54 protein-coding genes and 6 tRNA genes (1 of these 60 running past the window's edge) are annotated in these 57,671 nt (G+C 57.1%); 57 read left to right on the plus strand and 3 right to left on the minus strand.

What is annotated here, in order from left to right; translation table 11 throughout:
• From KGZ89_09340 to rdgB, 19 genes are all read left to right on the plus strand, one after another.
• Positions 1-418: RNA ligase family protein (locus KGZ89_09340; protein MBS3975051.1), on the plus strand; the 418-nt coding region annotated here is incomplete at its 5' end.
• Positions 415-3,369, plus strand: a complete 2,955-nt coding sequence (locus KGZ89_09345; protein MBS3975052.1) for a DEAD/DEAH box helicase — start codon at positions 415-417, stop codon at positions 3,367-3,369. The genes KGZ89_09340 and KGZ89_09345, both read left to right, overlap by 4 nt.
• On the plus strand, positions 3,366-5,360 hold the full coding sequence (gene pglZ / locus KGZ89_09350; GenBank protein MBS3975053.1) for a BREX-3 system phosphatase PglZ: 1,995 nt from the start codon (positions 3,366-3,368) through the stop codon (positions 5,358-5,360). The genes KGZ89_09345 and pglZ overlap by 4 nt, the downstream gene beginning before the upstream one ends.
• The gene (locus KGZ89_09355; protein ID MBS3975054.1) at positions 5,360-6,121 is read left to right on the plus strand and encodes a hypothetical protein; all 762 of its coding nucleotides are present in this window, start codon (positions 5,360-5,362) and stop codon (positions 6,119-6,121) included. Before pglZ ends, KGZ89_09355 begins: the two co-directional genes overlap by 1 nt.
• A gap of 287 nt (positions 6,122-6,408) precedes the next feature.
• Positions 6,409-7,245 (plus strand): hypothetical protein, encoded by an 837-nt coding sequence (locus KGZ89_09360; protein ID MBS3975055.1) that lies wholly within the window; start codon positions 6,409-6,411, stop codon positions 7,243-7,245.
• Positions 7,242-7,670, plus strand: a complete 429-nt coding sequence (locus KGZ89_09365) for a hypothetical protein (protein MBS3975056.1) — start codon at positions 7,242-7,244, stop codon at positions 7,668-7,670. Before KGZ89_09360 ends, KGZ89_09365 begins: the two co-directional genes overlap by 4 nt.
• 75 nt (positions 7,671-7,745) lie before the next feature.
• Positions 7,746-8,501, plus strand: a complete 756-nt coding sequence (locus KGZ89_09370) for a DUF4388 domain-containing protein (GenBank protein ID MBS3975057.1) — start codon at positions 7,746-7,748, stop codon at positions 8,499-8,501.
• Positions 8,498-10,030, plus strand: coding sequence for a hypothetical protein (locus tag KGZ89_09375; GenBank protein MBS3975058.1), 1,533 nt, complete (start codon positions 8,498-8,500; stop codon positions 10,028-10,030). The genes KGZ89_09370 and KGZ89_09375 overlap by 4 nt, the downstream gene beginning before the upstream one ends.
• A 68-nt stretch (positions 10,031-10,098) precedes the next feature.
• Positions 10,099-10,479, plus strand: coding sequence for a response regulator (locus KGZ89_09380; protein ID MBS3975059.1), 381 nt, complete (start codon positions 10,099-10,101; stop codon positions 10,477-10,479).
• A gap of 10 nt (positions 10,480-10,489) precedes the next feature.
• Positions 10,490-12,358 (plus strand): Flp pilus assembly complex ATPase component TadA, encoded by a 1,869-nt coding sequence (gene tadA, locus KGZ89_09385; GenBank protein MBS3975060.1) that lies wholly within the window; start codon positions 10,490-10,492, stop codon positions 12,356-12,358.
• Between the two features lie 11 nt (positions 12,359-12,369).
• Entirely contained in the window at positions 12,370-12,876 is a 507-nt protein-coding gene (locus KGZ89_09390) for a purine-binding chemotaxis protein CheW (GenBank protein MBS3975061.1), read from the plus strand.
• Positions 12,873-13,427, plus strand: a complete 555-nt coding sequence (locus KGZ89_09395; protein ID MBS3975062.1) for a purine-binding chemotaxis protein CheW — start codon at positions 12,873-12,875, stop codon at positions 13,425-13,427. The genes KGZ89_09390 and KGZ89_09395 overlap by 4 nt, the downstream gene beginning before the upstream one ends.
• Before the next feature lie 24 nt (positions 13,428-13,451).
• Positions 13,452-14,675, plus strand: coding sequence for a methyl-accepting chemotaxis protein (locus tag KGZ89_09400; protein MBS3975063.1), 1,224 nt, complete (start codon positions 13,452-13,454; stop codon positions 14,673-14,675).
• A gap of 26 nt (positions 14,676-14,701) precedes the next feature.
• A complete protein-coding gene (locus KGZ89_09405) occupies positions 14,702-16,966 on the plus strand; it encodes a hybrid sensor histidine kinase/response regulator (GenBank protein MBS3975064.1) in 2,265 nt (754 codons plus the stop codon).
• Between the two features lie 22 nt (positions 16,967-16,988).
• Positions 16,989-18,062: a chemotaxis-specific protein-glutamate methyltransferase CheB gene (gene cheB, locus KGZ89_09410; GenBank protein MBS3975065.1), complete on the plus strand. Its 1,074-nt coding sequence runs from the start codon at positions 16,989-16,991 to the stop codon at positions 18,060-18,062.
• Complete coding sequence (locus KGZ89_09415) at positions 18,034-18,984, plus strand: glutamate racemase (protein MBS3975066.1); 951 nt, start codon at positions 18,034-18,036, stop codon at positions 18,982-18,984. The genes cheB and KGZ89_09415 overlap by 29 nt, the downstream gene beginning before the upstream one ends.
• Positions 18,981-19,754 (plus strand): MBL fold metallo-hydrolase, encoded by a 774-nt coding sequence (locus KGZ89_09420; protein MBS3975067.1) that lies wholly within the window; start codon positions 18,981-18,983, stop codon positions 19,752-19,754. The genes KGZ89_09415 and KGZ89_09420 overlap by 4 nt, the downstream gene beginning before the upstream one ends.
• An 18-nt stretch (positions 19,755-19,772) precedes the next feature.
• Positions 19,773-20,513: a ribonuclease PH gene (rph, locus tag KGZ89_09425; GenBank protein MBS3975068.1), complete on the plus strand. Its 741-nt coding sequence runs from the start codon at positions 19,773-19,775 to the stop codon at positions 20,511-20,513.
• Positions 20,497-21,138, plus strand: a complete 642-nt coding sequence (rdgB, locus tag KGZ89_09430) for an RdgB/HAM1 family non-canonical purine NTP pyrophosphatase (protein ID MBS3975069.1) — start codon at positions 20,497-20,499, stop codon at positions 21,136-21,138. The genes rph and rdgB overlap by 17 nt, the downstream gene beginning before the upstream one ends.
• Before the next feature lie 51 nt (positions 21,139-21,189).
• Here the strand turns inward: rdgB and KGZ89_09435 are convergent, their stop codons facing one another.
• Complete coding sequence (locus KGZ89_09435; protein MBS3975070.1) at positions 21,190-21,558, minus strand: PH domain-containing protein; 369 nt, start codon at positions 21,556-21,558, stop codon at positions 21,190-21,192.
• Between the two features lie 135 nt (positions 21,559-21,693).
• Between KGZ89_09435 and KGZ89_09440 the strand changes: the two genes are divergently transcribed.
• From KGZ89_09440 to KGZ89_09475, 8 genes are all read left to right on the plus strand, one after another.
• Positions 21,694-21,770: transfer RNA gene (locus KGZ89_09440), tRNA-Pro, on the plus strand.
• A 3-nt stretch (positions 21,771-21,773) separates the two neighbouring features.
• Positions 21,774-21,849 (plus strand) — tRNA-Gly (locus KGZ89_09445).
• Positions 21,850-21,914: 65 nt separating this feature from the next.
• Positions 21,915-21,991 (plus strand) — tRNA-Arg (locus KGZ89_09450).
• A gap of 10 nt (positions 21,992-22,001) precedes the next feature.
• Positions 22,002-22,078 (plus strand) — tRNA-His (locus tag KGZ89_09455).
• Between the two features lie 77 nt (positions 22,079-22,155).
• Positions 22,156-23,394: an acyl-protein synthetase gene (locus KGZ89_09460; protein ID MBS3975071.1), complete on the plus strand. Its 1,239-nt coding sequence runs from the start codon at positions 22,156-22,158 to the stop codon at positions 23,392-23,394.
• Positions 23,395-23,437: 43 nt separating this feature from the next.
• Positions 23,438-23,513: transfer RNA gene (locus KGZ89_09465), tRNA-Lys, on the plus strand.
• Between the two features lie 44 nt (positions 23,514-23,557).
• On the plus strand, positions 23,558-24,448 hold the full coding sequence (locus KGZ89_09470; GenBank protein MBS3975072.1) for a glycosyltransferase family 2 protein: 891 nt from the start codon (positions 23,558-23,560) through the stop codon (positions 24,446-24,448).
• The gene (locus KGZ89_09475) at positions 24,445-25,575 is read left to right on the plus strand and encodes a glycosyltransferase (protein ID MBS3975073.1); all 1,131 of its coding nucleotides are present in this window, start codon (positions 24,445-24,447) and stop codon (positions 25,573-25,575) included. The genes KGZ89_09470 and KGZ89_09475 overlap by 4 nt, the downstream gene beginning before the upstream one ends.
• Before the next feature lie 31 nt (positions 25,576-25,606).
• Here the strand turns inward: KGZ89_09475 and KGZ89_09480 are convergent, their stop codons facing one another.
• Complete coding sequence (locus KGZ89_09480; GenBank protein MBS3975074.1) at positions 25,607-26,044, minus strand: hypothetical protein; 438 nt, start codon at positions 26,042-26,044, stop codon at positions 25,607-25,609.
• A 203-nt stretch (positions 26,045-26,247) separates the two neighbouring features.
• Between KGZ89_09480 and tkt the strand changes: the two genes are divergently transcribed.
• The 12 genes from tkt (at position 26,248) to KGZ89_09540 (ending at position 40,361) form a co-directional block, all read left to right on the plus strand.
• Positions 26,248-28,272, plus strand: coding sequence for a transketolase (gene tkt, locus KGZ89_09485; GenBank protein MBS3975075.1), 2,025 nt, complete (start codon positions 26,248-26,250; stop codon positions 28,270-28,272).
• 67 nt (positions 28,273-28,339) lie between these two features.
• Positions 28,340-28,425, plus strand: a tRNA-Leu gene (locus tag KGZ89_09490).
• Positions 28,426-28,478: 53 nt separating this feature from the next.
• Positions 28,479-29,855: a trigger factor gene (gene tig / locus KGZ89_09495; GenBank protein MBS3975076.1), complete on the plus strand. Its 1,377-nt coding sequence runs from the start codon at positions 28,479-28,481 to the stop codon at positions 29,853-29,855.
• 4 nt (positions 29,856-29,859) lie between these two features.
• A complete protein-coding gene (gene clpP, locus KGZ89_09500; protein ID MBS3975077.1) occupies positions 29,860-30,477 on the plus strand; it encodes an ATP-dependent Clp endopeptidase proteolytic subunit ClpP in 618 nt (205 codons plus the stop codon).
• Positions 30,474-31,727, plus strand: coding sequence for an ATP-dependent Clp protease ATP-binding subunit ClpX (gene clpX, locus KGZ89_09505; GenBank protein MBS3975078.1), 1,254 nt, complete (start codon positions 30,474-30,476; stop codon positions 31,725-31,727). Before clpP ends, clpX begins: the two co-directional genes overlap by 4 nt.
• Positions 31,724-34,402, plus strand: coding sequence for a valine--tRNA ligase (locus KGZ89_09510; GenBank protein MBS3975079.1), 2,679 nt, complete (start codon positions 31,724-31,726; stop codon positions 34,400-34,402). Before clpX ends, KGZ89_09510 begins: the two co-directional genes overlap by 4 nt.
• Before the next feature lie 21 nt (positions 34,403-34,423).
• Positions 34,424-35,758 carry a bifunctional folylpolyglutamate synthase/dihydrofolate synthase gene (locus KGZ89_09515; protein MBS3975080.1) on the plus strand — a complete coding sequence of 445 codons (1,335 nt, stop codon included), beginning with the start codon at positions 34,424-34,426 and terminating at the stop codon, positions 35,756-35,758.
• Positions 35,759-35,842: 84 nt separating this feature from the next.
• The gene (locus tag KGZ89_09520) at positions 35,843-36,277 is read left to right on the plus strand and encodes a zinc ribbon domain-containing protein (protein MBS3975081.1); all 435 of its coding nucleotides are present in this window, start codon (positions 35,843-35,845) and stop codon (positions 36,275-36,277) included.
• A gap of 22 nt (positions 36,278-36,299) precedes the next feature.
• Positions 36,300-38,207: a threonine--tRNA ligase gene (thrS, locus tag KGZ89_09525; protein MBS3975082.1), complete on the plus strand. Its 1,908-nt coding sequence runs from the start codon at positions 36,300-36,302 to the stop codon at positions 38,205-38,207.
• Between the two features lie 47 nt (positions 38,208-38,254).
• Positions 38,255-39,220, plus strand: coding sequence for a cysteine synthase A (cysK, locus tag KGZ89_09530; protein ID MBS3975083.1), 966 nt, complete (start codon positions 38,255-38,257; stop codon positions 39,218-39,220).
• Entirely contained in the window at positions 39,221-39,640 is a 420-nt protein-coding gene (locus KGZ89_09535) for an Rrf2 family transcriptional regulator (protein ID MBS3975084.1), read from the plus strand.
• 16 nt (positions 39,641-39,656) lie between these two features.
• On the plus strand, positions 39,657-40,361 hold the full coding sequence (locus tag KGZ89_09540) for an exopolysaccharide biosynthesis protein (GenBank protein ID MBS3975085.1): 705 nt from the start codon (positions 39,657-39,659) through the stop codon (positions 40,359-40,361).
• A gap of 6 nt (positions 40,362-40,367) precedes the next feature.
• Here KGZ89_09540 and KGZ89_09545 read toward each other — a convergent pair whose 3' ends face one another.
• A complete protein-coding gene (locus KGZ89_09545; protein ID MBS3975086.1) occupies positions 40,368-41,237 on the minus strand; it encodes an NAD(P)-dependent oxidoreductase in 870 nt (289 codons plus the stop codon).
• Positions 41,238-41,563: 326 nt separating this feature from the next.
• Here KGZ89_09545 and infC point away from each other — a divergent pair, with 326 nt between their 5' ends.
• The 18 genes from infC to KGZ89_09635 form a co-directional block, all read left to right on the plus strand.
• Positions 41,564-42,139 (plus strand): translation initiation factor IF-3, encoded by a 576-nt coding sequence (gene infC, locus KGZ89_09550; protein ID MBS3975087.1) that lies wholly within the window; start codon positions 41,564-41,566, stop codon positions 42,137-42,139.
• A 9-nt stretch (positions 42,140-42,148) separates the two neighbouring features.
• Entirely contained in the window at positions 42,149-42,349 is a 201-nt protein-coding gene (gene rpmI / locus KGZ89_09555; protein ID MBS3975088.1) for a 50S ribosomal protein L35, read from the plus strand.
• A 39-nt stretch (positions 42,350-42,388) separates the two neighbouring features.
• On the plus strand, positions 42,389-42,748 hold the full coding sequence (gene rplT, locus KGZ89_09560; protein MBS3975089.1) for a 50S ribosomal protein L20: 360 nt from the start codon (positions 42,389-42,391) through the stop codon (positions 42,746-42,748).
• A 211-nt stretch (positions 42,749-42,959) separates the two neighbouring features.
• Positions 42,960-43,445, plus strand: coding sequence for a hypothetical protein (locus tag KGZ89_09565; protein MBS3975090.1), 486 nt, complete (start codon positions 42,960-42,962; stop codon positions 43,443-43,445).
• A gap of 35 nt (positions 43,446-43,480) precedes the next feature.
• The gene (locus tag KGZ89_09570) at positions 43,481-43,855 is read left to right on the plus strand and encodes a signal peptidase I (protein ID MBS3975091.1); all 375 of its coding nucleotides are present in this window, start codon (positions 43,481-43,483) and stop codon (positions 43,853-43,855) included.
• A 146-nt stretch (positions 43,856-44,001) separates the two neighbouring features.
• Positions 44,002-45,066, plus strand: coding sequence for a phenylalanine--tRNA ligase subunit alpha (gene pheS / locus KGZ89_09575; protein ID MBS3975092.1), 1,065 nt, complete (start codon positions 44,002-44,004; stop codon positions 45,064-45,066).
• A gap of 60 nt (positions 45,067-45,126) precedes the next feature.
• Positions 45,127-47,598 carry a phenylalanine--tRNA ligase subunit beta gene (locus KGZ89_09580; GenBank protein MBS3975093.1) on the plus strand — a complete coding sequence of 824 codons (2,472 nt, stop codon included), beginning with the start codon at positions 45,127-45,129 and terminating at the stop codon, positions 47,596-47,598.
• A gap of 153 nt (positions 47,599-47,751) precedes the next feature.
• The gene (locus KGZ89_09585; GenBank protein ID MBS3975094.1) at positions 47,752-48,789 is read left to right on the plus strand and encodes an N-acetyl-gamma-glutamyl-phosphate reductase; all 1,038 of its coding nucleotides are present in this window, start codon (positions 47,752-47,754) and stop codon (positions 48,787-48,789) included.
• A 26-nt stretch (positions 48,790-48,815) separates the two neighbouring features.
• Positions 48,816-50,018, plus strand: coding sequence for a bifunctional glutamate N-acetyltransferase/amino-acid acetyltransferase ArgJ (argJ, locus tag KGZ89_09590; GenBank protein MBS3975095.1), 1,203 nt, complete (start codon positions 48,816-48,818; stop codon positions 50,016-50,018).
• A gap of 38 nt (positions 50,019-50,056) precedes the next feature.
• Entirely contained in the window at positions 50,057-50,941 is an 885-nt protein-coding gene (gene argB / locus KGZ89_09595; GenBank protein ID MBS3975096.1) for an acetylglutamate kinase, read from the plus strand.
• Positions 50,941-52,149, plus strand: coding sequence for an aspartate aminotransferase family protein (locus KGZ89_09600; protein MBS3975097.1), 1,209 nt, complete (start codon positions 50,941-50,943; stop codon positions 52,147-52,149). The genes argB and KGZ89_09600 overlap by 1 nt, the downstream gene beginning before the upstream one ends.
• Positions 52,149-53,084, plus strand: a complete 936-nt coding sequence (gene argF, locus KGZ89_09605; GenBank protein MBS3975098.1) for an ornithine carbamoyltransferase — start codon at positions 52,149-52,151, stop codon at positions 53,082-53,084. The genes KGZ89_09600 and argF overlap by 1 nt, the downstream gene beginning before the upstream one ends.
• 45 nt (positions 53,085-53,129) lie before the next feature.
• Positions 53,130-53,558 carry an ArgR family transcriptional regulator gene (locus tag KGZ89_09610; protein MBS3975099.1) on the plus strand — a complete coding sequence of 143 codons (429 nt, stop codon included), beginning with the start codon at positions 53,130-53,132 and terminating at the stop codon, positions 53,556-53,558.
• 50 nt (positions 53,559-53,608) lie between these two features.
• Positions 53,609-54,832, plus strand: coding sequence for an argininosuccinate synthase (locus tag KGZ89_09615; GenBank protein MBS3975100.1), 1,224 nt, complete (start codon positions 53,609-53,611; stop codon positions 54,830-54,832).
• A gap of 10 nt (positions 54,833-54,842) precedes the next feature.
• Positions 54,843-55,250, plus strand: coding sequence for a hypothetical protein (locus tag KGZ89_09620; protein ID MBS3975101.1), 408 nt, complete (start codon positions 54,843-54,845; stop codon positions 55,248-55,250).
• Positions 55,243-56,670 carry an argininosuccinate lyase gene (gene argH, locus KGZ89_09625; protein MBS3975102.1) on the plus strand — a complete coding sequence of 476 codons (1,428 nt, stop codon included), beginning with the start codon at positions 55,243-55,245 and terminating at the stop codon, positions 56,668-56,670. Before KGZ89_09620 ends, argH begins: the two co-directional genes overlap by 8 nt.
• Positions 56,645-57,295 (plus strand): DNA-3-methyladenine glycosylase, encoded by a 651-nt coding sequence (locus KGZ89_09630; GenBank protein ID MBS3975103.1) that lies wholly within the window; start codon positions 56,645-56,647, stop codon positions 57,293-57,295. Before argH ends, KGZ89_09630 begins: the two co-directional genes overlap by 26 nt.
• 14 nt (positions 57,296-57,309) lie before the next feature.
• Positions 57,310-57,671, plus strand: partial view of an NGG1p interacting factor NIF3 gene (locus tag KGZ89_09635; GenBank protein ID MBS3975104.1) — the beginning only. The gene runs 592 nt beyond the window's last position; the window shows 362 of its 954 coding nt (coding positions 1-362); its start codon is at positions 57,310-57,312; its stop codon lies beyond the right edge, outside the window.

The following is a 57,671-nucleotide window of genomic DNA, read 5'->3' on the forward strand; positions in this document are numbered from 1 at the left end:
CAAGCTGTTTGAGCATCTTTCCGACCATTTCATACTCTTCGGGGAATGGTGCTATGCCCAGCACTCGGTTTTTTATGACCGTTTGCCGGATTGGTTCCTTGGTTTCGATGTTTATGACAAACGATTTGGCCGATTTCTATCTTCAAAGCGTCGGGATGCTCTCTTTAGGGAAATGTGTGTTGCTCAAGTTCCTGTTCTCGCACTCGGGCACTTCGCATACCCGGAAGTTCAAAAATTCCTATCGACCTCAAAACTCAGTGATCAGCCTGCGGAAGGCATCTATCTCCGATTTAGCCAAGATGACTGGCTGGCGCAACGGTCCAAACTGGTTCGTCCGGCATTTATCCAGGCTGTGGAGCAGCACTGGTCACGCTCCGCCATCAGGCCAAACCGGCTGACACTGGAGCTTCAAGGATGAAATCTCCCAGCGTTGGTCAGGAGTGGCAATACAGCACCGTTCATAACAGCGCATGCAAGGTCATCGAAGAACAGACCTTGTGGGGGCAGGCGGTGTGCCGTGTCTGGTTGCCGAACCAGGACGCGATGGTGCGCGTGCCTCGCTCCGCCTTGCGGCCGCTGAGTGCCGATCTGCAGCCGGAGATCGAGGCTGGACGCATTGCCTATGTGGCCGCCGCAGCCAAGGTGGCCGAGGTGCTTGAAGGCTCTACCAGCGCCACCGAGGGCCATGTATTGCTGGCTCCCATGGAGTCCAACGTCATTCCGCTGCCTCACCAGATCCGCGCCTTGTCACGGGCCATCTCCGGCGACCGCGTGCGCTACCTGCTGGCCGACGAGGTGGGTCTCGGCAAGACCATCGAGGCCGGGCTGGTCATGCGCGAGCTTAAGCAGCGCGGGCTGGCGCGCCGAACCCTGGTCGTCTCGCCAAAAGGCATCGCCACCCAGTGGGTGGCGGAAATGCAGACCCATTTCAACGAACAGTTCCAACTCGTGCTGGGCGACGATATGGCAACGCTTGGTCGCGTTGCCAGTGCGATGTGCGAAGTGCGTAGTGCAGTTTCAGAACAAACGCACCTCGCACCGCGCACTCCGCACTTGCGAAGCAATCCTTGGTTGCTTTTTGACCAAGTGATTGTTTCGCTTGATTCGGTCAAACCCATGGACAAGCGGCGCGGCTGGACGGCCGAGCGCGTTGCCGAATACAACTGCAGCCGGTTCGAGGATCTGATTACCGCTGGTTGGGATCTGGTGATCGTGGACGAAGCGCACCGCCTGGGCGGCAGCACCGATCAGGTCGCCCGCTACAAGCTCGGCAAGGGGCTGGCGGAGGCCGCGCCCTATGTGCTGCTCCTTTCGGCTACACCCCATCAGGGGAAGACCGACGCCTTCCATCGCCTGATGAACCTGCTGGACAACGACGCCTTCCCGGACATGGACAGCGTCTCACGCGACCGGGTGGCTCCGTATGTTATCCGTACTGAGAAGCGCAAGACAATTGATGCCGACGGCAAGCCGCTCTTTAAACCCCGGCGCACGCAGATGGCCCCGGTGGCCTGGGAGAGCCGTCACCACTTGCAGCGGCTTCTCTACGAAGCGGTGACCGATTATGTCCGCGAGGGCTACAACCAGGCCCTGCGCGAAAAGAAGCGCCACATCGGCTTTCTGATGATCCTGATGCAGCGCCTGGTGGTCTCCAGCACCCGGGCGATCCGCACCACGCTGGAACGGCGGCTCGCCGCGCTCAAGGAAGGCGAACAGCAGGTTAGCCTACGCCTGGCGGAACTGGAAAATGGCGTGGATGGATCGGAAAACTTCGACGAGATCTACGACATGGACGGGCAGGAGCTGCTCGATGAGCTGCTGAAATCCCATGTGTCGGCTCTGCAGAGCGAAGGCAGCCATGTTGAGACCCTGCTCGATGCGGCAGTCCGTTGTGAGCAAGCTGGCCCCGACGCCAAGGCTGAGGCGCTGATCGAGTGGATCCACAAGCTGCAAGCAGAGGAAAACGAGCCGGATCTAAAGGTGTTGATCTTCACGGAGTTCGTTCCCACCCAGCAAATGTTGAAGGAATTTCTTGAGGCACGGGGAATCTCTGTGGTCACTCTGAACGGCTCCATGGACATGGAGGAACGTGGGGCAGCACAGGATGCCTTTCGCAGATCGCACCGCGTGCTAGTTTCCACCGACGCGGGCGGTGAGGGTCTGAACCTACAGTTCGCTCATGTCGTCATCAACTACGACATCCCCTGGAACCCGATGCGGTTGGAGCAGCGTATCGGTCGCGTGGACCGTATCGGCCAGCCAAAAACCGTACAGGCGATCAATTTCGTGCTTGAGGATTCGGTCGAGTTCCGTGTGCGCGAAGTGCTGGAGCAGAAGCTCTCGGTGATCTTCGAAGAGTTCGGAATCGACAAGACCGGCGACGTCCTCGACTCGGCCCAGGCCGGTGAGTTGTTCGAGGATGTGTTTGCCTCGGCCATCCTTAATCCTGACGGCATCGAAACCTCCGTCGATCACACGGTGGCCAGGATTCGCGATGAGATACAGCAGGTGCGCGAAACCTCCGCCATCTATGGCATCTCGGAAGAGCCGGATGTACAGGCGGCTGAGCGTTTACGCTCCCATCCACTGCCCCACTGGGTGGAGAGGATGACGGTAGGTTACCTCAATTCGCACGGCGGCGCGGCCAGTCGTAAGCGCTCCTGGTGGGATCTGAATTGGCCGGATGGCCAGGAACATCGCAAGGCCGTGTTCAACGCCCGGGAAGCGGATCGCCTGACCGACGCAACCCTACTCAACCTCGAAAACACTCGCGTCCGTGGGCTGGCCTTGAACCTGCCGCAGATCGTGGCAGGCCAGCCATTGCCTTGCGTAACCGTGAGCGGGCTGCCAGCCAGTATCTCCGGGCTCTGGGGGCTCTTTGAGATCCGCCTTCAGGCCGGAATGCACCAGAAGACAAACCTCCTGCGCATCCCCGTGGTGCGGCGGGGTTATGTCAGTGTGTTCTTGAGCGAGGAAGATAAACTGTTTCTGCCCACAGCCCGGCATATCTGGGATTCGCTGCAGACAGCGGAAGCCGAGGTGCAGGCAACCCTCGATCAGGATGAATCCGTTGCCGCCCACGAGCGTTTACAGATTGCTGCCGAACAGGCCGGACAGGAGCTGTTCGAGGCCCTGCAGCAGGCGCACATCGCCTCTATGGCTCGCGAGGAGGAACGCGGAACCGCTTCATTTGCTTCGCGCCGCAAGGCCATTGAGCGGGTTGGATTGCCGGAGGTGCGGCAATTTAGGCTGTCTCGTTGCGATGCAGACGAATCCGAATGGAGACATGAACTTCAGTCAGCTCGACAGATCGTGCCTGAAATCCGGCCGCTGTTGATGCTGCGGATCATCAAGGGAGGCGCTCAATGAATAGTTGGCGAGACGCCATCCTGAGCGATTTTGTACCCAACGTCAGCAAGTTGACCCTGGTCGCAGATCCTGATGGTCTGCTGACCGAGGAGAAGCTGGCATTGGAGCTTCTAGGGCGCGGGTTCGACCTAATTGAGTTTAGTGACTCGGTCGAATTCAGATACGCCTATGAGTCCAGGTACCGCTCGATCTGGGACCGGGGCGAACACACCGATCTGGTGGTGATTCTCAGGTTGCAAGGTGCCGATCTGGAATCCCTGCCATACGATCTGCTCCAGGCGGGCCGGAAACTATCGTTCAACTTGGGGGATCTCTTTCCCAACCTGAGCTATCCGGTCATTGAAAAGCTCGACAGGAGCTTGCTGGATTCGCTTTTTGAGGCTCAGCGCAAGGCGCCACCAGATCGCATGGGCGACAACGCAACCAAGGATTTCATTCTCCGTCATGTGTTCGGCATTGCGGCGGAGCTGATTAGGGGCGAGGTTGAGCTGCTTCCTGCCCTGCTGCGCCTGCACTACGGCAAGCTTCAGCTACCGTTGATACTGGCCGAGCGGCTCATCCAGGTTCTCAAGGGGCATGATAGGTTCAAAACTTGGCCGCTCTCGGAAATCATTCCGGACGATGAAGCCTTCTTCGCCTTTTTGCAGGAACGCTGGCCGCTATTTCTTTCCAGGCTCGGCAGCGCCAATCAGGTGCGGGAAGATTCGCCGGAATATGGCCTCAAGTATCCCGGCCCTGATAGTCTGCCACTCGACCACCAGGACATTAGGGTTTACATCGATAACCTGTTCCTGGAGGGGAAACTTACCCCTGTCGAGGCCAAAGGCATTGAAGTGGATGCCGGGTCCTGGGTTCGAAGCGGCATCGCCACGTCCGGCGTGGACGATGACGAGCTGAGGATCTCCCGCTTGTTTGACCTTGTTGAGAAGGAGCTGCCCACTGCGGAAGCGCGTTACTTGGATTGGACCGCCTTTGCATTGAAATGGGCTGAGCTGTCTTCGCTGGTTCATTGTGGCAATAGCACCGAGTATCAGAATCGCCTCAGAGAAATCGGCGATGCACTGAACACGACCTTTGCCGGCTGGTTGGCTGATCACTACTCCAGTCTGATCAATTTGCCGCCGAACAATCCGGCCATGCTGCACCATGTGCCGCGTCGCCTGGCTCGGGATATCGAGGATTCCGGCAGTGGCCGTGCAGCGCTGATCGTGGTCGATGGTCTGGCCCTGGATCAGTGGGTGACCATGCGCCAGCTTCTGCAAAAGCAGGATTCCAATCTGGTTATGCGCGAATCCGCGACCTTCGCCTGGATTCCGACGCTGACATCGGTATCGCGACAATCGATCTTTTCGGGCAAGGCACCGCTCTATTTCCCGTCATCCATCAATTCGACCAACAGTGAAGAGAAGCTTTGGAGGAAGTTCTGGGAAGGCTATGGCTTGTCTCGGCTGGAGGTTGTCTACAAGCGCGGCCTTGGCGACGGCGATGCTGCCGGCACCCTCGACTCCGCAACCCACCCGGGGAAGACCAAGGTGGTGGGGCTGGTTGTGGACAAGGTCGACAAGATCATGCACGGCATGCAACTCGGCTCGCCCGGGATGCATAACCAGATCAAGCAGTGGTGCGAAGGTGGGTTCCTAGCAGCCCTAGTCGGCCAACTGCTGGATTACGGCTATGAGGTTTGGCTGACGGCCGATCATGGCAACATCCAATGTGACGGCAAAGGCCGCCCATCCGAAGGTGTGATTGCCGAGACTCGCGGCGAGAGGGTTCGTGTCTATCCCACGCCGGAGCTCCGCGCCCAGGTGGCGGGGGCATTTCCATTTGCCCACGAGTGGCAGCCGATTGGATTGCCAGCAGATTATTTCCCACTGGTGGCTGGCGGCCGCGACGCATTCGTGAACCCGGGAGATGTCATCGTAGGTCACGGCGGTGCAGCCATTGAAGAAGTCATCGTGCCCCTTGTGAAGTTTGAAAGGAGAGCACGGTGATGGGCAAAAGACATGAAGCCATTGGCATCAAGCAGGCTATCCGTTTCGAGTGGATACAGAAAGCACCCAATCTGCTGTTGGCGGGGCTCGACGCCAAAACCATCCGCCAGGAGCTGAATGAGTTCCTCGCGGACAGAAAAGGCAACGGCTCAGAGGGCGAACGAAGCGATCAGACCCGGACATTTGTCGTCAACAATCTGATGAAGATATGGGTCTCTCCTGACCCCGAGCTGATTCCATTCCGGGATGCCTCGCTGGCGTTTCTGCGGGAAAACCCGTCCATGGCTCTGGTGGTCCACTGGGGGATGATCTCGGCTGTCTACCCCTTCTGGTTCAATGTGGCCCGGCAGACTGGCCGCTTGTTGGCCTTGCAGGATCAGGTGACCCAGGCGCAGATCATCAATCGCATGAAGGAACAGTATGGCGACCGGCAAACTATTTTTCGATATGGTCGGTACGTATTACGATCGTTTGTGGCATGGGGTGTATTGCAGGATTCCGAGGCAAAAGGCTGCTACGAGAAGGCCGCTCCTGTGAGCATTGTCGAGCCAAACCTGGCCATCATGATGCTCGAGTCCGCACTCCTGGCCACCCCGGAGGCCAAGGGCGCACTGGGTCTGCTTCTAAACAACCCGGCATTCTTCCCATTCCAGCTTCCAACGATGACCGGTGATTTTGTGTCCCAGCGCAGTGAACGGATCGATGTGATTCGCTATGGACTGGACGATGAGCTGTTGAAGTTGAAGGATCAGCAAAAATGAACATAGCCACCGAACAGATTCCGAGCCCAGCTCGACTCGCCAAGCTCGTTGTCTTTTCTTCACCGCGAACATATAATGCTGGCAGGTAATTTTTCCTGAGGAGGAGACGTAGATGGACGAGCAAGCAGTGGCCCAGACCTTGACAGAGGAGAGCTCGGGCTCCTTGCAGGATCACACTTGTACCGCGGTCATCGACGATATTGTTGCGCAGACTTCCGAAGACGCCTGGGACGCGGAGTAGTCATAGCAGGCTGCTTCCTGGCACTTCCAGCTCACGCGCACGATCGTTGACGCATATCTTGCCGCCTGTCGGCTTTACATTCCTTCCACTGCTGGCAGTCGAGGCTCTAAGGTGGGGCCGAGGTTCCGCGCCGTCGCTTTATGCGGCCGCTTGCAAGCGTCTCGATCTTGACTTTGTGTTTTTGCCGGCGTCTGAACCTTGGGCTAAGGACGCCATCGATTGTGTCATCGCAGCGGGAACCGCCCCATTTTGGGTGGTAAGCGGGCCTTTTGGCGCGGTGGCGAACCGGGATGGCTGGATTGAGTCCCTCCGCGCGACCGAATCAAATCCCCAGATGATCGCCGGCCAGATGGATGCCGTCATGCCGGACCTGCTCGAACAGGCGCTAAGCGGCGCTCGGCTCGGCGCGGCAGCTATAGTTATCGCCGAGGATGTGGCCGGGGCAAACGGCCCCCTGCTCGCTCCCGACTTCGTTCTTCGCGAACTCGTGCCCAGAGCCGGCCGGCTGGCCGCGATCGCGCACAGCCATTCGGTAGCGAGCGTGTTTCATTCGGATGGCGATGTGCGATTCGCGCTTCCCGCACTAAAGCAGCAGGGATTTTCAGCGGTGCACCCTGGCGGACTTTGCCACTCCGACTTCGAAGATTTTACCCGCGAAGCCGCCCTGTTGGATCTTGCGGTTCTCGGCGGTATTGACGGCGAGACACTGCGTTCGCAGGATTTTTCGCCACAAAAGATAAGTGATCGACTCTTGGCTTTGACGCGGTGCGGTAAAGTGCTGATAGCCGATGACGGCGGTATGACCGGCGCCGAAGAACTTGTGAATTTTGAGATTTTTCTGCACGCTTGGCGTGCGACTCAAAGAGATGAGGAGGCGAAGTGAGCAAGTTCGCTCATTTTGAAGCCAAAGGGCCCGCGACTCTTGACAGGGCTCGATACGCGCAAGGCATCGACGCCGTAGCGGCGCTGATCGTGGCGGTGTTGCTGTTTCCGTTCCCAACAGTAAGGGCTTCTGTGGCCTTACCGGTTTTTGTGGCATCGATTATCGTGACCATCCTGGTGATCTACCTGTTGTACTTGACGCTGTTTCTTTCTGTTTGGGGGCGCACGCCGGGTATGTACCTCATGGATCTCGGGATCGACCCGCGTCCAGTCGGGGTCGTCGCCTCGATAAAGTGGTCTTTGGCGATGTTGGCAGGTTTTGTACCCGGATTCTTCTCCAGTGCGATCCTGGATCCGGCAACCGGCTGGGCCGCGAGGTTTTCTCGGCTCGAAACGGTGAGCACCAGCACGCCCAGACAATCTTGAGACAAGCCGAGGGTTTATCTGTTCCGCACTAGTGTCTCGTGCTACGATTTGGCTTTGGAGTGAAAGGATCCACACTTGGCTCTCGAGGGTAACCTCATAGACTTTTCGCTTGAGGACATGTTCAGGCTGCTTGCCGCTGGCAACAAGACAGGCACCTTGTACATGAGTCAAGCAGATGCCGAGGGCAAGATATGCTTCAAGAAAGGTCGCGTCTTCTTCGCGTCGAGCAACTGGAACCGCGAATCTTTGGGTCGCAGGCTCGTAAGCGCCGATGTTATCTCGGAAAAGCAGCTCAGACAGGCGCTTGGGCTTCAGAAGATACAGAAGAAGGAGAAGGCCAACCGCAGGCTAGGTCAGATTCTCGTCGACGAAGGATACCTAGACGGCAAAGTCCTGGAGAACTTCATACAAGACCAGATAAACGACACCTTGTTCGATCTGTTCCGCTGGGAAGAGGGCGATTTGCGCTTCGTGCCCGATGAGGTGTGCGAAGGCGAGGATATCGGCATATCGGTTTCCGTCGAAAACGCCATTATGGAGTCCGCCCGGCGCATGGAACTTTGGGGCAAGATCCGGCAGAAGATATCCGGCTCAGACACGCGATTCATAATGGCCAGCGCTCCGGGCGACAAGTCCATGGAGATTCATCTCAAGCCCAAGGAGTGGATGTTGTTGTGCTATATGCACAGCGGCCGCTCTGTTGGCGAGCTCGTAGAACTCACCGGATACAATGATTTCGAGACCTCGAAGATACTTTTCGGAATGTACTCGGCCGGACTGATAGAGAAGGACGACGCTTCTGAAGAAGAGATGGTGACAGAGCAAACGTGATTGCCGAAGCCGGCGAGGGAATCCCAAAAGACATCACGCACGAGGAGTTCAAGGCCTTTCGGGAGTACATCAATCAGCATTCCGGGATATTTCTCGAAGATCAGAAGATGGACTCCTTGCGTGTTTCGCTTATAACTCGTGCCACCCGGAAAGGGGCCTCATCGCTTTTCGAGTATCTGGAGATGCTCCAGTCGAGCGAGGATGAGTTCAACGAGCTCATGAACCTCATCACTATCAACGAGACGAGCTTCTTTCGATTTCCCCAGCAGTTTGAGGCGCTGCGTGTATCGGTAATACCGGAGATTATCTCCAACAAAGGGGTTTCAGACCGGAGATTCCGTGTCTGGTCGGCGGGCTGCTCTACCGGGGAGGAGCCTTACACGCTCGCGATGACGCTTCTGGATTCAGGCCTTGTCGCCATGGGGTTCACTCCTGAGGTCATGGGGACCGACGTTTCCACGAACGCTCTTCTCAAGGCGAAGCGCGGTGTTTATCCGGCCAAAAGCATTTCCAATCTATCGCCGTCAGTGGCATCAAGGTATTTCGAGTCCGCGCCCCACGGGAACAGGGTTGTCGAGCAAGCGCGAAATATCGTGACATTCCAGTATCATAATCTCATCAAGGAGCCTTATCCTCTGTCCCTGATGGGCAACTGGGACGTGATCTTTTGCCGGAACGTAACTATCTATTTCAGGCTGGAGTCCACTCGCCGAGTAGTTCAGAATCTCTATGACTCGCTAAATCCCGGCGGTTACCTGTTTGTGGGTCACTCCGAGACGCTGGCGGCTATATCCGACCGCTTCGAGCCCGTTGAGGTCGGTGGAGTCTTTCTTTACCGCAAATCGCTCGGTCGGAAATATCGCCTCAGCGAGAAGTTGAACGAAAAATCGCCGATCCGGCGTCCTGCCGGTTTGCCTAAAACGGCCGCTGACGATGATACTCGCCGGCGTCGGATGTTTTCGGACAAGCCTAAAAGCCGCAAGAGTGAGATATCGGCGACTGTAAGCGACGAGGTGAACGAGCTTTTGGCTCTTGCCGAGTCCGCGGCGACCGCAGGAGAGCAAGCCGCAGCTGCAACTTATGCTGCTAAAGTGTTGGATCTTGACTCGAAAAACGTCCGAGCGCTGCTGCTCCTTGCCAATGCGCATGCCGATGAGGGCGACTTAGATTCCGCTTACGAAGAGTGCAAAAGGGTGCTCGCGATCGACCCGCTTTTTGCCGCCGCTCGATATGTGCTCGGCATGATATATCTTAGACGCGATGAAAAAATGCTCGCACTCTCCGAGTTCAGGCGTACTATCTATGTGGATCCCGGGTTTGCCCTTGCGCATCTGAATCTCGGCAATCTGTACCGCTCCATGGGGGCGGTGCAAGACGCATGTAGGGAGTACGAGATGGCGCTGCGCACCATTTATGAGAATCCGGAAGGAGACTGGGTGAAATTCATGGGCGGATTCAAGCCTGATTTGCTGGCTAAAACCATAGAGCGCAGTCTGGTAGAGTGTCGGAAGGGCACGCTTGATGTCTGATCTGAGTATATGTCTAATGGCAGCAGGCGGCTGGAATGCAATGCCTGAGATAGAGGGGAGTTACGGGAATGGCAAACGCTAGAATACTGGCGGTGGACGACAGCCCAACGATCCTTGAGATGATAAAGGCGATATTGATCGCCGGCGGACACGATGTCATCACCGCTGTCGATGGTGCGGAAGCGCTGGAAAAGGCGCGCGCCGAGATGCCCGATCTGATCCTGCTCGATGTCATGTTGCCCAAGCTCGATGGCTATCGAGTCTGCCGGCTACTGAAGTTCGACGCGAAGTACAAGTCGATCCCGATCATCATGCTCACCGCGAAGACCGAGGAACAGGCGATGGCCACCGGAATCAGGACCGGCGCCAATCAGTACCTGACCAAGCCCATAGAGCCCGAACGTTTGCTTCAGGCCGTTGCCGAGGAACTGGCGAAGGCGAAGGGTTAGGACGGCTTACATGGCGGAATCTCTCACTTCCAAGGTGCTCGAAGCCCTCGAAACAGCGGGCTTGATTTCGGGCGAACAGATCGAAGGCGTCATCGCTTCTGCCTCGGCCAGTGGTCGTAGTGCAGGGCAGCTTTTGATAGATCAAGGCCTGGTTACCGCCGCCGATATCGAAAATGTGCTGGAAGACGCATTTGGGACACCACGAGTCGATCTGTCCAGTTACACCCCGGACGAAAGTGCGCTGAACATCGTCCCGGCCGATATAGCCCTGTCCTACAGCGTACTGCCGCTATTCGAGATAGAAGGCATGCTTACAGTGGCCGTAGGTCAGGCCGTCGATGTTTTTCTCCTGGACGACCTTATGTCGAAAGTGGGAGCGGAAATCGAGGTTGTGCTTGCGGATCCCACTTCGATCCTGGCGGCTCTAGCGCAATACTATGATGTGCCTCAAGCGGCGGTTCCCGAGGCGGAAGAGCCTGCTATAAGCGCCGAGGACTTCTTCGAAGCTCCCTTCGGCGAGGCTGTTCCGATCGCTGCCGAGGCTCCTGCTGCTGTCTTCGAGTCAATCACTGCCGAGGCACCCTCTGCTGTTTTCGATTCAATCGGCGCCGATCCACAGGGCGAAGTATTCGCCGAGGTCGCTCAATCTATCGAGGAGATCGTGGAAACCGCCCCTTCGGTGGAGCCGTCCGCAATCGACCTGGATGTGCTTGCGTTTGCGGATGCGGGCAAGGTGGCAGTGCTCGTCTCCGACATCCTCGCCCATGCGGTTGGCAAAGGCGCCAACAGAATCCAGTTGTTGCCATACAAGGGCGATTTTTTCCTGGTCTACAGGGTCCAGGGCCGCCTGGAGCGGGTGGCCAGTGCGCCGCTGTCCTTGCAAGGAGCGCTCGTCGACGGCATCAAGGCATTTGCCAGGCTATCATCGGTTCACTCTTCGCATCCGGCGCTCGGTCGCGTCAGGGCCAACATTGGCGAGAAGGAGCTGATCGTTACAGTCTCGGTGGTTCCCACTATCGCCGGTCAGCGACTGGTGATCTCGCTGAGCAGCGGCCGTTCGGCGCTACGCGGGCTCGGAGAGCTCGGCATGAACGAAGCCGAGACACGCGCCCTTCACGCCATGGTGGAGCGTGGCCGAGGAATACTGCTTGTTTGCGCGCCCGTCGCCGGCGGTCGCTCGTCTACCTACTACGCATTGCTGCAGCACGCCGCCCAGGCTGGCAAGACAGTCTATTCGGTCGAGCGTTCTATCGAACACGAAATCCCCTCTGTGGCCCAGGTTCTGGTGAATCCGGGCGCGCCCATAGGTGCCGAGTCGTATTTTGCGGCAGGCATGCGCCAGGACACGGACGTCATGGCAATAGACCCGATGCAATCAGTGGAAGACGTCCATCTCGCCGTCGAGGCTGCTGGTCTCGGCAAGCTGGTTATAGCGACGTTTTCTGGCGGAGATATCGTCTCGGGAGTGCGCCGAATGCTTGACCTGGGTGCGGAGCCCGTCTCGCTGGCGGCGGCGCTGACCCTCGGTGTTGGACAGCGTCTGGTGAGGAAAAATTGCCCGCAGTGTTCGGTGGAGGTTTTTGCCGGAAGCGTGACGGATGTTGTTCCGGATATCTCATCGAATCGGGCTATGAAAGGGGTCGGATGCGCGGCGTGTCTCAACACTGGCTTTCAGGGTGTCACCGGGATATTCGAGGTGCTGCCCTTCACCGAGCAGGTGAGGGTTCCGATCGCCAGGGGGCTCTCCGCCGATGAGATTCTTGCGGTAGCGAAATCCGCCGGGATGAGACCGATGATCACCGCTGGCGCGCTCAAAGTCGCCGAAGGTTTGGTCAGCCCTGAAGAGCTTGATCGTGTGATGCGGTTTTCCAATGGGTAGGCGGTGAACCGTTGACAAAGCGCTCGAAAAAAACGGGGTCTGCGGCGGCGGAGGATTTCACGCAGCAAACAACCGCACACATAGAGCGTATCGTGGTTTTTAAGCTCGACTCCCAGCGCTACGGGCTTGCAATTGAGAAGGTCCAGGAGATTCAGCAGATCGTCGAGGTTTCCAAGGTTCCAGGCGCTGACGCGTCGCTGATTGGGATGATGAATCTCAGAGGGCAGGTGATTCCTGTCCTGGACATGCGGGCGCTTATCGATCTACCTGCGAAGTCTTACCATATCGACACTCCGATGATTATCTGCCGCACTAAAGAGACTCTCGTAGCGTTGGTGGTGGATGAAGTCGAGGACGTGCTGCTTGTTCCACCTGGGGCTTTGGCGCCAGCTCCCGATTTTCACAATCTCGCCGAACGACTACTGGGTGTTTGCCGCCTGGACAACGATATGATCTTTCTTTTCGATGTTGATCGTCTTGTCACTTCGGTCGATATTGATATGGGTGAGTGCAAATGACAGATAATGTAGGCTCAGGCCTTTGGCTGGAAGGGTCCAGCGCTGATGTGGCTGATGTGCTACGTCAAAGGGCCGAATCCTTGGCGCAGGAGTCTATCGATGAGGTAAAGCTCGATCTGGTTGGGCTGCTCCTTTTCAGGCTGGACGAGGAGTGGTACTCGGTCAAGGTTCAAGACGTTCGAGAGATATACCGGGAGTACAAGATTGCGCCGATACCATGCACGCCACCTGCAATTCTGGGTGTGGTAAACATTCGGGGCGAGATGATATCCGTGACCGATATTTCGAAGCTGTTGGGGTTAGAGCGAAGCGCAATGGGATTCACTCTTGCGCCCGCTATCGTGATACACGACAAGGAAGTCGCTACAGCAATTGTTGTAGAGGAGATAGGCGATATTGTTGAGGTGCCGCAGGAAAACATTGAGCCCCCTCTGTCCACCATCGACAAGGTCAGCGCTCAACTCATTATCGGCTCGGTGCATCTCGATGGAAGGCTGATAGGAATCATCAACGTGAGCAGCATTCTTGAGCCGATAGGTTCAGCGCAATAATAGCCGTCAAGAAAGGCCAGTGAGATGTCGAAGTTCATAATGTCGATCAGAAGCAAATTTCTCTACAAATATTCTCTTGTGAATGCCGCGGTGATCTTGGCGTTCATGATATTGCAGTGGATGATCGGCTGGTTTATCTTTCGCGACAAGCTAGGCCCTGTCGAGGGGCTGTTGGAACACTTGGTGATTTTGGCCGGGGCAATGGTTGTACTCGGAGTCGCCTGGCTCGCCGTGTTCCTCGCGGTCGGCCAAAGGTTCATGGCGCCTTTGGATAAGGTGGTGGAAAGCGTAAAGGCTTCTTGCCAGGGCGAGATAGGCCATAAGGTCAATGTAGACTCGCCGGATGAGTTTGGGGTTTTGGCCAAGTCCTACAATCAGATGCTCGATCTGATCGTCTACCTCATCAGGCAGACCCAGGAATCGTCTACGCGCTTAGCCCAGTCTTCCAATGACATCCTTTCAGCAACGGAGCAGCAGGCATCCGGCTCGGCCGAGCAGGCCGCCTCAATCAGTCAGACCACGGCCACAATGGAGGAGCTGGCAGCCACATACAGGCAGATAGCCGACAACGCCAATCAGGTTGTCAATATGGCCGAGGCCTCTTTGGGTAGTGCCGAGTCAGGACAGCAGGCTGTCTTCAACTCGCTGGGAGCGATGGAGCAGATAAAGGCACACAGCCAGAACTCGGCGAATAAAATTCTTCTGCTCGGAGAGCGCAGTCAGCAGATAGGGCAGGTACTCGGCATCATCAACTCTATCGCGGATCAGACAAAGATACTCGCCTTGAACGCCGCCATCGAGGCAGCTCGAGCCGGTGAGGCCGGAAAGGGTTTCTCTGTGGTGGCGGCCGAGATCAGAAAACTCGCCGAGTCGGTCGTAAACTCCACGGGCGAGATTTCGCAGATCATGACCGAGATACAAAGTTCGGCAAACGAGCTAGTCTTGGCTACCGAGCAGGAGATGAAACAAGTTCAAAACGGCGTCGACTTGGCGCATGTTACCGGAGAATCACTTGAGCAGATACTTGAGATGATCGAGCAGACCACGGTGGCTGCTAAAGAGATATCCGCCGCCACCCAGCAGCAGAAGAGCGCTACAGAGCAGGTAGTGAAGGTGATGCGCGAGGTCGCCGCGGTAGCGCAACAGACAGCGGCGGGCGGCCGGCAAGTGGCGGCCACTGCGGAACAGCTGGCGATGATCGCCAAGGAGTCCAGTCAGGTCGGCGCCGCGTTTAAGATCGTCGGCTAACCGGTCGCACTTCAAGGAGAGTACTAATGGTCGAATTTGACCGTAGCGCGTTCATATCGAAGTTCCAGGAAGAGGCCCAGGAGCTTCTCCAGCGACTCAACGAAGGTGTCATTTCGCTTGAGGCATCTCCTGATGACGCGGCCCTGCTCGATCAGATGCTTCGGGATGCCCACACACTAAAGGGATCTTCGCGGATGGTCGGACTCCTTGAGATTTCCGATGTTGCCCATCGGCTCGAAGACATTATGGTCAAGATCAGGGAAAAAGAGATCGCTTACACGCCAAAGCTCAGCGATTCTTTTTTCGAGGCACTCGATGCCATTGTGTATCTTGCGGACAATGGCGGAAAAAACATCGATGACATGCTGGATCTTGCCGATCTACAGGTGCGATTGACCAAAGTCGCCGAAGACGAACCGACCCAGCCGAAGAAAAAGGCGCCAGCCAAGCGCGGAAAAAAATCCCCCGACAGGCCTGTCGAGGATCCCCCAGAGGTGCTCCCGGAGGGCTCTGGGGCTCCGAGCAAGCGTGATGACAAGCTGCAGGCTAAGGCCCATAACACGATCCGGGTCAAAACATCCCAGGTAGATCGGTTGCTCAACCTCATCAGCGAAATCGTGATCTCCCAGATCAAGGAGGAGCAGCGGATCGTTGAGTTACGGCAGGGCAACAACGAGCTCAATGAGCTTTGGCAGTCCTGGGTCAAGATAAAATCGCAGCTCACGTCGCTGGAAATCGAGAACGAAGCAATGGTGGCGTTGCTGGAAGAGTGCAACAGGATGGACTCACTGCTTGCAGAGCGTCGACGTTCTGACGGCATTTTTCTGAAGAGCTTCGCGGAGGACGTTGCGCGGGCGTCCGTGGTTGTCTCGGAGCTTCAGGAGCAAGGAATGCGAGTTCGCATGCTGCCTGTCTCGACGATATTTCAGACCTTCCCGCGCGCCATGCGCGACCTTGCGAAATCCTTCAAAAAGGATGTTGAACTGATCATTGAGGGTGAGGACACAGAGCTTGATAAGAAGGTTCTGGAAGAGATAAACGATCCGCTGATTCACATCATGCGCAATGCGGTCGACCATGGAATCGAACCGCTTGAGGTTCGTGAAGCTTTGGGCAAACCCCCAAAGGGCACGATACGCATGACGGCTCACCAGGAGGGCGACCGCATCGTTATCGAGGTAGCCGATGACGGCGCCGGTGTTGATCCTGCGAGAGTCAAGGCCGCGGCGGTGCGCAAGGGGTACCTTTCCCAGAATGAGGCGGACGCAATGTCCGATCGCGAGGCGATATATCTCATCTTCGAGAGAGGTTTTTCGACAAGCTCGATCATTACCGAGATTTCCGGCCGCGGTGTGGGTATGGATGTAGTGCGCGAGTTCATCGTCGAGAAGCTCAAAGGCTCACTCGACGTCAACAGTAAGCTCGGCGAAGGCAGCGTCTTCAGGCTTACGATTCCGCTCACTCTCGCGATTATCCGGGCGCTGATTATGAAGGTGGGCGACCAGGTCTTCGCGCTGCCGACAACAAGCATCGAAGAGACTTTGCGGGTGACTCCATCGGAGATCATCAAGGTTGAAGGCCGTGATGTTATCCGGCGCCAGCGTCGCACGATACCACTAGTGCGCCTGGGGGATGTTCTCGGCGTGCCGCACAAGGGGCCGAAGGGCCTGAAGACGCCGATTGCGACGATTGGCTTTGCGGGCCACAGAATCGGTCTTGTCGTCGACGCTCTCATCGGCGAGCAGCAGATCGTCATCAAGCCTTTAGGCTCGCACCTGCGTAAGGTCGACAACGTCGCCGGGGTTACCGTTCTTGGCGCGGGAGATGTGGTTCCGATACTCAACGTGCCTGATCTGATGGATCGTGCGAGGCGGCGCTCGGGTGCAAAAGTGGTCTCTGCCGAGGAGTCGAAGAGACAGGGTCCCAAGCGCGTGTTGATATGCGAGGACTCCTTCACCACCCGTGAACTGGAGCGCTCGATCTTTGAGGCTGCCGGATACGAGGTTGAAGTTGCCCTTGATGGCGCGATGGGCCTTGCGAAGCTCAAGGAGGGCCTCGCTGTGGACGCGGTTGTGACCGACGTTCAGATGCCCAACATGACGGGGTTCGAGCTGACGCGCGCGATCAAGGCTGATCCGGCGCTCGCAAGGATTCCCGTCATCATCGTGACGTCGCTCGAGCGCGATGAGGAGAAGGCCGAGGGTGCCGAGGCAGGCGCTGACGCCTATATCACGAAATCCGTTTTCAATCAGGATACCCTGCTGGATACCGTTGATCGCCTGATCCGCTGATAGAGGGTCGGGAAGGAGCGCAGTGACTACCGATTCTCGAATAAGAGTGCTGATTGTGGATGACTCGCTTGTCGCCAGGGAGATGCTGACGCAGATTCTCTCTTCGGACCCGGGAATCGAGGTCATCGGCGAAGCTAAAAACGGCCTTGAGGCTATCGCTAAGGTTGCGGAGCTTCGTCCTGATCTGGTGACGATGGATATACATATGCCCAGATGTGACGGCCTGAAAGCCACCGAGCAGATCATGGCGTACACCCCGACTCCGATTCTGGTGGTCTCTTCCTCGGTGTACGGGGAAGGAATGGGGCGCGCTTTCGACGCGCTGGAGATGGGTGCGCTGGAGGTGCTAAAAAAGCCTGAGCCCAGAGATTGGGCGCACCTAGAAAATATCGGACGCGAGGTAATCCGGAAGGTAAAGATACTCGCCCGCGTCAAGGTGATCACTCACATCAGGGGCAGGCGAACGGAGTTGCACCCGACCAGCCCAATCGAGATTTCCCCAAAGGCCGAGAGGGGCGGCGTATCACTTGTAGCGATCGGCTCTTCCACAGGCGGGCCATCAGCGCTTCTTTCCATCCTCGGCAGGCTGCCGAAGGAGCTTCCGGTGCCGATCGTCATCGCTCAGCACATCGCCGAGGGGTTCATACCCGGCCTTGTGAGCTGGCTGAACGCAGGGTGCAAGATCGATGTTCGGGAGGCTCGCGATGGGCAAAACGTCGAGGCGGGAGCGGCCTTCATAGCTCCTACGGGAACCAACCTGTCGATGGATGGGCTCACGATGAGGTTCACCAACCCGCTCTCAGGTCAGCTCTATGTGCCCTCGGCGGATACCCTGTTCGAGAGTGTGGCAACCTCGATCGGGCGGAACTCGCTTGGCGTCATCCTGACGGGAATGGGCGCGGACGGGGCCAAGGGATTGAAGCTGCTACACGATACCGGTGCCGCGACGATAGCTCAGGACGAGAGCACCTCGACGGTTTGGGGTATGCCAAAGGCGGCCGTTGAGCTCGGCGCCGCGCGCGTTGTGCTGCCGATCCACGATATCGCCGAGAAGATGATTGAGCTGATTGCGGAGAGTAACGGCAGTGCGATTTGACAATAGGCCGATAGGTGTCTTCGATAGCGGACTCGGTGGCCTGACGGTAGTCAGGTCGCTCATGGACGCGCTACCGGACGAATCGATCCTGTACTTTGGGGACACGGCAAGATGCCCTTACGGTCCGAGAGACTTAGGCGAGGTCAGGCGGTTTGTACTCGAGATCGGCTCCTGGTTGGTTTCCCGCGATGTCAAGCTGATCGTCATGGCGTGTAACACCGCTACCGCCGCCGGTCTGGCGTTGGCGCAGCGCGCGTTTGAGGTTCCAGTGGTCGGTGTGGTCGAGCCTGGCGCGCGCGCGGCCGTGCATGCGACGGCAAATCGCAAGGTGGGCGTGATCGGCACACAAGGCACCATAGACTCCGGCGCTTACAGCCGAGCGGTACGGGCGCTTGACGCGGGAGTGACGGTGTTTTCAGTGCCCACGCCAAAGTTTGTCGATGTGGTGGAGTCGGGGCTTCGTATGGGCCCGGGTCCGCTAGAGCAGGAGCTTTCCGAGCTAACGGACGTGTTCATCCGCCCGTCCTTTTACGAGATCGCACGCGATTACCTAGATCCTTTGAAGCGCTCGGGAATCGACACGCTGGTTCTTGGCTGCACGCATTTCCCGCTGCTGAGATCGGCGATTCAGCAAGTGGTTGGACAAAGTGTTCAGCTGATCTCCTCCGATGAGGAAACGGCGAGAGAGGTCGCGGACAATCTGAAGCGCCGCGGTCAGCTTGTTTCGGCAGGCCAGCCGCGCGAACTTCACTTCGCGACCACCGGGGACGCTTGCGAGTTTGCGCATCTCGGCTCGCGCATACTTCGAGTTCCTGTCGCGGGCGTTGAGCATGTTTCGATAGAGACACTGAGTTCGCTGCTATCATCAGGGGAACTTTCGTTTCTGGCTGACGGCGAAGCCGTCGAAGGAGGAGCTTCATGAAAGTGACCGTGCTGGGTTCATCGGCGTCTTATGCTGGTGCGGGGCAGGCGTGCTCCGGTTACCTGGTTGAGCACGATGGCACCAAAGTGCTTATGGATTGCGGAAACGGCGTTATCGCGAATTTGTGCGAGATTGCCGATCCAGTCACTCTCGACGCGGTCGTGATCACCCATGGGCACCCCGACCACTTTCTCGACATCTACGCGCTGCAGGCGCTGCTTCGATACGCGCCACAAGGCCCCGCTTCGCCGTTGCCGCTTTGGCTGCCGGAAAGCCTCTTTGAGCAGATGGGGTGTTTGCTTTCGGAGAGGGGCCGCATTGAACTTGCCGAGGCGTTTATCGTCCATGAGCTTATCGCCGAGCAAGTCGTCAGGATCGGGTCGCTTGCCATCACTCCGCTGCTTGTCGATCACGCCGAGACTACCTTTGCGCTCTCGGTCGAATCGCCCGATGGCGCCCGGGTGTGCTACACCTCGGACACGAAGGCGGGCGACGCGGTATTGCGGGCCGCGCGAGACGCTGACCTCCTGATCGCCGAGGCGACCATGCCCGAAGAGTACATCGGCCGCGCCCCGCACATGACAGCCCGCGAGGCCGCCGAGATTGCCCGCGCTGCCGGCGCCGGCAGACTGGTCCTCACGCACATATGGCCCACAAATGATCGCGAACACATGTTGCGAGACGCGATTGAGATCTTCGGCCCGAATTCATCGATAGCAAAAGAGTTTGATATCTACGAGCTGGACTCCACCGCTTTGCGGACAACCTAGAAGGAGACACGCCTGATGATGAGATTAGACGGACGAGCGCCCGGCGATTTGCGCCCGATCAGAGTCACCCGCCGCTATTTGCGCTACGCGCACGGCAGCTGCATGTTCGAGCTCGGCGATACGCGTGTCCTCTGCGCGGCTTCGATACAAGAAGGAGTGCCACCGTGGCTCAAAAACCAGGGGAAAAGCTGGATTACCGCCGAGTATTCGCTGCTGCCCGCTTCGACGCACGTTCGCACGAGGCGTGAGTCGACCTCCGGAGGCCCGAAAGGGCGCACGCATGAGATCCAGCGCCTTATCGGCAGGTCACTGCGGTCTGTTGTGGACCTCAGAGGTTTCGGCGGCGAGTATCTTTTGAGCGTGGATTGCGATGTGATCCAGGCCGACGGGGGCACGCGAACCGCGGCGATAACAGGCGCGTTCATCGCTCTTCACGATGCCTTGAGCACCTGGCGCGATGCGGGGAAAATCACCGAGCTTCCGCTCTTTGGCCAGGTCGCCGCCACCAGCGTCGGGATGGTTGGAGGGGAGATCGTGCTCGATCTCGATTACGCCGAGGACTCGACCGCCGAGATCGACATGAATGTCGTGATGGACTGCGAAGGGCGCTTCATCGAGGTGCAAGGCACCGGCGAACAGACGCCCTTCGACCGCGCGAAACTGAACTCGATGCTCGATTTAGCGGTAGTCGGGATCGACAGGATAGTGGCGCTTCAGCGCCGGATTATCGAAAGCGATGACGATGTCTTCGAGCTGTGATAGGCCTCTTTGCGATGGCGAGCGACTCCGGCGTGTCATAGTGGCAACCGGCAACCCGCACAAGGTAGATGAGATCAGGGCCGCCTTACCCGACTCCGGACTCGAGTTTGTCGCAGCTGCCGAGGCCGGAGTGTGGATCGAGCCGGAAGAGACGGGCGATACCTTCCTCCAAAACGCTCGCATCAAGGCGAGAGCCGCTTTCGAGCTCTTCGGATGCGGTGCGCTTGCCGATGATTCGGGGCTTGAGGTAGACGCGCTCGACGGCGCGCCCGGGGTCCGCTCGGCGCGCTACGCGGGAGAGAAGGCCAGTGACGCCAATAACAACACAAAGCTCCTCTCGGCGCTTCAGGGTGTGGCTGCCGAACAGCGAAAGGCGCGCTTTCGTTGCGTCATCGTGCTTATCGCCGAGGACGGCTCGGAGGTGGTGGCGGACGGCGCCTGTGAGGGTAGCATCGGGTTTTCGCCGCGCGGTGACAAGGGGTTTGGGTACGACCCGCTCTTTCTGCCCGCCGATGCGTCCGGCCGGACGATGGCTGAGCTTTCGCTTGCGGAAAAGACCGCGATTTCACATCGAGGCAGGGCACTGGCCGCGCTGCAGGAGAAGATCACAGGTCAGCTCAGGTAGAGATTCGAGCGCCTCGGCGATCTTCTCGAGCAGGGGCGTTAGTCAGTCCGATTAGAGGATGGCTTCGGAGATCAACTTGTCAAGGCGACGGATATCTACGCCCTTGTGGAGGTTGATCTTTATGTGGCCAACCCTGGTCCAAAGTTCCACCTCCGAGTTGAAGTCGAGCAGTCCGCGGCCGTTCTCGGAAGACCACATCATGATAGAGGAGTATGGCAGGGAGTAGATTTCGACCTTTTTGCCGGTCAAGCCCTGGGCGTCTCTGACGATCAGTCGCTTATTGGTGAAGATCGCGGAATCCCGAAAGGTTTTGTAGGCTGCGACAGCGCTCTCACCAGCAACTAGCAAGTCGTTAATGTCATCTGGAATCGGGCACTCGTCAATGAATGTCCAGGCTAAAATCGAGGCAGTCTCAGGCATCGCACGGCTCCTCCAGTTTCGTCGAATGCAGGGAAGTTGATAATACACTATCGACTAGAGCGGGCATCGGCAATATACTGAGCGATGCTCCTTTGCTAGCGCGCTTTTAAAGCGGGATTCGCGCGGAGTTGGTGTCGGGCTGTAGCGCAGCTTGGTAGCGCATCTGCTTTGGGAGCAGAGGGTCGCAGGTTCAAATCCTGTCAGCCCGACCACGTGCGGCGGTAGTTCAATTGGTAGAGCATCAGCCTTCCAAGCTGATTGTTGCGGGTTCGAGTCCCGTCCGCCGCTCCATTGACAACATTGCGTTACCCGAGTACCGTGTCCTCTTGCGTTGCCCGGATTTCGCTGTCTATCAAGCGCCCGTAGCTCAGCTGGATAGAGCGGGAGACTTCTAATCTCTAGGTCGGGGGTTCGAATCCCTCCGGGCGTGCCAGCCACTCATGGTGGGCGTAGCTCAGTTGGTTAGAGCGTCGGACTGTGGCTCCGAAGGTCGCGGGTTCGAATCCCGTCGCCCACCCCAAGCGCTTGGCGGCCCGTTTTGCGCGGTAGGCTAACCACAAACGTGGGACAGGATCGAGGCAGAGAATAAGGGTGGAGATGGGCGACGGCCTGCGAGCCGAGCAATCAAGTCGCGAGATCGCCGCGCGCGTGCGCGAAACGATAGAAGCAGGTCCGGACGGACCTCGCGACGTTTTCGACACCCTTGCACTTGATTTGTTCGCGTACCAATACGAGCGCAATGAGCCGTATCGGTCGTATTGCGACGCAGCCGGCATCTCGCCAGCGAAAGTCAGCGCATGGTCCGAGATTCCGGCGTATCCCACTCAAGCATTCAAAGACGAGATAGTCACATCGTTTTCAATGGACAAGGCCGTGATGGCGCAGCTTACCAGCGGGACGACCTCGGCGAATCAGCGCGGCCGCATCTTCAGGGATGAGCTCGGACAAGAGCTGATTTTTGCGGCCAACCGGGTGATGACCGGCGCATACGTGTTCCCGGATTTTGGGTCCGGCCGACGATGCCGGATTCTCATTTTAGCTCCTAGCCCCCAGATGGCTCCAAGTATGGGCATGGCCATCGGCATGGAGCAGACACGCCTGCACTTCGGTTCACCGGAAAGTGCCTTCCTGCTTGGTAAGTCGGGTATAGACGTGGCTGCCCTCATCGCAAATTTGCGTGACGTCGAATCGACCGGTGAGCCGGTGGCAATCATTGGCGCTACCTCGGCGTTTGTTTACTTCCTAAAGGCATGCGAGCGCAAACAGATGACCTTTGAGCTCCCTTTGGGCAGTCGTCTTGTTGACGGCGGCGGCTACCGCGGTCGATTTGGTGAGCTTACGCGGCAGGACTACTATGATCTGGCGGCCAAATATCTTGGTGTGCCAGCCGCTTACTGCGTGAATACGCTCGGTATGGCGGAGAGTGCCACTAACTACTTTGACGGCGGCCTGCGTGACGAGGTGATGGGAGCACCGCTCCGCGCGCGGAGGAAGCCGACACCGCCTTGGACTCGGGTGGTGGCTAGAGATCCGGGTACCGGCGAGGTTCTGCCGCATGGCCGACCGGGGTTGCTGGCACACTACGATCTCGCCAATCTGCCGACGGTGATAGGCGTGCTGACGGACAACCTCGGCTATACAGAGCCTGACGGCGGTTTCGAGATTATCGGACGCGCCCGGGTGGTGGAAGGACAGGTCTCGAACCTGCCGAGCGATCGCACCGTTGGGCCGATGGGAGACAAGAAGGTCTTCCGATTGCTTGAGGCGTACGTCAACTTCTCCATAGACTTCAAGATGGGGCGGTTTGCTTCGAAAAAAGGGCGACGGCCGCGATAGGTTTTGCATTACGCTGCCGAGCGGTTACAATATGCGAGCGTTCGGGCCGTTAGCTCAGTTGGCAGAGCAGGGGACTCTTAATCCCAAGGTCATAGGTTCGACCCCTATACGGCCCACCATCTCAACTTTCCTTTATGCCGATGCCGGTTTCGAAGGAGCGGACATGAGTGATTGCCGTCCGGAAGACATACTCGGCGCGAAACCGAGCTTCTCGATCCTAGTCCCAGCGTATAACGCCGAGGTGACACTCGCCGAAACAGTCGAGTCCGTGTGCGGGCAAACCTTTTTTGACTGGGAGCTCGTGATCGTGGACGACGGCTCGACAGACTCCACACCCGCGCTTGCCGCCGATCTGGCGGCTTCCGATCCTCGGATACGGGTAGTGACGCAGGCCAACCGCGGCACCGGCGGCGCTTACAACACAGCAGTTCGCTCAGCGAGCGCGGATCTGCTGGTGATGCTCTCCGCCGACGATCTGCTATTGCCCGAGCACCTCACCAGCATGGGCGCGCACATCCGCGCGAACCCCGACGCATCGGTCTTCACTTGCGACGGCTACTTTCAGTATGAGGACGGTCGGCTGGTACCTCAGGATCTCAACGACAGATGGCGCGGTTCGAATGAGTGCACCCTTTCCGACCTCATCGCGGCCTGCTTTTTTGGCATCGGGGGAGTGTTTCGGCGGGAGGTCTTCGACACCGTGGGCGGATTTCGCGAGGAACTTTACGCCGAGGACTATCTGTTTTGGCTTCTCGCGCTCGCGCACGGCTACCGGCATCGCTATCTCGACGAGCGCCTGGCGGTGCATCGCAGGTTCTCAGCGCAGAAATCGGCTGATACTGTGCGTATGCGCAAAGCCGACGTGCGCACATTGCAAGAGCTTGTCGCCTCCGGGCTTCTTTCGGCTGATGCGCTCAAAGTTGCCCGAGCAAACATCGCGCGTTTAGAGCGTGTTATTCGGGTGCACACTGCGCTCACAAGTGTGCTCGGCGATCGCGGAGCCGCACGGCTGATCGCTTCGGTGCGCGGTCGATACTCCAGGCAGCGCCAGTGATAGGCCGGGGCCACATACTCTTTGTCGACGATTACCGCCACGCGACGATCGGCGGCGGCGAGCGACATCTCTTGCGGGTCGCCAAAGGATGCCAGAGGGCGGGCTGGCGTACGGGCGTTGTGTGCGTTCCGGGCTCAGGGCTCGAGAAGAACGCGCGGGCTGCCGGACATGAGGTGTGGCCGGTACCTACCGGGCGTCACCTCCCACGCGCTCGCCGAGAGTTGCGCGCACTCTTCGAGCGGCTCTCTCCCGACATCGTTCACGCACACGGTTTTTACGCGACGATGGTCTCGGCGAGTGCCGCCAGACGAGCGGGAGTCGCGCGCGTGCTTACGACAGTACATACCATGCCGAGCGCACCACTCGACCTGTACCCCGGAGTACGCGGCTGGTTTGAGTTCCGTCTGCGCTCGACCGTTTTCCGCCGACAAGCGCGTAGTATAGATCGCTTCGTGTGTGTGGTGCCTGCTGTGCGAGACGAGTTGCTACGTATCGGCGTTGCGGAAAGCAAGCTCGAAGTTATTGAAAACGGGATTTCGGATCCCGCTTGCGGTGTAAGGCGTTCGCCTGTGGCCGAGCGAGGAGAGATCGTGCGCGTGGGGTCCGTAGGCCGCTTCGAGCAGCCCAAGGGCTACGAGCACTTCATCGCAGCCGCGGCCATTGTGGCGCGCGAGCGAAGTGACGTCGAATTCCGTCTTGTCGGGGACGGCACGCTGCGAGCCGCACTTATGGCGCAGGCCGAACGTCTCGGCATCGGCGATCGTTTTGAGTTCGCGGGATGGTCCGATGATCCCATCGGTGAGATCGCGGGGATGGACATCTACGTCGTCTCTTCGGTCACCGATACGACGAACCTGACGGTGCTCGAGGCAATGGGTCTTTCTCGGCCTGTAATCGCGACGGACGTAGGCGGGATATCCGATGCGGTTGCCGATGGAGTCAACGGCTACCTTGTGCCGTCAAGGCGAGAGGACCTCATGGCGCTTCGCATTCTGGAGTTGGTGGACTCGCCGGCGTTGAGGAAATCGATGGGCCCCGCTGGGCGCCGCCGGTTCGAGGAGCGCTTCACCGAAGCGCACATGGTCGAGAGGCATCTGGAGCTTTACGAGCGGCTTACGATGGCCTGACGGGAAGCTTTTCAGTAAGCGGTGGAGCGACTTACATATAGGTTGCGGCTACGATCTCGCCGGTGTTGGCGTCTATGTGGATGATGTCATCGTACTCGTGGCCGCTTATTTCGGCCTCCCAGGCTGTGCGCCCTTGCGTCACTCCCACTCCGATCTGCTCGATCGTACCGGGAAGAGCGGTCAGGGAAAGCCGAATCGCTTGCAGGATGTCAACTTTTGGAGGCGCCGTGAACGCGCTGGTGGGAACGATGGAGTCAGCTCGTTTCAGGATTTGGCCGTTGATAAGGTCGACGTAGAGCTTCTTGCCAACGTAGCGCTCTTCTCGCACGGCGATACACCAGACCGCGCGTCCGGGCACTTTGTCCGGAAGCACTGATATTACCGCGCCATGCGGAATCTCCCGCAATGCGATATTGACGGCTTCAGCTACATCTACCGTTTGTGAACATCGAAAAGCTGTTTTGTCCATGGTTGGCGCCCCCTGAATTAGACGTTGTCGCTTGGTATAACGCTATTGACTCGACTTTCGTTACGTTAGAGAGCAAAATATCGGGGACAGATTAGATTCAGGCTCGACCAGGGTTGATTCATTTACTTCTCCCATAACATATTGACGCACGCCGATCTTAAAAATTTCTAAATCCCCTGCTCATGACGACAGGAGCCACAAAGATGAGCACTTCTACGGATAGGCTTTGCATCGACACATTGCGATTTCTCGCAGTAGACATGGTCGAGCGGGCAAGGTCCGGTCACCCTGGCATGCCGATGGGCGCGGCACCAGCCGCCTTCGTGCTCTTCGACAAGTTCATGCGGTTCGATTCTTCCGATCCAGCCTGGCCAAATCGCGATCGCTTCGTTCTGTCTGCGGGTCACGGCAGCGCACTTCTCTACGGGCTTTTGCATCTTTTCGGCTACGACCTGTCACTCGAAGACCTGAGAGCGTTTCGCCAGTGGGGCAGCCGTACTCCCGGTCACCCTGAGTTTGAGCTGACCCCTGGCGTGGAGGCGACCACCGGTCCGCTGGGGCAGGGGATAGCCAACGCTGTCGGCATGGCGATAGCCGAAGAATCGCTCGCGGCGCGCTTCAACCGTCCCGATCACACCGTTGTCGATCACCACACTTACGTCCTGTGCAGCGATGGAGACCTCATGGAGGGCGTGTCTGCCGAGGCCGTTTCGCTCGCCGGGCATCTGCGCCTGGGCAAGCTGATCGTCTTGTACGACGACAACCGCATCACGATCGATGGCTCCACGGAGCTCGCCTTTACCGAGGACGTCCCCGCCCGCTTCTCTGCATGCGGATGGCATGTTCAGCGGGTAGACGACGGCAATGACACAGGTGCGATTTTCTCGGCGGTCGAAGCCGCGAGATCACAGACGAACGCTCCCTCGCTGATCTGCGTGCGCACAACGATCGGGTACGGTAGTCCCGGCAAGCAAAACACCGCTTCGGCGCATGGCGAGCCGCTCGGCGAAGACGAGGTTTTGCGCACCAAGAGCGCGATGGGCTGGCCGGCCCAGCCCGCTTTCCACGTGCCGGTGGAGGTTCGCGAGCACTGCCGAGGAACCGCCGAGCGCGGCGCCGCTGAAAGGCAGCGCTGGCTGCAGGCTTTCGAGCGCTATCGAGCGCCGCACCCAGAGCTGGCGGCCGAGTTTGAGCGCAGGCACGAAGGCGAGCTTCCGGCGGGGTGGGAGAGTTCGCTCCCCGCATTTCCGGGCGCCGGCGGGGAAGAGATGGCCACTCGCGACGCTTCGGGAGCGGCGCTGAACGCCCTGGCCGAGGTGCTACCGGAGCTTATCGGCGGCTCGGCGGACCTTGCTTCGAGCACCAAGGCGGTCATCAAAGATGCGATGGACTTCGACTCCACTCATCGAGAAGGCCGAAACCTGCACTTCGGCGTTCGCGAGCATGCGATGGGGGCCATACTCAACGGCATGGCGTACCACGGCGGACTGATTCCGTTCGCCTCGACATTTCTTGTCTTTTCGGATTACATGCGCCCCGCGCTCAGACTTTCCGCACTAGGAAAGCTGCGCGTAATCCATGTCTTCACGCACGACAGCGTGGCTCTTGGCGAGGATGGACCGACACATCAGCCCGTCGAGCACCTTGCGTCGCTGCGCCTGATACCCGGCCTTATCGTGATCAGGCCCGCCGATGCCAACGAGACCGCCGCCGCCTGGCGTGTCGCGATTCAGATGCGAGACAGGCCGGTGTGCCTGGCGCTCACACGGCAAAAGCTGCCGGTTTTGGATACCGGGCGTTTTACGCGGCTCAAAGAAGGTGTCGCGAGCGGCGGCTATGTTCTGGCGGGTGATCCGGATGTTACGCCGGAAGTTGTCTTGATCGCGACCGGCTCAGAGGTCCTTTTGGCGCTCCAAGCACACGAGGTCCTAGCGCAGCGACATATCTCTTCGCGAGTTGTGAGCTTGCCATGCGTCGAGCTATTCGCCGAGCAACCCGACGAGTATCGCGATTCGGTTGTGCCGCCTTCAGTGCCGGTCGTGACCATCGAGGCGGGAGTTACGCTCGGATGGCGCACATATCTGGATAGCGGCTCTCCCGCAGTGGGCGTCGACAGGTTCGGCGCATCCGCGCCCGGGCAGACGGTCGCGCATGAGCTGGGGATAAGCGTCGAGAGAATTGTGGCCGCAGCGGAGGGCGCTATAACTTCACACCGTGCGCGTCCTTGACTTTTTATGCCTGTGACGTAAAGTTTCTGGGTTGTTTCGCGTATACTCATATGCCACTCGTTTTTCCGCGGGCGTGGCGGAATTGGCAGACGCGCTGGATTTAGGTTCCAGTGGGTAAAACCCGTGGAGGTTCGAGTCCTCTCGCCCGCACCAGAAAAATTGCGTAACGTTTGAGCTAGGATCAATAAACAAACCGAGGAGGTCCTTTGAACACCAGCGTTGAGCGCATCAATGCGCACACAGTCAAGCTGACCATCACTGTCCCGGCAACCGATGTGGATACCGCCATCGAGGCGGCCTACAAAAGCATCGCCAAAAAGGTCAAGATACCGGGCTTTCGCGCGGGAAGAGCGCCAAAGCCGATGATCGATAGCCATGTCGGCCGAGAGACCGTTTTGGCCGAGGCACAAGACGAGCTACTCAACTCGGCGTACAACAAGGCACTGGAGAGTGAGTCGCTCAGGCCGATAGCACGTCCGTCCGTTGACGAACCGGCTTTGATCGAGCGCGGGAAGGACTTCGAGTTCACGGCAGAGGTGGAGGTGCGCCCGGAGTTGACGCTCTCTTCCATCAAGGGCCTCTCGGCAACAGTTCCTGCGGCGATCACAACTGACGCCGAAATAGAAGCGCAAATCGAGCACGCCCGAGAGCAGTTTGCGACTCTCGAGCCGGTCGAAGAGCGTGCTCTCGCAGCTGACGATTACGCGCTGATCTCGTTTGTGGGCACCGTTGACGGCGAGGAGTACGAAGGCAACACCGTGGACGGCTACCTCTATGAGATGGGTCGCGGACTTATGCCTCCCCAGTTCGATGAGGGCCTTATCGGAGCGATGCCCGGCGAGGAGAGGACTGTCGCCTTCGAGGTGCCTGAAACTTCGGGGAACCCTGAGTTTATCGGCAAAACCGTTTCGTTTGTGGTCAACGTCAAGGAAATCAAGGCCAAGGTGCTGCCCGAGGTAAACGATGAGTTTGCCGCCAATGTCGGCGGGTATGATTCGGTCGAGGGAATGTATGCGGAACTGCGCCAGACGATGGACAACGCCAAACAGGTCGGGCGCGGCAGGGCCGTTGAGCGCGGCGTGCGTCAGGCTCTGGCGGAGCGGCTCATCGGTGAGGTACCCGATGCGATGATCAAGACCACGCAAGGTCAGATGATGCGCGATTTCTTAAACGGGCTCGAGTCAAGAGGGCTCTCGGTGCCTGATTACCTGAGCGCTACCGGGGCTACCATGGAAGTGATAGAAGCTCAAACCGCCGAGCAGGCGCGTACGGTCGTGACCGAGGAGCTGGCTCTTGAGGCACTCTTTCGCCAACTCGACATGGAGGTTACTGAGGCGGATATCGACGAGGAGATAGCGGTCATTTCCAGCTCGGGCACTTCCGATCCCGCTGAGCTGCGCCGTTCATGGGAGGAAAGCGGGGTGATCGACGTTCTTCGCGAGCAGATCATCCACAAAAAGGCCGTCGAGTGGCTTATGGACCCGAAAAACGTCGCAATTATGGAGTTTGATGCCGATAACGACTCGGGCGAGGGCGCAGACGCCGACGCTAACGCGGATGCGGACACAAAGGACAAGGAGTGATTTGATGCTTCCAGACGCAAACGCACTGGTTCCGATAGTCGTCGAGCAGACCTCGCGAGGCGAGCGCAGCTTCGACATATTCTCCCGGCTGCTCAACGAGCGGGTAGTCTTTCTCGGCCATGAGATCGACGACGTGATCGCCAACCTTGTCATCGCCCAGCTCATTCATCTTGAGAGCGAGAGCCCGGAAAAGGACATCAGCCTTTATATCAACTCTCCCGGCGGATCGGTGACAGCCGGCCTTGCGATCTACGACACGATGCAGTACATCCGCTGCGATGTCGCCACGATCTGCATAGGACAGTGCGCATCGATGGCCGCTGTATTGCTTGCCGCCGGCGCCAAGGGCAAGAGATCGGCGCTTCCAAACAGCCGCATCCTCATTCATCAGCCGTGGGGCGGCACCAAAGGCCAGGTGACCGATATCGAGATTCAGGCCAGAGAGATGCTCAGAATGCGTGATGCGCTCGACAATATCCTCGGGAAGCACACGGGTCAGGAAGTGGACAAGATCCACAGGGACACCGAGCGCGACAATATAATGACCGCCGATGAGGCTGCGGCTTACGGAATCGTGGACTCGGTGGTGGTCAGCCGCGCCAAGGAGCCGGAGTCGTCATGAGTCGCTCGGCAAACTCGGAGCAGGTGAAGTGCTCCTTCTGCAACAAGACACAGCGCCAGGTCCGCAAGCTCATTGCTGGTCCCGGAGTCTATATCTGCGACGAGTGCATCGAGCTTTGCAGCGATATCGTCGAGGAAGAAATCGTAGAGCCGCCAGCCGACAGCTTCGCCGAGGAGCTGCCCAGACCCGCCGAGATATACGCCGAGCTCAACCAGTATGTGATAGGCCAGGAGCGGGCCAAGAAGGTGCTTTCGGTCGCTGTATACAATCACTACAAGCGAATCCGCGCGATTCCAGGCTCCAGCGAATCCGATGTGGAGCTTGCGAAGAGCAACATCCTGATGTTGGGCCCCACGGGATGCGGGAAAACACTGCTCGCGCAAACTCTGGCCAGAATCCTCAAGGTTCCCTTCGCGATTGCGGACGCCACCGCGCTTACCGAAGCCGGGTATGTCGGCGAGGACGTCGAGAACATCTTACTCAAGCTGATCACGGCCGCTGATTCTGACATCAAACGCGCCGAGGTCGGCATCATCTACATCGACGAGATCGACAAGATAGCTCGCAAGGCCGAGAACCTCTCGATAACGCGTGATGTCTCCGGCGAGGGTGTTCAGCAGGCGTTGCTCAAGATACTCGAAGGCACTGAGGCGGCCGTTCCTCCGCACGGAGGCCGCAAGCATCCTCAGCAGGAATTGCTGAAAATCGATACGACCAACATCCTTTTTATCCTCGGCGGCGCTTTCGTCGGGCTGGAGCGGATCGTGGCGGATCGTCTCGGCAAGAAGGGTGTTGGTTTTGGCGCCGAGCTCTCCGATGCTAGCAAGCATGCAACGGGCGAGCTGTTCGGCAAGGCTTTGCCAGAAGACCTGCAGCGCTATGGGCTAATCCCTGAGTTTGTCGGCAGGATGCCGGTGATGACCAGCATAGACGATCTGTCCGAGCACGATCTCGTCCGCATTCTCACCGAGCCAAAGAATGCCCAGGTCAAACAGTATCAGCGACTGTTCGAGCTCGAAGGCGTCGAGCTCATCTTTACGCCCGATGCGCTTTTGGCGATCGCGCGAGAGGCCCTTGGGCGCAAGACCGGCGCGCGCGGACTTCGCTCCATACTCGAGTCGCTGTTGCTCGACACGATGTATGAGCTCCCGTGTGAAAAGGACATCGAGCAGGTTGTGGTTACCGAGAAGACCGTCGCCGGGGACCCGCCGGCAATTGTGCGCAAGGGCAGTGCCGAGGCGTCTGCATGAAGGAGATGCCGAAAGCTTATGACCCGGCCGGCGTCGAGGCGAGGATATTCTCTTCATGGATGCAAGGTCGCTACTTCGAGCAGCCGGTGCGTGAAGAGGTAGAGTCTTTTGCGGTTGTCATTCCGCCGCCGAACATCACAGGCTCCCTGCACATGGGGCATGCCCTGAACAACACCATCCAAGACGTTGTCGTTCGCAGGATGCGTATGGCCGGCCGTTCAGTGCGATGGGTGCTCGGAACCGATCACGCCGGCATCGCCACGCAAAACAAGGTCGAACAGAAGCTGGCGGCCCAAGGTGCTTCTCGGCACGATCTCGGCAGGGAAGCTTTCATTGAAGCGTGCTGGGAGTGGCGGCGCGAGCACGGTTCGACGATTATCTTGCAGCTCAAGGCGATGGGCTGCTCGTGTGATTACTCCGATGAGTGGTTCACGATGGATCCCGGCTATCAAAGGGCTGTGAGAAAGGTCTTTGTCGACTGGTACGAGGCTGGTCTTATCTATCGTGGCGAGCGAATCATCAATTGGTGCCCCCGTTGTTCGACCGCGCTTTCCGATATCGAAGTCGAGCATGAGGAGATGGAAGGTCGTCTTTGGCACCTGAAGTACCCATTGGTGACGCCGGTCGATGGTATCGAGTATGTCGTGGTCGCGACAACGCGTCCGGAAACCATGCTGGGCGATACGTGTGTAGCCGTTCATCCCGAGGATCCGCGTTACCGCGCTCTTGTCGGCGCTGCAGTCACGCTGCCGCTTATCGGGCGCGAGATCCCGATCGTCGCCGATGAGCATGTGGATCCGGCGTTTGGAAGCGGCGCGGTGAAAGTCACGCCCGCACACGATCCCAATGATTTCGAGATCGGGCTTCGACACGGCTGCGCTGCCGTCAACATATTGAACGCCGATGCCAGTATCTCTTCCGAGGGCGGAAAATACGCCGGGTTAGACCGATACGAGGCGCGCGCCAGGATCGTCGCCGATCTGGAAGCGGCCGGGCTTGTCGCAAAGATCGAAGATCACTCTCACTCGGCAGGCCACTGTTACCGATGCCACACCGTCATCGAGCCGTGGCTGTCAGATCAGTGGTTTGTGGACATGAAACCGCTGGCGGCGCCGGCGATCGAGGCTGCCAGGGATGGCAGAGTGACCTTTCACCCCAAGCGGTGGGAGAGTGTTTACTACCACTGGATGGAGAACATCCGCGATTGGTGCATCTCGCGCCAGCTGTGGTGGGGGCATCGCATCCCGGTGTTTTACTGCGATTCGTGCGCAAAGGCACATGCCTCCGTCGAAGACCTTGTTGAGTGCCCGGATTGCGCCGGCCCGGTCAGTCAGGACGAGGACGTTTTGGACACGTGGTTCTCCTCCCAGCTTTGGCCATTTGCGACATTCGGCTGGCCGGACAAGACGCCCGAGCTTGACTACTTCTACCCGACATCGGTTCTCTCCACAGCACGCGATATCCTGTTCCTGTGGGTGGCGCGCATGATTATGAGCGGGATGTACTGTGTCGACGGCAAAGTGCCCTTCAGCGATGTTATCATCCATCCCACGGTCTTCAACCCTGAAGGCAAGCGCATGAGCAAATCGCTCGGCACCGGTATCGATCCTCTCGATCTCATGGCTCATTACGGAGCCGATGGCATGCGTTTCGGGCTGATGCTTCAGGTCAGCGGCAACCAGGACATCCGATTCGCCGAGGAGAAGCTCGCCTCCTCGCGCAATTTCGCGAACAAGATATGGAACGCGAGCCGCTTCGTGCTTATGAACATCGATGACTCTTACCTCCCGGGCAAGCCTTGCGCCGATACGTTCGCGGATGCCTGGATACTCTCGCGTTTGGCCACGGTTGCATCGGAAGTGGACGATAGTATCGCGAGCTATCGCTTCGGTGATGCCGCGCGCTCGCTTTACGACTTTGTCTGGAGCGAGTTTTGTGACTGGTACATCGAGCTTTCCAAGTCGCGCCTTCTCGCCGGCACCGCCGAAGATGCGGATGAGGCCGCGCGTGAGGCGCGCCTGACCACCCAGCGCAATCTCGTCTTCGTGCTCGACAGCGCCTTGCGTCTTTTGCACCCGATGATGCCCTTTATCACCGAGGAGATATGGCGCCGGCTTCCCCTGGAGGAGTCCGCGCGCGCCGAGTCGCTGATGATCGCTGCTTGGCCGGATACGGGCTCGCTTAGCGGCTTTCACGATACGGGCGCGGAGCGGGCGGTCTTTCTCCTGCGCGAGGTAGTATCGGCGATTCGAAACATTCGGGCGCGGTATGCGATTCCCCCTCGTGATCATCTCGATCTCATCATCAAGGCCTCCGCTGAGGATGCCCTGATGCTCAAGCCCGCGCTCGACGGTATCGTTGCGCTTGCGACGCTTGGCGCTGTCACCATCGACGAGTCCGCCGAAAGACCGCCGCACTCGGCCTCAGCGGTTGTGGCGACAGCCGAGCTTTTTGTCCCGCTTGAAGGGTTGGTTGACTTCGAGGCGGAGCGCGAAAGGGTCAGCAAGCAGCTGGAGAAGGCTACGGACGAGCTGGAAAAGATCGAGCGCAAGCTCTCAAACGAGGGCTTCCTGGCCAAAGCGGCGCCTGAGATAATCGAGAAGGATCGCTCGAAGGCGACCGAGCTAAAAGACGCGATCGCCGCATTCTCGGCACAGCTGACCGAGATCTCCTGAAAGCGAAGGAAGCGATTTCGCATGGCATTTACCTACCGGCACGCCATAGCCGCTATCGACAGTGCCGTCAAATTTGGCATTCATCCCTCCCTAGACACGATCACCGCGATGACCCGCGCGCTTGGCGAGCCACAGAAAGCCTACACGTGTGTGCAGGTCACCGGCACAAACGGCAAGTCCTCGACATCTCGGATGATCGCCGCGCTACTCTCGGCCGGGGGGCAGGAATCCGTCGGCTTGTACACCAGCCCTGAGCTGCTGTCGTATACAGAGCGAATCGAGATCGACGGCCGCGCAGTTTCCGAGGAGGAGTTCGCGGCCGGAATCGAGGCGGCGGCGGGCGCTGCTAAAACGGCTGGCGTACAGCCAACCGAGTTCGAGCTGTTGACAGCAGCAGCACTCTGGCTCTACCGCGAAAAGGGCGTGGGTATCGCCGTGCTCGAGGCTGGGATGGGCGGAAAGTGGGACGCTACGAGCGTGGTGGTTCCCGATGTCTCGGTCATTACCGGGGTCGGTCTTGATCATATGGAGTTTCTCGGGCCTACCTTAGAGGCGATCGCTACAGACAAATCCCACATCATCAAAGATCGCTCGCGAACGGTTCTAGGGCCCGGGACAAGGGGCCTTGAGGAAATCTTTGTAGAGCGCGCCAGGATAATGGGCGGTGATTGTGTCGCGGTTCGGCCCACCGGCACCACCACTCCGTGCCCGGAAAGCTCGACGGCACGTTTCGCGATAACAAAACGTCCTGATTCGCCGACGGGTCGCACTACAGTGAAGGTCGAGGGCGTGATGGCGTCTTACGGCGAGATTACGATCCTTGCGCCGGCGTATCAGGCCGCCAATGTCGCGACAGCGATCACGGCCGCCGAAGTTCTTCGGCAGCGAGCGCTTGATCCGCTGGCGGTAGCGTCCGCCCTGGGTACGGCAAGCGTTCCTGGCCGCTTCCAGTGTGTGGCGAAAGACCCGCATGTGATCATCGACGGTGCGCATAATCCCCAGGCGGCGGTTGTGCTGGCAGATTCCATGCGCGACGCCTGGCCGGATCCGGAGAATCGACCTGTCGTTGTCCTGGGCGTATTGGCCGATAAGGACGCCGAGGGCATTGTCTCAGCTTTGGCCGGTGTCGCCTGCGGCTTTGCGTGCGTCGCGCCGGATTCGCCCAGAGCGCTTGCCGCGGAGATGCTTGCTGGGACAGTGCATCGCCTGACCGGCATGGAGCCCCGGATCGCCGATAGCGTCGCCTCGGCGTTGGATTTGATGCATGCCGAGGGCAAGCGCGATATAGTGGTTACGGGGTCGTTGCGCACCGTTGCTGAAGGGTTGCTCTGGAGCCATTCACGGCAGCGTCCGTAACCGTTACCATGAGCGTAGCGAGATTCCGCACTTCTGCGGTGGTTTTTTGGTTGTCATTTCGATCGTCAAAAAGAAAGGGAGGTCATGGGCGACATTTTCGGAGGTTTATTGGCTAACCCGGCGGTTATACTCGTCAGGAACCTGTTGATTCTGTTCTACATTGTCTTTCACTTTGCCCTGACGTTCTGGACGATACGCGATGCCTCACGTCGCGGGGCCATGAGCTGGTTTTGGGGCGTGGCGGTCCTAATCTTTGGGCTTGCGGGCTGGGCTATCTATCAGGTAGTGCGCCCACCGGAGCTTGCTGCGGACGCCCGGGAGCGGGATCTGGAGATTCGCGCTAAGGAAATCATGCTCCAAAGGGATCTTGAGACCTGCCCGGCATGCTACAAGCCGGTTGAAAAAGATTTCCTCATCTGTCCTTATTGCATGAAAAAACTGCGCAACTCTTGCACCGAATGCAAGAAGCCCCTAAAGCCAGGTTGGGGCGTATGTCCATACTGCAAGATCAAACAGTAGAGGTCCTCCAAAGATGCCGGATATTTCTGTAAGGCTTCCAGACAACAGCGAAAAGCTCGTGCCCGAAGGCTCGAGTGTCTCCGATCTGGCGTACGCGATCGGTTCGCGGCTCGGCGATTCCGCTTTAGCAGCGAAGGTCAACGACGCATTCGTCGACATGAGTCATCCGCTCGCCGATGGTGACTCCGTCGAGATTATCACCGAGAAAAGCCCGGCGGCTCTTGAGATTCTGCGCCATTCGGCCGCGCATGTGATGGCCGAGGCGGTAAAGGAGCTCTTTCCGCAGGCTACCTTCGGCATCGGTCCCGCGATCGAGGAGGGTTTTTACTATGATATCGCACTCGACCGCTCTCTTACGCCGGAGGATCTGATCGCGATTGAGGAGCGGATGACGCAAATCATCGCCGATAAAAGGACTTTCATGCGCCGGGAAGTCAATTCCTCGGAGGCCTTAAAGATATTCGCCGCCGAGCCATACAAGCTTGAGCTGATCGAGGAGCTACCCGAAGACGAGGTTATCTCGATCTATGGACAGGGCGTGTTCACCGATCTTTGCCGAGGCCCTCACATTCCTCACACCGGCCGAATCGGCGCTTTCAAGCTGATGAAGCTTGCCGGAGCGTACTGGCGCGGCGATTCCTCTCGCCCGATGCTGCAGCGAATCTACGGCACCGCGTGGTTCACCCCCAAGGAGCTGCAAGATTATCTGACGCGCCTTGAAGAGGCCGAACGCCGGGACCACAGGAAGCTCGGTCGCGAGCTGGACCTGTTCTCCCTGCACGATGAGGCCGGAGCCGGACTTCCCATCTACCATCCCAAGGGCGCCTGGATGCTGCGAACCATTCAGCAGTGGCTTCGCGAAGAGCTCTACCGAAGGGGCTACGAAGAGGTCATCACTCCTCACGTGTACAAGGCTGATGTCTGGAAAACATCCGGACACTGGGACAACTATCGGGAGCACATGTACTTCTTCCAGGTCGATGAGGGCGAAGGAAGAGTCAACGACTATGGCATCAAGCCAATGAACTGTCCGGGTCACATTATGGTCTTTGGCAACGATGTCCGCTCCTACAGGGATCTGCCGATGCGGCTCTTTGAGTTCGGGACCGTCTATCGCCACGAACTGTCGGGAGTCATGCACGGCCTCATGCGCGCACGCGGATTCACGCAGGATGACGCACACATCTTTTGCACCCCCGAGCAGGTTCACGATGAGGTCATTCGCATGCTTGACCTGGTCGATTACGTCAACGGAACGTTCGGTTTCGAGTACACGGCAGAGGTTTCGACTCGCCCTGAAAAATCGATGGGCACAGACGAGATGTGGCAGGTGGCCACGGAAGGACTAACGGGGGCGCTTGTCGAACGGGGGCTCGATTACGAGATCAACGAAGGTGACGGCGCCTTTTACGGGCCCAAGATCGACATAAAGCTGCGTGACGCGATCGGACGCACGTGGCAGACGGCCACCATCCAGGCGGACTTCAATTTGCCAGAGCGTTTCGACATCACTTACAGAACCGCCGAGAACACCCAGGCGCGGCCGTTTACTTTGCACAGGACGATCCTCGGCAGCATGGAGCGGTTCCTCGGCATATTGATTGAGCATTATGCGGGCGCGTTTCCGCTGTGGCTTGCGCCGGTTCAGATAGCGATCGTGCCGATAGCCGATAGGCATCTGGAGTATTGCGAGTCGCTGCGCCAGAACCTTCAAGGAGCGAAGTTGCGTGTCGAGAGTTACAGCGACAATGAGCCGATGCGCATTCGTATCGCCAAGGCCCAACAGAAGAAGGTGCCTTATACGCTGGTAATCGGGGATAAAGAGATCGAAACTGGCGGCGTTTCGGTCAGAAAGCACGGCGAGGGCGACATTGGGGCGATGAGTGTCAGCGACTTTATGGCACTGGTTTTGCCTGAAGCCATAAAGTAGTAAAGGTATTCGTCCGGCTTGAATTTCGGGTGAAAGGTCAGAAGAAAATGGGACACTTCGCGCACTACTTCGACAACGTTATCGACACAATCGGAAACACACCCGTGGTACCGCTCTCTCGACTCGCCGAAGGATTGCCGGCGAGAGTTCTCGTGAAAATGGAGTCCCGAAACCCTGGCGGCTCGGTCAAGGACCGCATCGGCATGGCGATGATCTTCGATGCGGAGAATCGCGGCCTGATCACACCCGGCAGCTCCGTTATCGTAGAGCCCACAAGCGGAAATACGGGAATCGCGCTGGCCATGGTCGGAGCGGCGAAAGGCTACCGGGTAATACTTACCATGCCGGAGTCCATGTCGCTTGAGCGGCGGCAGCTTCTGAAGGCTTTCGGTGCAACGCTGGTTCTCACTCCCAAGGAAAAGGGCATGAAGGGCGCTGTCGAGGAGGCGCGGAGGATCGCTGACGAAACACCCGGCGCCTGGCTCGCGGGCCAGTTCGATAACCCAGCGAACCCTGCCGTTCACTACGCGACCACAGGTCCCGAGATTGACGATGCCGTCGGCCAAGAAAAGCTTGGCGCGTTTGTCGCAGGTGTGGGAACCGGCGGAACGATCTCAGGCGGCGGACGCTACCTGAAGGAGAAGCGCCCCGGAGCGCTTGCCATAGCGGTCGAGCCCGCAGAATCTCCCATAATCACCCAGAGCAGGGCCGGAGCTGAGCTTACTCCAGCGCCGCATCTGATTCAGGGCATAGGCGCGAACTTCATACCCTCGATACTGGATATGGCCGTTCTCGACGAGGTGATCACCATCGACGCGCAGCTCGCTATCGAGACAGCTCGTCGTCTTGCCGCCGAGGAAGGACTCCTTGTTGGCATCTCAAGCGGAGCGAACGTCGCTGCGGCGCTGCAAGTCGCTTCGCGACCGGAGTTGGCAGGCACCGTTGTCGTCACCGTCGCGCCTTCGACGGGCGAGCGCTATCTCACCACAAAGCTGTGGGAGGAGCTCGGATAAGTGATGCGTGTCTCACAGCGGCTCGACTATGCGCTTCGCGCGGTTGTGTTGCTTGCCGCGCAGCCGCCAGGGAAGTATGTCGCGGCAGGTGAGCTCGCCGATCGCCTGTTGTTGCCTCGGCGTTTTGTAGAGCAGCAACTCTCGGCGCTGGTCAAAGCCGGCATAGTCGATAGCCGACGCGGCCCGGCCGGCGGAGTAGCATTGGCGCGTGCGCCTCGCGAGATATACATGCTCGATTTGGTGCGCGCAGTGCAAGGCGCTGTGATCGACGTGCCAAAGCAAGCGGAATCGGCGGTGGCCGAGATGTGGCAGCACATGGCAGTGGTGGTGGAAGAGTATCTGGCGTCGAAAACAGTCGAGGACCTGCTGGCAAGAGAGCGGGAGCTCGAAGCTCGGCGCATATCCATGTATTACATCTGATTTACTGGAGATATAGATGCAAAATGATCCTGCGGCGAAGGAAAATGACGGCGGCGAAGACCACGGTGATCCTGCTGGGCACGACGATCACAGCACCGAGTCACTTGGCGAGACGCTCGATTTTGTGATAGTGCAACTTCCCGACGGGCAGGTTACGCTTGCCGAGATTCGGGACATGCTTGGCGAGGGAAGCCTGCTGATACTGGTGGCACTGTTGGTAGTGGTGTTTTTGGTGCCGGTGTCGATTCCAGGTGTCAGCACGGTGTTTGGCACCGGGATACTACTGATATCTGTCAGCCGAATTCTCGGCCGCAGTCTGTGGTTGCCACAGCGGGTTGCCAGCCGTACGATCTCCTCGGAAAAGCTCTCACTGGCGCTAAGGCAGGGCGCGAAGTGGCTCCACCGGCTTGAAAAGATCAGCAAGCCGCGCCGCCTTCCCGTTTTGGTGCTAGGAAAGCCTGCGGGATTGGTGAACAATCTGGCGATGATCGCCGGGACCTTGATGCTGATGGTTCCGCTGGGGCTGGTTCCTTTCACAAATACGCTGCCGGCGCTCGCACTGCTGGCGTTTTCGATTGGGTTGCTGCAAAAAGATGGATTTTGCGTATTGGGAGGGCATCTGCTCAACCTGGCCACAGTGATCTACTTTGCGGCATTGGCACTCGGCGGAGGCGTGGCTATCCAGGAGCTTTTCAAGCGCGCCGCTGGGTGGCTTTTCTGACCGAAGTCAGGATTTGTCTCTTATCGCCTCAAGTACCGCCGAGAAATCCTCATCGCCATGCCCATCTATCCGGGCCTTGATGAACGCCTGATTGATCGCCGCAGTCACGGCAAGCGGCTGGTCGACCCTGTCGGCAAGAGCAAGTGCCAGCCGCAAGTCTTTTTGCATGTGCTTGAGCGGGAAGCTCGCCGGGTACTCCCGCGATATGAGCTGGGGCCCTTTGGCGCGCAGTAGTGGGCTTGAAACCACCCCGGCGTCGAGCAGGTCCAGTAAAACGGGGAGCTCGAGGCCGCTTTTCTCGGCAAGTGCCACACCCTCGGCAAGAGCCGTCATGGCGCCGGCCATGATCGCGTTGATCACGAGCTTCATCTTGGCGCCCTCGCCAACATCCCCAAGGTAGACCGCCATCTTGCCCATCGCGCTGAATGCCGGCTCGGCATCGTCGAAAAGATCACGCTGGCCTGCCGCCATGATGATAAGCTGCCCGTCTTCCGCCGGCTTTTTCGTTCCCGAGACCGGCGCTTCCAGGAAGCGACCGCCGCGAGAGGTGACCGCTTGCGATATCTCGATAGCTGTGGCGTCGTCGATGGTAGACATCTCCACGTAGTCGTGACAGGGTCCGACGGCGGTCAGTACTCCGTTATTCCCGAAGCACAGCCCCCGCGAGGCTGTGGGGTCGGAGACCATTGCGAAGGTTATCTGCGAGGCAGCTACCACCTCGGCCGGGTTTGCGCCACCCTTCGCGCCGATATTTAGCAGCGGAGCGATTTTGTCCGCGGTGCGGTTCCACACCGTGACGTCGTGGCCGTCGCGAACCAGATTCGCAGCCATCGCGCTTCCCATGATGCCTAAGCCCAGAAATCCGTATTTCGCCATCTTGTAACCACTCCCTAACGAATCGGCTGGACGAGATTTCCTATGAGGCAATTCGAAGTATTGGACATGATGACATGCTAGCGCTATACTGCCAACTCAATCGCATATGCTCTTCTTCAAGAGGGAACCTGTTCAGCAGTGAGGGGACCCCACCTTGCGGCGCCTGTATTGGCAGCTGTCTGGTCGATACGAAGCAGCGAGACCGTTGTGTTAGATGCAATGGCCTTTCGCTGAATGTCCTGTCGACCTTGAGTCGCAGGACTTTTTTCTTGTAGAGGAGTTTGCGGTACGGTTCTAAATGTATTGAAAGGCGGAGGTGAAGGCCGATTAGCACTATCGATCCGAGGATCAACGAGAAGATTCGTGTGCCGCGCGTGCGGCTGATTGGCGTTGATGGTTCGCAGCTTGGGATTTTCGCGCTTGCTGATGCTCAAAGGATAGCCGACGACCAAAATCTGGATCTAGTGGAAGTCGCCCCGGAGGGCGATCCGCCGGTGTGCCGGATTATGGATTACGGCAAGTACAAGTACGAGCAGGATATGAAGGCCAAGAAAGCCCGGAAGCATCAGACCAAGATCGAGATCAAAGAGATCAAGTTCCGGCCAAAGATCGACAAGCATGATTACGAGACCAAGAAAAAGCACATAGTGCGATTCTTAACAGCGGGAGCCAAGGTCAAGGTAACAATCATGTTTCGTGGACGTGAGATGGTTCATGCCGAGCGTGGACTCGCGATTTTGGAGCGCCTTGCCGAGGAACTTTCTGAGATAGCTGTGATAGATTCGCAACCAAAGCTTGAGGGTAGAAACATGTTTATGTTGATCACCCCCACAAAGAAAGAGCTGCCCAAGAAGCCTGACGTTGAGGTTGTGCAATTAGACGCGGCTCAGAGTGAAGATTAGGAGTACGCCATGCCAAAGATGAGAACTCACAAGAGTACAGCGAAAAGGTTCAAGCCGACCGGTTCCGGTCGCAAGATAAAGCGAGCCAATGCCTTCAAGAGCCATATCCTTGAGAAGAAAAGCCCGAAGCGCAAGCGTGCATTTGCGGCATCTTCTTATGTACACAAGTCCGACGAGAGAGTGATTCGTAAGCAGCTCGGCATCGGTTAAGGTGGCCGTGTATCTGTAGTTACAGGAGAGTGATCTGTCATGCCCAGAGTAAAACGTAGTGTAGGCGCAAGAAAGAAGCGACGCACTGTACTGTCTCAAGCCAAGGGTTATTACGGCGCAAAAAGCCGTAGTTATAAAGCGGCAAAAGAGCAGGTTCAGCACTCACTTCAGTATGCCTACCGTGACCGGAGGAACAAAAAGAGGGAGATCCGCAAGTTGTGGATTGCCCGAATCAATGCTGGAGCCCGTCTGAGCGGGTTGTCGTACTCGCAGTTTATGAACGGTCTGAAGAAGGCCGAAGTGGAGCTGGATCGCAAGATATTGTCGGATATGGCAATCAATGATCCTGCCTCTTTTGCTAAGTTGGTTGATCTTGCGAAGGAGCATCTCGTCGCCTGAGAGTTTTTCAAGATCAAATACCTACTTGGGCCTTGCGGCAACGCAGGGCCCTTGTTGTTTTCGGAGCATGCGCTTCGGCTCCAAAATTGCCACCGTTTAGGGATTGGCAAGGAATCGGTTATGCGCCTCCAGTAATGTCCGGTACTGCGTGGCCGCGCACTTTATCGGATACCGGTTCCCTCTGCCGGGAAAATTGCCAGGAGGTATGTATATGAAGAAGTTATGGGTTTGTCTTTCGGGTGCAGCGCTCGTTGTTTGTGTGGGATTTGCCAGCGCTTACTTCAACGCTCAAATTTCGGTTCCAGAAAACGTGATCCGAGCCGGAAGTGTGAGCGTTGCGAGTGTACCGGCATCATCGGCGGTCTCCGCTGAAAATATTGCGCCTGGAGCACTTGTTTCGCGGCAGTTCACGGTTCGCAACACTGGAACCTTGCCGTCTAATGTTGTGGTGACGGGTGCCAGGAGATCAGGCATCACAGCGTTTTATGATGCGCTGCTCGTAAGGGTCTCCGATGGCACCCGGGTGATCTATGAGGGCAAACTAAGCGCCTTGCGAACCACTCCGGTCAAGATTGCCGCCGGCGACTCGGCGAATCTTGTGTTTGATATGACACTGCCTGCCGATGCACCTGATTCGATGATGGGTGATCACGTCAATCTCACACTCCACATCAATGCCGAGCAAGATATCCAGTGAGAGCAAGATATTTATTGAGATGGAGGCAGTATCTGGTGCCCTTACTCGGCGGCATATTAATCGGATTGTGCTTGCTGATGCTCAGGATTGTGTTTGTGACAGGCGCTTCCATGGAACCTGCTTTGAGCAAGGGGGATATATGTATCGTTGTAAGGGGGCTAACGGCCCAAAAAGGGGATATCATCTTTTATGGTAAACCCCAAAGTCGACCGACAGTGCATCGGGTACTGAGGGTAACTAGAGCAGGGGCATTCGTGACTCAAGGTGACGCAAATGAGTTTCCGGACTTTGAGCCGGTCCTGCCGGAGGACGTCATTGGGCCGGTAGTGATTGTCATACCTACCGGGGCGGCCTTGACAGAGTGGAAGCAGGCAACGATGGGTGCTACACTCCTGAACCATCTTGAGTAAGCACTTAATGACTGCACATGTGTAGCAAACTACCTGGTTTGGAGGGATAGCCGACTTTTGCCCGCTTCTATGGCTGATATTTATGGCCAAGGGCGAAAGTCGGCTGTTGTTTATAATGTATGACCAGATAATCAGTCAGGAGTAGCATGGAAATCATCGATGAACTGAATCAGATTCGCGCCGAGGCGATTTCGGCTTCGGCTGCATCTGAAGATCTGGCGACGCTTGAAGAGCTTCGGGTCAGATACCTCGGCAAGAAAAGCCGTCTGACACAGATCCTCCGCACATTAGGGACACTGCCGGCTTCAGATCGATCCGTGATTGGAAGCGTCTCAAATCAGGTTCGCACAGAGGTGCAAGGCGCGATTGAGAACCGCAAGGCCGCGCTGGAAGAGCTTGCTTTTGAGAGAGAGATACTTTCGGGTGCTTTGGATGTGACCTTGCCCGGCCGCAGGCGGTCTTTGGGTCACCAGCATCTAATTGAGCGTATTACTCGTGAGATAGTCACAATATTTATTGGTCTTGGCTACAAGGTCGCCGAAGGACCTCAGGTTGAATTGGGCTACTACAACTTCACGGCCTTGAACACCCCTGAAGCGCATCCAGCCCGTTCCTCAAGCGATACCTTTTATGTGGAAGATCTTTCGGGGCAGGGGCGGGCGGCGGAAACGGGAGAGGCGGATGTGCTTTTGCGCACCCACACCAGTCCTGTTCAGGTTCGCGTGATGGAGACACAGAAGCCACCGATCTACGTGCTCGCACCGGGGAAAGTTTTTCGGCGCGACATACCCGATCCGAGCCATCTACCACAGTTTACGCAGGTCGAAGGGCTTGTGGTCGACGAGGACATCACCTTCGCTGATCTGAAGGGCACCCTGGATTACTTCTGTCACGAGATGTTCGGCGCGGATCGCAAAACTCGCTTCCGCCCACATTTTTTTCCTTTCACCGAACCCTCGGCTGAGGTAGACGTATCGTGCGGGATATGCAACGGATCTGGCTGCCGCTTTTGCGGGAATACGGGTTGGCTTGAGATCCTCGGATGTGGAATGGTGGATCCGAATGTGTTCGGATATGTCGGGATCGATCCTGAGCAGTTCACGGGGTTTGCCTTCGGCATGGGCGTTGAGAGGATAGCTGCGCTCAAGTACGACTTGCCCGATTTGCGCATGCTTGTCGAGGGAGACATGAGATTTTTGACCCAGTTTTGAGAGATGAGCTATTCGCACAAATGCCGTTGTTCACCATAAAGTAGAAACGAGTAGGCCCTCATGCGTGTTCCAATGAAATGGCTATCCGAGTTCGTCGAGGTGAAAGTGCCCGTCGAGCGACTGGTTGATGTCCTGGAAAACACAGGAACTGCGGTTGCTGCCCTTCACAAGATAGGTGCCGACCTCGAAGGGGTTGTGGTTGGGCTTATCACCGCGAAGGAACGCCACCCTGACGCCGATAAGCTGTGGGTGACAATGGTGGACGTTGGGGGAGAAGCAGGGCTACAGATTGTTTGTGGGGCTCAAAACTTCTCTGTGGGCGATCGTGTACCTGTTGCTGTGCCCGGAGTGGTTCTTCCAAACGGTCAGACCATCAAAAAGGCGAAGATACGCGGGATAGAAAGCTCGGGCATGAACTGCTCGGCGTCCGAGCTTGGAATTGGGCAGGATCAGGATGGAATTCTTATTTTGCCGCCTGATGCCCCGGTTGGCACCGCATTTAGTGATCACTATGCGCAATCCGATTTTGTTCTTGAGCTTGAGATAACTCCGAATCGGCCCGACTGCCTGTCTGTTATCGGAGTGGCCAGAGAGGTCGCTGCGGCCCTGGACTTACCGTTTCAAGCCCCAGCCAGCGCTCAATCCGAGAGTGCTTTGGGGGAGAGCGAGCCGGTGCATATCGAGATCGTTGATTCCGATTTATGCCCGAGGTACTGTGCGGCCTTGGTTCGTGGTGTCAAAGTTGGCCCCTCTCCTGAGTGGCTCGAACAGCGATTGACTGCAGTGGGTGTGCGCCCGATAAACAATGTTGTCGATATCACTAACTATGTGATGTTTGAGATGGGCCAACCCCTGCACGCTTTCGACCTGAAAAAGCTCTCTCGGCCAGATGGGCGTCCGCGGATTATTGTGCGCCGAGCTGAGAATGGAGAGCGCCTGAAGACGCTTGATGGAGTCGAAAGAAAACTGACAGATGATATGCTGGTCATATGTGATCCCGCTGGCCCGATTGCGCTGGCGGGCGTCATGGGGGGCGAAGCGACTGAGGTTTCAGGGACTACTGTAGATGTCCTGCTTGAGTCGGCGGCCTTCGATCCTGTGTCGATTTCAAAAACGTCGCGTACCCTAAATTTGCTCTCGGAGGCATCGACGCGCTTCGAACGAGGAGTGGACTCTTCGGCCTGTCTTGCTGTCCTGAGTCGAGCAGCCCAGTTGATGGCCGAAGTTTGTGGCGGAGAAATACATCTTGGGTTGTCCGACGCCCACCCAAAGGTGAGCCCTGCGCGGCGTATCGATCTTCGGGAGGGACAACTACACCGGATAACTGGCGCAGGTATATCTCTGACGGAGGCGGCGCAGATTCTTGAGAAGCTTGGGCTGACAGTCGAAATCGGTCCCGGCGTTTTACACGCACAGATACCTTCGTTTCGACCCGATCTTTCACGGGAGATCGATCTTGTCGAGGAGATTTTGAGGCTCTGGGGTATGGAGCGAGTATCTCCGACACTTCCGAAAGGGCGCGGCCGATTGGGCCGCTTGACTCCGTTCCAGGAATGGCGAGAGCGGGCTGGGGCTACACTTAGAGCCTCGGGGCTAAATGAGACCATGACTTACGTTTTTTGTGATCCTCGGGACTTGGAGAGCGTGCGGTTTGAGCTTCCCCCCGGCGAAGTGCCGGTCAGGCTGCTCAATCCAATGTCTGAGGAACAGGCGGTATTGCGCAGATTGTTGCTGCCAGGCTTGCTTCGGTCAGTTTCATACAATCAAAGACGAGGAGTCACAGGAGTTCAGCTTTATGAGATAGCAAATATCTTTATCTCTGCCGAGGGCCGCCAGCTACCTAAGGAGCGAGAGGTTGTTGGAGCGGTTTTGGCTGGTCAGTGGCAACCGCCGGCTTGGCATGATCAGAAGATTACAGGTGGCACCAGCAAGGCCCAAACTGGCTGTGATCTACCGTCGGGCGGCGCGGCGCTCGGTTTTTTCGACGCCAAGGGTGTGATCGAGACACTGACAATGGATATGGGAACCGAATCAGTGAGCTTCCGTGCGGCACAGATCGCCTGGCTGCAGCCAGGTCGCTCGGCGGAGGTAGTTGTCGGCAGCGATGTCGTCGGCTGGCTTGGTGAGGTGCACCCCAAGGTTCTTGCCACTTTTGAGTGCAATGGCCCAGTTGTGGCTTTTGAGCTCTCGCTTGCGGCACTCATCAAACAGGCTCGTTCTGTGAAAAGATACAAAGGTATACCCAAATTTCCAGCTATAGAGATCGATGTCGCATTGGTGGTTCCTGTAACCCAGAGCGCCGAGAGTATTCGGCAGGCGATCGCGTCTTCTGCGGGCTCACTTCTCGAATCAGTGCGTTTGTTCGATGTGTTTTCGGGATACAACGTGCAGCCAGGATATAAAAGCCTTGCGTTCTCATTGTCGTATCGATCTGCAGACAGAACACTGACTGAAGAGGAGGTAAGGCCTGTTCACGACAGGATGCTTCGAAAGGTCGAAAAGGCTGTTGGCGCTAAACTGCGGGGAGCCTGAGTTTTCGGATATATGTATATAATTGATAAAATATTACTTATAACTGTAATATTTTGCACAAATAAACAAAATTATTGACAATGATGTTGCCCGGTGTGTAGTATCTGAAGCTCACTTCACGGTATCGCTTTTGTGTGGGCAAGGAGCGCACTAATGATGGATGTCGCAATCGTTGGCGCATCTGGTTATGCTGGAATCGAGTTGACTCGTATATTGGCGGGTCATCCTGACTTTCGCCTCGTGATGGTGACTTCTCACGCCGAAGCTGGCAGGCTCGTCTCGGAAGTCTATCCAAAACTCACCACCTTGACTGATCTGCGCTACGAGGCGCCGGAAATTTCGCTTCTTGCGAGGCGTGCTCAGGTGGTGTTTCTGGCTGTTCCTCATAGCGTATCGATGGGTATCGTTCCGGAATTATATAAAGCTGGCGCTGTAATCATCGATGCCTCCGCAGACTACCGGCTGAAAGACCCCAATAGTTATGAACGCTGGTACGGGACCGCTCATAGTAGTCCGGAGTTGTTGAGCCATGCTGTTTATGGATTGCCCGAGGTCGATCGATCCAGTTTGCCCGGCGCACAACTGATTGCTTGCCCTGGCTGTTACCCAACGGCAACTGCACTGGCCGCAGCACCAGCCTTGCAAGCAGGCATAGTTTCCGGAAACAGGATAATCGTCGATGCAAAGTCGGGTGTGTCGGGTGCAGGTAAAGAGGCTACGGCTATGACTCACTTTCCTGCTATCAATGAAACAGTTGCTGCTTACAAGGTTGGATCGCACAGGCATATTCCGGAAATGGAGCAGCAGCTCTCCATGCTCGCGCAAAGAAAGATGCAGGTAGCATTTACTCCACATCTAATCCCTATGACCCGAGGGCTTCTCTCAACCGTTTACATGGAGCTTTCCGAGCCCATGACCACGGAGGAAGTATTTGTTATGTATGAGGATCGCTATCGGGAAGAGCCTTTCATTACGATTTGCGAGCCTGGACAGATGCCGTCGACTGGTGAGGTGAGCGGAACGAATCGAGCTCACATAGGAGTTACTTGCGATCCCTCCGGAGTAATCATAGTCACCTGTGCGATAGACAATCTAATCAAGGGAACCTCAGGGCAGGCTGTGCAGTGCGCGAACATCGCGCTTGGAATTGAAGAGACAACAGGGCTAAAAATGCTGGCCCCTGTGATATAGGAGACGTTGTGGTGAAGGCATACTCGATCGACGCCATTACTGGTGGGATTCTTGCGCCAAAGGGGTTTTTGGCTTCAGGGATTGCAGCCGGATTAAAAAAGGGCGGAAAACTGGATATAGCGCTTATCGATGCAGGACGTCCCGTTCCCGCCGCCGCCTTGTTTACCGCCAGCTCCATGGCGGCCGCTCCGGTCACTGTCTCTCGTGAAAATGTATCATCAGGGCAGATCAGGGCAGTTATTGTTAATGCAGGAAACGCGAATGCGTGTACCGGAGAGAGGGGACTTGCCGATGCCAGGACTATGGCAGCGGTGACTGCCGAGGCGCTCGGTGACACTCCCGATCATATCCTGGTCGCCTCGACCGGAGTAATCGGCGTACCACTGCCTATCGATGTCGTGACCTCGGGTATTCGTGTTGCTGCTTCCGAGTTAAGTTCGGACTCTGCATCGCAGGCAGCCCAGGCAATCATGACCACAGATACGACTGTCAAGGAATCTGCAGTTGCCGTGAACGTCGGCGGAGCTAGTTACCGTATAGGCGGCATGGCTAAGGGCAGTGGGATGATAATGCCGAACATGGCTACGATGCTCGGATTTCTTACCACAGACGCGCCACTTACCCCTGATGCGTGTCGTAAGGCGCTTGAGGCGGCAAACTTTGTGACATTCAATCGGATATCCGTTGACGGCGAGACCTCTACTAACGATATGGTTGTCCTGATGGCATCAGGAGCGCTGGAGGGTGAGCCAATCGATGTCGATCACTCTGCGTACCCCGCAATCGAAGCCGCTGTAACAAGAGTTTGCATGGATCTTGCGCACATGGTCGTCAGGGACGGGGAGGGTGCAACACGCTTTGTTACAGTCGCTGTCCAAGGAGCACTCTCTGAGGCCGAGGCCGATGTCGTTGCCCGCTCGATCGCAAATTCGCCGCTCGTCAAGACTGCTATATTTGGTGGCGACGCGAACTGGGGCCGGGTTGCAATGGCAGTAGGTAAGGCGCCGGCGACGATAGATCCATCACGACTGGAGATAACTTTTGCGGACATCACTACTTGTCGCAATGGCATGGCGGTTCCCTTCAGTGAAGAAGACGCTGCTGCCGCGTTGGCGCAAGAGGATATTACAATAATCGTCGACCTGCATCTCGGTACTGCTATGGCTACAGTTTGGACTTGCGACCTGTCTTATGAGTATGTGCGCATAAATGGAGAGTATCGTTCTTGAAAGTAGGTATAGAACAAATGTCGGAGAGGACCTGTCCAATGACGGACATTCACCTAAAGGCATCAACTCTTACAGAGGCGCTTCCGTGGATCAAGCGAACCTGGGGCCGAACCATTGTCATCAAGTATGGCGGCTCGGCCATGACAGATCCTGTGCTGCGGGCTCACGTCGCAAGCGACATTGTGCTTATGAAGCTGGTTGGAATCAATCCGGTAATCGTCCACGGGGGAGGGCCTGATATCACAGCCTACATGGATCTCCTCGGTATGCCGGTTGAGTTTCAGGGTGGCTTGCGCGTGACATCCGATGCGGCCATGGAGATCGTCAAGATGGTGCTGGTCGGCAAGGTCAACAAAGAGCTTGTCTCTGCAATAAACATGCACGGACGGCTTGCAGTTGGAATATCCGGAGAAGATGCCAATCTCATACAGGCCAATCAGCTTTCATCCGATCTGGGCCGCGTGGGCAACGTGACAAACATCGACACGACGGTCGTTTTCAATCTGATCGAAGACGGGTTCATTCCTGTGATCGCGACTGTTGCGACCGGCGAGGACGGCGGCTCATTTAATGTGAATGCTGATGTAGTTGCCGGTAGACTGGCTGCGGATCTGGGCGCCGATAAAGTTATATTCCTGACAGACGTTGACGGGCTTTATGCCGACAGCGAGGACAAGGAAACCCTTATCCGAAAGCTCAGCATCGAACAGGCCGAAGCGATGATAAGCGGCCGCAAAATTGGTGGAGGGATGATTCCCAAGGTGAGCGCCTGTGTCAGCGCCTTGCAAGCTGGTGTGAAACGCGCCCATATATTGAACGGTACGGTTCCACACGCATTGCTGCTTGAAGTCTATACCGAAGAGGGCGTTGGAACGATGATCACCCCTGTCGAAGAACCCTGGCTTAAAGAGGAAGTAATCTAGTGGGTCAGGAGTTCGAAAGAATAGCGGCGCTCGACTCGGCTGCACACATGAACACGTACGCGCGCAAGCCCGTGCTGTTCGTGCGCGGTGAAGGGACTCGTTTGTTCGACGATCGAGGACGTGAATACGTGGATTTCATGAGCGGCATCGGGACTGTCAATCTCGGCCACTCACATCCTGCGGTTATCGAAGCCGTGAAAAGACAAATCGAAAAGCTTACCCATGTGACGAACCTGTTTTATGTGGAGCATCGCGCCGATCTGGCCTTTCAGATAAGCGAGCTTTTTGGCGGAGGCGCCAAGGTCTTTTTCTGCAACTCGGGTGCCGAGGCAATCGAGGGTGCGGTCAAGCTGGCTCGCAAGTGGGCATCGATACACAAAGGCCCCCAGGCACGCACCATTGTCACGGCGCATCGCTCGTTTCACGGCAGAACGCTGGCCTCTTTGGCGGCCACAGGGCAGGCCGACAAGAGGGATTCGTTTACCCCCGTCTCGCCGGGATTCGTGCATGTGGACCTCAATGACATCCATGCTCTGGAAGAGGTTGTGGACGAGAGTGTATGTGCTGTGCTGCTCGAACCTGTACAGGGAGAAGGAGGAGTATTTCCCTGTGACCCAGAATATCTCTTTGAGGTTCGCGCGTTGTGCGACAAGCGGGAAGTCCTGCTGATCTTCGATGAGGTTCAGTGCGGGATCTATCGAACGGGACCTGTGTTCGCGCATCAATCAGCCATGATCAGGCCGCACATTATGACGCTAGCCAAAGCGCTTGGAAATGGGCTTCCGATAGGCGCCGTGGTCGCAGACGACTCCGTGGCTACGGCTTTCGGCCCCGGCGATCACGGGTCTACATTCGGAGGCGGACCTGTGGTGTGCGCGGCGGCTCGCGCGACGCTGGATGCACTGCATGAGGAGGATCTCGGGAGAAATGCTTCAACCTTGGGCGCCGTTTTGCATGAAGGTCTTTCCGAGATTATGGCCCGCACCGGTGAAATCGTGGAAGTGAGGCAGTCAGGACTGATGGTGGCCGCTGATCTGAAGCGACCAGTTGCCGCCGAGGTGGTCGCTCGGGCGCTGTCCGACGGACTGGTTCTCAACAATACCTCGCCTGTTACACTGAGGTTCTTGCCCCCGCTCTGTTGTGATTTGGCCGAAATCGACATGATGCTTGACTACCTTGAGCAGGTATTGGTGGGTGGCAGGAGCTGATGGGAGGTTCGATGAAGGGTCGAGATTTACTCACCATGGCAGATCTTTCCGCCGAGGAGCTACGCCTCATTCTGGATCAAGCCACTCGGCAGAAGCGTGAGTGGGCGCAGGGCGACAGGAGACAAACCCATGCGGACAGCTCTGTGGCTCTCATATTTATGAAACCTTCGCTGCGCACACGTGTTTCCTTCGAAGTCGCTTGTCACAGGCTGGGGGCCTATCCTGTTGTATTGAGCGGCAGCGACAACGTGTTTTCTCGGGGCGAGAGCGTCTACGACTCGGTTAAAACGCTCGAGCGCTACGTGGATGCTATCTGTGTGCGAACCTTTCAGCACTCACAGGTCGATGCGCTGGCTGAAATCTCAAGAGCTCCGGTCATAAATATGCTCACCGACGACCATCATCCATGCCAGGGACTCGCCGATCTGCTGACAGTAGAGGAGCACTTCGGAAAGCTTTCCGGTCTCACCTTGGCGTACATAGGTGATGGGAACAACATGGCTAATACCTACATGCTTGCTGGAGCCATTGCTGGCATGAACGTTGTTATCGCCGTTCCAGCTGGGTATGAGCCTCCAGACGCGGTTGTGAGGCAAGCTCGTCTCCTCGGCAATAGCACAAAGGCGAGCATTCACCTGGTGCGAGATCCCCGCGAAGCGGTCCGCGGTGCAAACATTGTCGTAACGGATACCTGGACGTCGATGGGGCAGGAAGACGAGCGCGCAGATAGACTTCTGGCTTTTGCCGGGTACTGCGTAGATGAGAGCATGATGAAACTCGCTGACCGTGACGCGGTATTCATGCATTGCCTGCCGGCGCACCGCGGGGAAGAGGTCACCGATGCAGTTTTGGATGGCTCTAACTCTCTGATTTTTGAGCAGGCAGAAAATCGCTTGCACGTACAGAAAGCGTTACTTTCACTGGTAATTGCCTAAAGGCCTGATCGTTTTGTTGCGGGAAGAAGAAAGTGAAGTGATTTTATGGGGAAGCGTGAAGAGCGACAGAGCCTGATAAAGGCGATTGTTCGAGAAGAGTTGATACGTACCCAGCGAGATCTTGTAGAGGGCCTAATGAGGCGAGGCCTAAACTGCACACAGGCGACCGTGTCGAGGGATATTTCCAACCTGGGCCTGCGCAAACTCCCCGAGGGGATATATGTGCTCGCAGAAGATTTGCACCTTCAGCGTATGATCTCTGAGCTGGTGGTCGACGTTGTGCATAGTGGAAATTTAATGCTCGTCAAAGCTTCACCAGGGACCGCTCCGGGAGTGGCGGCGGCAATGGACAAAGCCGAGCTTGCTGGGGTTCTCGGCAGTATAGCTGGAGACGATACCGTGCTTGTGATAGCCGAAAATGAGATTGAGGCCCAGCGACTAAAAGATCAGTTGTCGAAGTTTCGAGGGAAATAAGCTTACCCAAAGGTCTGGGAACCCTAAAACTGGAAAGGACTTACAAGAATATGGCTCGCGAGAAGTGTGTGTTGGCGTACTCGGGCGGACTGGATACTTCGGTCGCCATTCGCTGGATACAGGAAAACTTGGATATGGATGTCATTGCACTTGCCGTTGATGTGGGGCAAGAGCGTCAAGACTTGGAGTTCGTGCGCCAGAAGGCTCTAACTATCGGGGCTGTCGAATCGATTGTGAAGGATGTCCGGGAGGAGTATGTCGCCGAATATCTAAGCAAGGCACTGAAGGCAAATGCGCTATATGAGAACAATTACCCCCTGGTAAGCGCGCTATCACGGCCGATCATAGTCAAGCATCTGGTTGAGGAGGCCCATGCTCACAAGGCTCGTTATGTTGCACACGGCTGCACGGGCAAAGGTAATGACCAGGTTCGTTTTGAGGTGGGGGTCGCTTGCCTTGATCCAGAGCTGGAGATCGTTGCTCCGGTTAGGGAGTGGGAGCTAAAAACTCGAGATCAGGCTATGGAGTGGGCTCAAGCACGGGGAATTCCGGTGCCTACTACAAAAGAAAGCCCATACTCAATCGATGACAACCTTTGGGGTCGCGCCATCGAATGCGGCATACTTGAGGATCCCTGGGTAGAGCCTCCGCAGGACATATACTCTTTGACTGCGAATTCCGGTGATGCAAAGTGCGGCGATGCAGAGTATGTGACACTCACCTTCAATCAAGGCCTTCCCGTTGCGATCGATGGCACGGAAATGAGCTTTTTGGACGTTATCACTAACATGAACAAGCTTGCGGGGCGACATGGTTTCGGCAGGATAGACATGATTGAGAACCGGCTTGTGGGAGTAAAATCTCGCGAGATATACGAGGTTCCAGGTGCGCTGGCGTTGATAAACGCGCACAAGGCACTTGAAGAGCTATGTCTGGAGCGTTCGGTGGCTCACTACAAGCTAGGCGTTGAGCAGAAGTGGGCGGAGCTCGTATATAACGGCATGTGGTTCTCTCCGCTAAAAGAAGCCCTCGACAGTTTTGTGGAAACAACGCAACAGCTAGTGACAGGTGATGTCAGAGTGAAGTTTTTCAATGGAAGCTGTGTTGTTGTCGGCCGCCGGAGTCCTTACTCCCTTTACGACTATAAGCTTGCGACCTATGACGAGGCAGACTCCTTCGACCACACCGCTGCCAGGGGATTTGTGCAGCTACATGGCTTGCCGGCCAAGGTATGGGCGCAGCAGCGTAATCGAGCTCGAGTGGATGCGGATTGATGGGTGCTCAGTGATTAGCAAGAGTGATATTCGCGTTATGTTGGCCGGGGTCGCATGGATATCTGTCTGGGCGCTACTTGGGGCCGCATTCTCGTGGCTTCCGAACGCCGAGAGAATCGATTTTCAGACCGTTCGGTTCTCCTCGTTTGTGGGTCTCTTTATCGGTGTTATCGTAGGCGTTTTTGGCTCCACAGAGTCGCGTGGATCGAGGAATCAGAACATATTCGTAGTCGGCGCGATTCTTTTCGGGTCTGCCTTGCCGATTCTCTTTCCGGGGCACACTGCCAGAGATCAGTGGGCCTATAACATGGCTGCGATCGGCGCCGGCGCGCTACTTGCTTTTCCGGCCGCCAGATTCGCGGCTGCTGCAATCAGGCGAGTTATAAATTCAAGAGCAAAGGGTGGTTCAGGTGAATGAGCCAAAGAAGCCTTGGGCTGGCCGATTCGAAAAACCGACTACGAGGTTTCTGGATGAGTTTGGGGCCTCGCTAAAGGCGGATAAGCGAATGTGGGAGGAGGACATAAGGGGCTCCATTGCTCACGCGCGGATGCTCGCTGAGCAACAGATAATATCCAAAGATGACGCGGACGCAATCGAGGCCGGCCTCTCTGAAATTTTCAGGGAGATTCGCGATGGGCGGTTTAAGTTTGATGTGGCCGATGAGGACATTCACATGGCCATAGAGCGCGCACTGACGGAGCGAATCGGTCCTGCTGGGGGCAGGCTGCACACGGCTCGGAGCCGCAACGATCAGGTGGCGACCGATACTAGACTTTACGCCAAGAGAAGGGCGCTTGATCTGCTTCAGGCCAACATCCGATTGCGAGAAGCGATCGTGACTCTCGCACACATGCATCAGACTGTTTTGATGCCTGGATATACGCATATGCAAAAGGCTCAGCCGGTCCTCTTCAGTCATCATATGCTCGCGTACTTTTGGATGCTCTCACGTGACGCAACAAGATTTCGTCACGCATTTGAGGCCGCTGACTTCTTGCCGTTGGGCAGTGCGGCTTTGGCAGGAACCACGTTTCCGATAGACAGAAGCCTTGTGGCCGAGCGCCTTGGCTTTTCGCAAGTAACGCCCAATTCGATGGATGCGGTAAGCGACAGGGACTTCCTTGTTGACCTTGTGTACGCTTGCGCGCTCACGATGATTCACCTCTCCAGACTCTGTGAGGAGCTGGTTCTGTGGTCGACCGAGGAGTTCGGCTTTATCACGCTTGATGATTCATACTCAACCGGATCGAGCATCATGCCACAGAAGAAAAACCCCGATTTTGCTGAACTCATTCGTGGTAAATCAGGACGAACACTCGGCGACTTAGTTGCCTTACTCACCATGCTCAAATCCTTGCCGCTTGCATACAACAAAGATATGCAAGAAGACAAGGAAGCGGCCTTTGATGCCATAGATACGACTATTGATTCCATGACGGTCGCAGCGCCGATGCTTTCAACGATGCAAGTGAACAAAGATAGGATGTATCAGGCGTGCCTTGGAGGATTCATGGCCGCCACAGACCTTGCGGATCATCTGGTTTACTCGGGGATACCGTTTAGGTCGGCCCATGAGATTGTCGGCAAGCTCGTTTTGCAGTGTGAAAAAGCTGGCCGTACGCTTCAGGATCTGTCTTTTGAGGAGCTGGCTGCGATCCACCAAAGTTTCGCTGAGGACTCCGGCAAGCTCGTTGACATACGCTCCGTCGTTTCCAGAAGAAACAGCGAGGGTGGCACCGGGCCAGAAGCGCTTAGCTTACAGCTTGAGCGAGTGAATGAAACGATCGCCTCTGACATCGACTGGCTGGAAGATGCGAGAGCCGTTCCCTGGGCTTGAGGCAGGATGCGAGCGCGTCCCCCTTGGCCTGTTCGAAGGTGACCCCCGCCAAGTAGCGAGAGCGCTTCTCGGCAAGACTTTGATTACGCTAGACGGAGATATGACGACTGGCGGCAAGATCGTTGAGACAGAGGCATATTTAGGCCGAGACGACCCGGGAAGTCATGCCTCGACGAGAGGGATAACGCGCCGTAATGCAACGATGTATGGCCCTCCAGACTGCGCCTATGTGTATTTTGTCTACGGGATGCACCACATGCTCAATTTTGTCTGCCTTCCCGAAGGCCAGGCCGGCGCGGTGCTGATCAGGTCGATTGAGCCGACACTTGGACTCGAGGTCATGTCTGAGCGCAGGGGTGTTTCTTCTATCAGGGATCTAACACGCGGTCCTGGGCGACTTGCAAAGGCCCTCGGCATTAGCATGGCAGACAATGGCTCGAGGCTTGATGGGGACAGGTTCGCCCTATTCCAGGGAGACTCGGCCGATTTAGATATTTCCGTGTCTGGCCGAATAGGGCTCAGTGCCGGACACGAGCTTCAACTACGGTATTATTTGACAGACAACTCTTTTGTTTCATTTCGCAATTGGCGAAATACTCAATCGGTCCTAACAGACGAAGAATAGGAGTCAGCGTGAGCATAAAACTGATAGATATCTACAAGGTATGCGTCGACAAGGGCATAGCCAACGATCCAAGATCGCCCGAGGAAATCGAGGCACTACTGGCTGAAAAGAAGCAAGCTTTCGATAAGCTCGAGGACGCTGAGAGGGAGTTTTTCGACAGCGAGAAATTAACCAATCCCTATTCAGACACGCGAATCTGCTTTGGGGATCCGGCGCTTGATATCCGCGGGCTCATTGTTGGTATCGATATGGAGGTCGGCGAAATACTACTTGCTGACAGGATGCGGGAATCGGGCAAGCCCGTTGATTTAGTTTTTGCGCACCACCCCGAGGGCATTGGCTATGCGTCTATGCACGAAGTCATGGGAATGCAGGC

It is taken from the genome of Actinomycetota bacterium (assembly GCA_018334075.1).
Lineage (GTDB): Bacteria > Actinomycetota > Coriobacteriia > Anaerosomatales > UBA912 > JAGXSC01.

Coding starts and splice junctions, on each gene's coding strand:
- KGZ89_09515 (MBS3975080.1), top strand. CDS start 34,424: ATGGCATTTACCTACCGGCACGCCATAGCCGCTATCGACAGTGCCGTC.
- rph (MBS3975068.1), top strand. CDS start 19,773: ATGAGATTAGACGGACGAGCGCCCGGCGATTTGCGCCCGATCAGAGTC.
- pheS (MBS3975092.1), top strand. CDS start 44,002: ATGGAAATCATCGATGAACTGAATCAGATTCGCGCCGAGGCGATTTCG.
- KGZ89_09380 (MBS3975059.1), top strand. CDS start 10,099: ATGGCAAACGCTAGAATACTGGCGGTGGACGACAGCCCAACGATCCTT.
- KGZ89_09420 (MBS3975067.1), top strand. CDS start 18,981: ATGAAAGTGACCGTGCTGGGTTCATCGGCGTCTTATGCTGGTGCGGGG.
- KGZ89_09545 (MBS3975086.1), bottom strand. CDS start 41,237: ATGGCGAAATACGGATTTCTGGGCTTAGGCATCATGGGAAGCGCGATG.
- clpX (MBS3975078.1), top strand. CDS start 30,474: ATGAGTCGCTCGGCAAACTCGGAGCAGGTGAAGTGCTCCTTCTGCAAC.
- KGZ89_09630 (MBS3975103.1), top strand. CDS start 56,645: ATGCGAGAGCCGTTCCCTGGGCTTGAGGCAGGATGCGAGCGCGTCCCC.
- KGZ89_09585 (MBS3975094.1), top strand. CDS start 47,752: ATGATGGATGTCGCAATCGTTGGCGCATCTGGTTATGCTGGAATCGAG.
- KGZ89_09355 (MBS3975054.1), top strand. CDS start 5,360: ATGGGCAAAAGACATGAAGCCATTGGCATCAAGCAGGCTATCCGTTTC.
- KGZ89_09435 (MBS3975070.1), bottom strand. CDS start 21,558: ATGCCTGAGACTGCCTCGATTTTAGCCTGGACATTCATTGACGAGTGC.
- rpmI (MBS3975088.1), top strand. CDS start 42,149: ATGCCAAAGATGAGAACTCACAAGAGTACAGCGAAAAGGTTCAAGCCG.
- KGZ89_09480 (MBS3975074.1), bottom strand. CDS start 26,044: ATGGACAAAACAGCTTTTCGATGTTCACAAACGGTAGATGTAGCTGAA.
- KGZ89_09540 (MBS3975085.1), top strand. CDS start 39,657: ATGCAAAATGATCCTGCGGCGAAGGAAAATGACGGCGGCGAAGACCAC.
- argB (MBS3975096.1), top strand. CDS start 50,057: ATGACGGACATTCACCTAAAGGCATCAACTCTTACAGAGGCGCTTCCG.
- KGZ89_09395 (MBS3975062.1), top strand. CDS start 12,873: ATGACAGATAATGTAGGCTCAGGCCTTTGGCTGGAAGGGTCCAGCGCT.
- KGZ89_09470 (MBS3975072.1), top strand. CDS start 23,558: ATGAGTGATTGCCGTCCGGAAGACATACTCGGCGCGAAACCGAGCTTC.
- rplT (MBS3975089.1), top strand. CDS start 42,389: ATGCCCAGAGTAAAACGTAGTGTAGGCGCAAGAAAGAAGCGACGCACT.
- KGZ89_09580 (MBS3975093.1), top strand. CDS start 45,127: ATGCGTGTTCCAATGAAATGGCTATCCGAGTTCGTCGAGGTGAAAGTG.
- tkt (MBS3975075.1), top strand. CDS start 26,248: ATGAGCACTTCTACGGATAGGCTTTGCATCGACACATTGCGATTTCTC.
- pglZ (MBS3975053.1), top strand. CDS start 3,366: ATGAATAGTTGGCGAGACGCCATCCTGAGCGATTTTGTACCCAACGTC.
- argF (MBS3975098.1), top strand. CDS start 52,149: ATGGGAGGTTCGATGAAGGGTCGAGATTTACTCACCATGGCAGATCTT.
- KGZ89_09610 (MBS3975099.1), top strand. CDS start 53,130: ATGGGGAAGCGTGAAGAGCGACAGAGCCTGATAAAGGCGATTGTTCGA.
- cysK (MBS3975083.1), top strand. CDS start 38,255: ATGGGACACTTCGCGCACTACTTCGACAACGTTATCGACACAATCGGA.
- KGZ89_09565 (MBS3975090.1), top strand. CDS start 42,960: ATGAAGAAGTTATGGGTTTGTCTTTCGGGTGCAGCGCTCGTTGTTTGT.
- KGZ89_09405 (MBS3975064.1), top strand. CDS start 14,702: ATGGTCGAATTTGACCGTAGCGCGTTCATATCGAAGTTCCAGGAAGAG.
- KGZ89_09400 (MBS3975063.1), top strand. CDS start 13,452: ATGTCGAAGTTCATAATGTCGATCAGAAGCAAATTTCTCTACAAATAT.
- KGZ89_09345 (MBS3975052.1), top strand. CDS start 415: ATGAAATCTCCCAGCGTTGGTCAGGAGTGGCAATACAGCACCGTTCAT.
- clpP (MBS3975077.1), top strand. CDS start 29,860: ATGCTTCCAGACGCAAACGCACTGGTTCCGATAGTCGTCGAGCAGACC.
- KGZ89_09615 (MBS3975100.1), top strand. CDS start 53,609: ATGGCTCGCGAGAAGTGTGTGTTGGCGTACTCGGGCGGACTGGATACT.
- KGZ89_09520 (MBS3975081.1), top strand. CDS start 35,843: ATGGGCGACATTTTCGGAGGTTTATTGGCTAACCCGGCGGTTATACTC.
- tadA (MBS3975060.1), top strand. CDS start 10,490: ATGGCGGAATCTCTCACTTCCAAGGTGCTCGAAGCCCTCGAAACAGCG.
- KGZ89_09460 (MBS3975071.1), top strand. CDS start 22,156: ATGGGCGACGGCCTGCGAGCCGAGCAATCAAGTCGCGAGATCGCCGCG.
- rdgB (MBS3975069.1), top strand. CDS start 20,497: ATGTCTTCGAGCTGTGATAGGCCTCTTTGCGATGGCGAGCGACTCCGG.
- KGZ89_09510 (MBS3975079.1), top strand. CDS start 31,724: ATGAAGGAGATGCCGAAAGCTTATGACCCGGCCGGCGTCGAGGCGAGG.